This window comes from Acidovorax facilis, assembly GCF_050626955.1.
Lineage (GTDB): Bacteria > Pseudomonadota > Gammaproteobacteria > Burkholderiales > Burkholderiaceae_C > Acidovorax > Acidovorax facilis.
This window is the reverse complement of record NZ_CP192460.1, coordinates 4,539,504-4,594,823: the sequence shown is the minus strand read 5'-3', so window position 1 is coordinate 4,594,823 and position 55,320 is coordinate 4,539,504. Positions and strand designations below refer to the sequence as shown.

The 55,320-nt window shown below is 65.5% G+C and carries 55 protein-coding genes (2 of these 55 running past the window's edge); 36 read left to right on the top strand and 19 right to left on the bottom strand.

From position 1 onward, the window contains the following. Positions 1-304 carry the end of a YbfB/YjiJ family MFS transporter gene (locus tag ACQ4MJ_RS21075; RefSeq protein WP_431151388.1) on the top strand. It extends 923 nt beyond the left edge of the window, so 304 of the gene's 1,227 nt are visible here — the last part of the coding sequence; its start codon lies beyond the left edge, outside the window; its stop codon occupies positions 302-304. A 164-nt stretch (positions 305-468) separates the two neighbouring features. Here the strand turns inward: ACQ4MJ_RS21075 and gstA are convergent, their stop codons facing one another. Further along, entirely contained in the window at positions 469-1,077 is a 609-nt protein-coding gene (gene gstA, locus ACQ4MJ_RS21070; protein WP_121421762.1) for a glutathione transferase GstA, read from the bottom strand. A 354-nt stretch (positions 1,078-1,431) separates the two neighbouring features. Between gstA and ACQ4MJ_RS21065 the strand changes: the two genes are divergently transcribed. Together ACQ4MJ_RS21065 and ACQ4MJ_RS21060 are read left to right on the top strand one after the other, a co-directional pair. After that, positions 1,432-4,278, top strand: a complete 2,847-nt coding sequence (locus ACQ4MJ_RS21065; RefSeq protein WP_431151389.1) for a hypothetical protein — start codon at positions 1,432-1,434, stop codon at positions 4,276-4,278. Then, positions 4,275-4,703, top strand: a complete 429-nt coding sequence (locus ACQ4MJ_RS21060; protein WP_431151390.1) for a hypothetical protein — start codon at positions 4,275-4,277, stop codon at positions 4,701-4,703. Before ACQ4MJ_RS21065 ends, ACQ4MJ_RS21060 begins: the two co-directional genes overlap by 4 nt. Positions 4,704-5,125: 422 nt before the next feature. Here ACQ4MJ_RS21060 and ACQ4MJ_RS21055 read toward each other — a convergent pair whose 3' ends face one another. From ACQ4MJ_RS21055 to ACQ4MJ_RS21030, 6 genes are all read right to left on the bottom strand, one after another. Beyond that, the gene (locus ACQ4MJ_RS21055) at positions 5,126-5,896 is read right to left on the bottom strand and encodes a class II aldolase/adducin family protein (RefSeq protein WP_431151391.1); all 771 of its coding nucleotides are present in this window, start codon (positions 5,894-5,896) and stop codon (positions 5,126-5,128) included. Positions 5,897-6,453: 557 nt separating this feature from the next. Continuing rightward, positions 6,454-7,158: an Ig domain-containing protein gene (locus tag ACQ4MJ_RS21050; protein ID WP_431151392.1), complete on the bottom strand. Its 705-nt coding sequence runs from the start codon at positions 7,156-7,158 to the stop codon at positions 6,454-6,456. Beyond that, positions 7,155-8,774 (bottom strand): tail fiber domain-containing protein, encoded by a 1,620-nt coding sequence (locus ACQ4MJ_RS21045; protein WP_431173673.1) that lies wholly within the window; start codon positions 8,772-8,774, stop codon positions 7,155-7,157. Before ACQ4MJ_RS21045 ends, ACQ4MJ_RS21050 begins: the two co-directional genes overlap by 4 nt. 110 nt (positions 8,775-8,884) lie before the next feature. Beyond that, positions 8,885-10,504 (bottom strand): tail fiber domain-containing protein, encoded by a 1,620-nt coding sequence (locus ACQ4MJ_RS21040; RefSeq protein WP_431151394.1) that lies wholly within the window; start codon positions 10,502-10,504, stop codon positions 8,885-8,887. Between the two features lie 181 nt (positions 10,505-10,685). Continuing rightward, complete coding sequence (locus ACQ4MJ_RS21035) at positions 10,686-11,150, bottom strand: carboxymuconolactone decarboxylase family protein (protein ID WP_431151395.1); 465 nt, start codon at positions 11,148-11,150, stop codon at positions 10,686-10,688. Between the two features lie 146 nt (positions 11,151-11,296). Continuing rightward, a complete protein-coding gene (locus tag ACQ4MJ_RS21030; protein WP_431151396.1) occupies positions 11,297-12,211 on the bottom strand; it encodes an RNA polymerase sigma-70 factor in 915 nt (304 codons plus the stop codon). Positions 12,212-12,596: 385 nt separating this feature from the next. On the opposite strand from ACQ4MJ_RS21030, the gene ACQ4MJ_RS21025 reads away from it, so the two are divergent. Continuing rightward, positions 12,597-13,472: an ABC transporter substrate-binding protein gene (locus tag ACQ4MJ_RS21025; RefSeq protein WP_431151397.1), complete on the top strand. Its 876-nt coding sequence runs from the start codon at positions 12,597-12,599 to the stop codon at positions 13,470-13,472. A gap of 133 nt (positions 13,473-13,605) precedes the next feature. Continuing rightward, positions 13,606-15,228: a methyl-accepting chemotaxis protein gene (locus tag ACQ4MJ_RS21020; protein WP_431151398.1), complete on the top strand. Its 1,623-nt coding sequence runs from the start codon at positions 13,606-13,608 to the stop codon at positions 15,226-15,228. Here ACQ4MJ_RS21020 and ACQ4MJ_RS21015 read toward each other — a convergent pair. Continuing rightward, positions 15,204-16,349 carry a GlxA family transcriptional regulator gene (locus ACQ4MJ_RS21015; RefSeq protein ID WP_431151399.1) on the bottom strand — a complete coding sequence of 382 codons (1,146 nt, stop codon included), beginning with the start codon at positions 16,347-16,349 and terminating at the stop codon, positions 15,204-15,206. The two genes, ACQ4MJ_RS21020 and ACQ4MJ_RS21015, sit on opposite strands and share 25 nt — an antisense overlap. Positions 16,350-16,502: 153 nt before the next feature. Here ACQ4MJ_RS21015 and ACQ4MJ_RS21010 point away from each other — a divergent pair, with 153 nt between their 5' ends. The 10 genes from ACQ4MJ_RS21010 to ACQ4MJ_RS20965 all read left to right on the top strand — a co-directional run bounded on the left by ACQ4MJ_RS21010 (position 16,503) and on the right by ACQ4MJ_RS20965 (position 25,112). Next, positions 16,503-17,291, top strand: coding sequence for an amino acid ABC transporter ATP-binding protein (locus tag ACQ4MJ_RS21010; RefSeq protein ID WP_057227878.1), 789 nt, complete (start codon positions 16,503-16,505; stop codon positions 17,289-17,291). A gap of 2 nt (positions 17,292-17,293) precedes the next feature. Further along, complete coding sequence (locus tag ACQ4MJ_RS21005) at positions 17,294-17,953, top strand: amino acid ABC transporter permease (RefSeq protein WP_431151400.1); 660 nt, start codon at positions 17,294-17,296, stop codon at positions 17,951-17,953. Continuing rightward, a complete protein-coding gene (locus tag ACQ4MJ_RS21000) occupies positions 17,950-18,636 on the top strand; it encodes an amino acid ABC transporter permease (RefSeq protein WP_431151401.1) in 687 nt (228 codons plus the stop codon). Before ACQ4MJ_RS21005 ends, ACQ4MJ_RS21000 begins: the two co-directional genes overlap by 4 nt. Positions 18,637-18,653: 17 nt before the next feature. Continuing rightward, a complete protein-coding gene (locus ACQ4MJ_RS20995) occupies positions 18,654-20,060 on the top strand; it encodes an amidase (RefSeq protein ID WP_431151402.1) in 1,407 nt (468 codons plus the stop codon). 107 nt (positions 20,061-20,167) lie between these two features. Then, positions 20,168-21,055, top strand: a complete 888-nt coding sequence (locus tag ACQ4MJ_RS20990) for an amino acid ABC transporter substrate-binding protein (protein WP_431151403.1) — start codon at positions 20,168-20,170, stop codon at positions 21,053-21,055. A 66-nt stretch (positions 21,056-21,121) separates the two neighbouring features. After that, positions 21,122-22,069, top strand: a complete 948-nt coding sequence (locus ACQ4MJ_RS20985; RefSeq protein WP_431151404.1) for an ornithine cyclodeaminase family protein — start codon at positions 21,122-21,124, stop codon at positions 22,067-22,069. Continuing rightward, positions 22,066-23,286, top strand: a complete 1,221-nt coding sequence (locus ACQ4MJ_RS20980; RefSeq protein WP_431151405.1) for an FAD-dependent oxidoreductase — start codon at positions 22,066-22,068, stop codon at positions 23,284-23,286. The genes ACQ4MJ_RS20985 and ACQ4MJ_RS20980 overlap by 4 nt, the downstream gene beginning before the upstream one ends. Before the next feature lie 348 nt (positions 23,287-23,634). Beyond that, complete coding sequence (locus tag ACQ4MJ_RS20975) at positions 23,635-24,009, top strand: DUF4087 domain-containing protein (RefSeq protein ID WP_431151406.1); 375 nt, start codon at positions 23,635-23,637, stop codon at positions 24,007-24,009. A gap of 139 nt (positions 24,010-24,148) precedes the next feature. Then, on the top strand, positions 24,149-24,556 hold the full coding sequence (locus ACQ4MJ_RS20970; RefSeq protein ID WP_218301393.1) for a VOC family protein: 408 nt from the start codon (positions 24,149-24,151) through the stop codon (positions 24,554-24,556). A gap of 187 nt (positions 24,557-24,743) precedes the next feature. Continuing rightward, a complete protein-coding gene (locus tag ACQ4MJ_RS20965; RefSeq protein WP_431151407.1) occupies positions 24,744-25,112 on the top strand; it encodes a VOC family protein in 369 nt (122 codons plus the stop codon). Positions 25,113-25,143: 31 nt separating this feature from the next. Here ACQ4MJ_RS20965 and ACQ4MJ_RS20960 read toward each other — a convergent pair whose 3' ends face one another. The 4 genes from ACQ4MJ_RS20960 to ACQ4MJ_RS20945 form a co-directional block, all read right to left on the bottom strand. After that, complete coding sequence (locus ACQ4MJ_RS20960; RefSeq protein WP_431151408.1) at positions 25,144-25,422, bottom strand: YkgJ family cysteine cluster protein; 279 nt, start codon at positions 25,420-25,422, stop codon at positions 25,144-25,146. A gap of 79 nt (positions 25,423-25,501) precedes the next feature. Next, positions 25,502-26,113: an NADPH-dependent FMN reductase gene (locus ACQ4MJ_RS20955; protein ID WP_218301391.1), complete on the bottom strand. Its 612-nt coding sequence runs from the start codon at positions 26,111-26,113 to the stop codon at positions 25,502-25,504. Positions 26,114-26,223: 110 nt separating this feature from the next. Continuing rightward, on the bottom strand, positions 26,224-26,751 hold the full coding sequence (locus tag ACQ4MJ_RS20950; protein ID WP_431151409.1) for an anthrone oxygenase family protein: 528 nt from the start codon (positions 26,749-26,751) through the stop codon (positions 26,224-26,226). A 53-nt stretch (positions 26,752-26,804) separates the two neighbouring features. Beyond that, on the bottom strand, positions 26,805-27,404 hold the full coding sequence (locus ACQ4MJ_RS20945) for a Crp/Fnr family transcriptional regulator (RefSeq protein ID WP_431151410.1): 600 nt from the start codon (positions 27,402-27,404) through the stop codon (positions 26,805-26,807). 150 nt (positions 27,405-27,554) lie between these two features. Between ACQ4MJ_RS20945 and mnmG the strand changes: the two genes are divergently transcribed. The 14 genes from mnmG (at position 27,555) to ACQ4MJ_RS20875 (ending at position 41,541) form a co-directional block, all read left to right on the top strand. Further along, complete coding sequence (gene mnmG / locus ACQ4MJ_RS20940) at positions 27,555-29,534, top strand: tRNA uridine-5-carboxymethylaminomethyl(34) synthesis enzyme MnmG (RefSeq protein WP_431151411.1); 1,980 nt, start codon at positions 27,555-27,557, stop codon at positions 29,532-29,534. Further along, positions 29,531-30,208: a 16S rRNA (guanine(527)-N(7))-methyltransferase RsmG gene (gene rsmG, locus ACQ4MJ_RS20935; RefSeq protein ID WP_431151412.1), complete on the top strand. Its 678-nt coding sequence runs from the start codon at positions 29,531-29,533 to the stop codon at positions 30,206-30,208. Before mnmG ends, rsmG begins: the two co-directional genes overlap by 4 nt. Before the next feature lie 197 nt (positions 30,209-30,405). Beyond that, positions 30,406-31,020, top strand: coding sequence for a LysE family transporter (locus ACQ4MJ_RS20930; protein ID WP_055402191.1), 615 nt, complete (start codon positions 30,406-30,408; stop codon positions 31,018-31,020). A 42-nt stretch (positions 31,021-31,062) separates the two neighbouring features. Next, positions 31,063-31,875, top strand: coding sequence for a ParA family protein (locus ACQ4MJ_RS20925; RefSeq protein ID WP_431151413.1), 813 nt, complete (start codon positions 31,063-31,065; stop codon positions 31,873-31,875). Between the two features lie 34 nt (positions 31,876-31,909). Next, positions 31,910-32,452: an RBBP9/YdeN family alpha/beta hydrolase gene (locus ACQ4MJ_RS20920; RefSeq protein ID WP_431151414.1), complete on the top strand. Its 543-nt coding sequence runs from the start codon at positions 31,910-31,912 to the stop codon at positions 32,450-32,452. A 70-nt stretch (positions 32,453-32,522) separates the two neighbouring features. Further along, positions 32,523-32,819, top strand: coding sequence for a cupin domain-containing protein (locus ACQ4MJ_RS20915; protein WP_431151415.1), 297 nt, complete (start codon positions 32,523-32,525; stop codon positions 32,817-32,819). Positions 32,820-32,857: 38 nt separating this feature from the next. Beyond that, complete coding sequence (locus ACQ4MJ_RS20910) at positions 32,858-33,775, top strand: ParB/RepB/Spo0J family partition protein (RefSeq protein WP_055402181.1); 918 nt, start codon at positions 32,858-32,860, stop codon at positions 33,773-33,775. Positions 33,776-34,011: 236 nt separating this feature from the next. Beyond that, positions 34,012-35,367: a hypothetical protein gene (locus tag ACQ4MJ_RS20905; RefSeq protein ID WP_431151416.1), complete on the top strand. Its 1,356-nt coding sequence runs from the start codon at positions 34,012-34,014 to the stop codon at positions 35,365-35,367. Positions 35,368-35,373: 6 nt separating this feature from the next. Next, a complete protein-coding gene (locus ACQ4MJ_RS20900; RefSeq protein ID WP_055395759.1) occupies positions 35,374-36,117 on the top strand; it encodes a hypothetical protein in 744 nt (247 codons plus the stop codon). Positions 36,118-36,444: 327 nt separating this feature from the next. Next, positions 36,445-37,971, top strand: coding sequence for a COG3014 family protein (locus ACQ4MJ_RS20895; protein WP_055395761.1), 1,527 nt, complete (start codon positions 36,445-36,447; stop codon positions 37,969-37,971). Between the two features lie 35 nt (positions 37,972-38,006). Beyond that, positions 38,007-38,420, top strand: coding sequence for a YcfL family protein (locus ACQ4MJ_RS20890; protein ID WP_055395763.1), 414 nt, complete (start codon positions 38,007-38,009; stop codon positions 38,418-38,420). A gap of 42 nt (positions 38,421-38,462) precedes the next feature. Continuing rightward, complete coding sequence (gene lpoB, locus ACQ4MJ_RS20885) at positions 38,463-39,080, top strand: penicillin-binding protein activator LpoB (protein ID WP_218135467.1); 618 nt, start codon at positions 38,463-38,465, stop codon at positions 39,078-39,080. 192 nt (positions 39,081-39,272) lie between these two features. Beyond that, the gene (locus ACQ4MJ_RS20880; RefSeq protein WP_218301383.1) at positions 39,273-40,235 is read left to right on the top strand and encodes a hypothetical protein; all 963 of its coding nucleotides are present in this window, start codon (positions 39,273-39,275) and stop codon (positions 40,233-40,235) included. A gap of 142 nt (positions 40,236-40,377) precedes the next feature. After that, complete coding sequence (locus tag ACQ4MJ_RS20875; RefSeq protein WP_431151417.1) at positions 40,378-41,541, top strand: alpha/beta hydrolase; 1,164 nt, start codon at positions 40,378-40,380, stop codon at positions 41,539-41,541. Between the two features lie 423 nt (positions 41,542-41,964). On the opposite strand, the gene ACQ4MJ_RS20870 is transcribed toward ACQ4MJ_RS20875, so the two are convergent. After that, positions 41,965-42,936, bottom strand: a complete 972-nt coding sequence (locus ACQ4MJ_RS20870) for a LysR substrate-binding domain-containing protein (RefSeq protein ID WP_431151418.1) — start codon at positions 42,934-42,936, stop codon at positions 41,965-41,967. A gap of 167 nt (positions 42,937-43,103) precedes the next feature. Between ACQ4MJ_RS20870 and ACQ4MJ_RS20865 the strand changes: the two genes are divergently transcribed. Next, complete coding sequence (locus ACQ4MJ_RS20865; protein WP_431151419.1) at positions 43,104-43,544, top strand: tautomerase family protein; 441 nt, start codon at positions 43,104-43,106, stop codon at positions 43,542-43,544. On the opposite strand, the gene ACQ4MJ_RS20860 is transcribed toward ACQ4MJ_RS20865, so the two are convergent. The 3 genes from ACQ4MJ_RS20860 to ACQ4MJ_RS20850 all read right to left on the bottom strand — a co-directional run bounded on the left by ACQ4MJ_RS20860 (position 43,522) and on the right by ACQ4MJ_RS20850 (position 47,034). Beyond that, complete coding sequence (locus ACQ4MJ_RS20860; protein ID WP_431151420.1) at positions 43,522-44,160, bottom strand: flavin reductase family protein; 639 nt, start codon at positions 44,158-44,160, stop codon at positions 43,522-43,524. The two genes, ACQ4MJ_RS20865 and ACQ4MJ_RS20860, sit on opposite strands and share 23 nt — an antisense overlap. Before the next feature lie 368 nt (positions 44,161-44,528). Further along, entirely contained in the window at positions 44,529-45,848 is a 1,320-nt protein-coding gene (locus ACQ4MJ_RS20855) for a hypothetical protein (protein WP_431151421.1), read from the bottom strand. Positions 45,849-46,017: 169 nt separating this feature from the next. Further along, entirely contained in the window at positions 46,018-47,034 is a 1,017-nt protein-coding gene (locus ACQ4MJ_RS20850; protein WP_431151422.1) for an AraC family transcriptional regulator, read from the bottom strand. Positions 47,035-47,099: 65 nt separating this feature from the next. On the opposite strand from ACQ4MJ_RS20850, the gene ACQ4MJ_RS20845 reads away from it, so the two are divergent. From ACQ4MJ_RS20845 to ACQ4MJ_RS20830, 4 genes are all read left to right on the top strand, one after another. Further along, complete coding sequence (locus tag ACQ4MJ_RS20845) at positions 47,100-48,368, top strand: MFS transporter (protein ID WP_431151423.1); 1,269 nt, start codon at positions 47,100-47,102, stop codon at positions 48,366-48,368. 183 nt (positions 48,369-48,551) lie between these two features. Further along, positions 48,552-48,995 carry a hypothetical protein gene (locus ACQ4MJ_RS20840; protein WP_121508001.1) on the top strand — a complete coding sequence of 148 codons (444 nt, stop codon included), beginning with the start codon at positions 48,552-48,554 and terminating at the stop codon, positions 48,993-48,995. 72 nt (positions 48,996-49,067) lie between these two features. Further along, complete coding sequence (locus tag ACQ4MJ_RS20835) at positions 49,068-49,307, top strand: hypothetical protein (protein WP_055395781.1); 240 nt, start codon at positions 49,068-49,070, stop codon at positions 49,305-49,307. Positions 49,308-49,408: 101 nt separating this feature from the next. After that, a complete protein-coding gene (locus ACQ4MJ_RS20830; protein WP_055395783.1) occupies positions 49,409-49,921 on the top strand; it encodes a DUF1993 domain-containing protein in 513 nt (170 codons plus the stop codon). A gap of 36 nt (positions 49,922-49,957) precedes the next feature. Here the strand turns inward: ACQ4MJ_RS20830 and ACQ4MJ_RS20825 are convergent, their stop codons facing one another. Next, positions 49,958-50,419 carry an Lrp/AsnC family transcriptional regulator gene (locus ACQ4MJ_RS20825; RefSeq protein ID WP_055395804.1) on the bottom strand — a complete coding sequence of 154 codons (462 nt, stop codon included), beginning with the start codon at positions 50,417-50,419 and terminating at the stop codon, positions 49,958-49,960. 235 nt (positions 50,420-50,654) lie between these two features. Between ACQ4MJ_RS20825 and ggt the strand changes: the two genes are divergently transcribed. Continuing rightward, positions 50,655-52,532, top strand: coding sequence for a gamma-glutamyltransferase (gene ggt / locus ACQ4MJ_RS20820; RefSeq protein WP_431151424.1), 1,878 nt, complete (start codon positions 50,655-50,657; stop codon positions 52,530-52,532). 71 nt (positions 52,533-52,603) lie between these two features. Here the strand turns inward: ggt and ACQ4MJ_RS20815 are convergent, their stop codons facing one another. Beyond that, positions 52,604-53,563, bottom strand: a complete 960-nt coding sequence (locus tag ACQ4MJ_RS20815; RefSeq protein ID WP_431151425.1) for a LysR family transcriptional regulator — start codon at positions 53,561-53,563, stop codon at positions 52,604-52,606. Positions 53,564-53,717: 154 nt separating this feature from the next. Between ACQ4MJ_RS20815 and ACQ4MJ_RS20810 the strand changes: the two genes are divergently transcribed. Continuing rightward, entirely contained in the window at positions 53,718-55,112 is a 1,395-nt protein-coding gene (locus tag ACQ4MJ_RS20810) for a hypothetical protein (protein WP_431151426.1), read from the top strand. Between the two features lie 188 nt (positions 55,113-55,300). Here the strand turns inward: ACQ4MJ_RS20810 and ACQ4MJ_RS20805 are convergent, their stop codons facing one another. Further along, a protein-coding gene (locus tag ACQ4MJ_RS20805; RefSeq protein ID WP_431151427.1) for an NADP-dependent isocitrate dehydrogenase crosses the window boundary here: on the bottom strand, positions 55,301-55,320 show its final stretch. 2,215 nt of this gene lie beyond the right edge of the window; the window shows 20 of its 2,235 coding nt (coding positions 2,216-2,235); the start codon falls outside the window, past its right edge — the gene reads right to left on this strand; the stop codon is at positions 55,301-55,303.

Below are 55,320 nucleotides of genomic sequence, written 5' to 3'. Positions count from 1 at the left end.
CACCATCCTGCCCGCCATCACGGGCGCGTGGCCGGTGGTGCTGGCCTCGGGGCTGCTGTTTGGCGGGGTGTTCCTGTCGGTGGTGGCATCGACCACGGCGCTGGTGCGGCACAACCTGCCGCAGGCGCTGTGGGCCAGCGGCATCAGCGCGTTCACCATCGTGTTTGCGGCGGGGCAGATCGTGGGGCCCACGGTGGTGGGCTGGATTGCCGATGGCCCTGGAGGCCTGGCGCGCGGGCTGGTGTTCTCCGCCTGCGCGTTGTGGGTGGGGGCGCTGGTGGCGTGGCGGCAGAAGCCGCTCTAGCGCATCTGGAGTTTTGGCCGTGTGTCGTGCGATGCGCTCCCAATCGATACTGGCGCGGCCTAGACCAGAAACGCCGAGCAAGGGCCGCCCCGCAGCGAGGGTGTTGTCCCGCTGCCCGCGTAGCGAGAGCGGGGGGAAGGCGCGCAGCGCCTCAGGGGGTATCCCTATTTCAGCAGGCCTTCTGCCTTCATGGCCGCCTGCACCGCAGGCCGTGCACCCACACGCTCGCGGTAGGCCGCCAGATTCGCCAGGCCGGAGATGTCGAGCTTGGTGGGTTGGGTCCAGTTGGTCACGGTGAACAAGTAGCCGTCGGCCACGGTGAACTGGTCGCCCATCAGGTACTGCTTGCCGGCGAGTTGGCCATCCACCCACTGCAGGCGTTGCAGCAGCCGCTCGCGCACCATGGGTTTGTAGTCCTCGGGAGTGGCGGGGTTGAACAGGGGGCTGAAGCCCTTATGCAGCTCGGTGCCGATGAAGGTCAGCCACTCCTGCAGGCGGTAGCGCGCCAGGGTGCCGTTGGCGGGGGCCAGTTGCTTGTCGGGCACCTGGTCGGCGATGTATTGCACGATGGCCGGGCCTTCGCGCAGGCGCTCGCCGTTGTCCAGCTCCAGCACGGGCACGTAACCCAGCGCATTGATGGTGTAGTAGTCGGTGCCATCCTGCAGCTTGTGGCTCTTGGTGCTGGCCAGCACGGGGGTGTAGGCCAAGCCGGCCTCTTGCAGGGCGATGTGGGGAGACAGGGAGCAGGCGCCGGGGGAGTAGTAGAGCTTCATGGATCGGTCCTTGAATTCGTGAAAGAGTGACAAACGGTGAAGCTGTCGATGCTATGCGCTTCGCTGTTTTTATGTCGGCCGACAGTGCGTGGTGGCCTCGGCCATTCCTCTGCGGCCCTCACCCTGGTAAAAATCTGTAACCCGCGTAGCCCACCTCCTGCATTCCCCGCGCGCAGACCGCTCCTGATTTGGTAGCTGCTTGCGCATTTCCCACGGCCCCTGCAGCCCGATTCCTTGCATTCACCGCGCCCACACCGGCCCGTCCCATGTAGGGGTCATTCCTAGCTAGGAACACTCCTAGCTAGGAGCCTTCCCAGTTTCGCGCGCTGATGCCTGTAGGCACAGTCGCGCGCCATGCAAGTCGCCCCCTCAGCCTTCACCTACGCTCCCGCCCTTGGCGACCTGACCAGCCTGCCCGCTCCTGGCAGCGCACGGCTTTTCCCGGACCAGCCCCAGGACAACGCCAGCGCCTTCACCGACAGCGGCCCAGGCGGCTATGGCCAGCCCGATCCCCAGAACCCCCAGGCTGACCCCGCCCTGGCCAGCACCTCCCTCTTCGCCCCCACCGACCACACCCCCAGCACCACACTGGCCCTGATGGTGCAGGCACAGACCAAGCCTCTGCTGGTCACCCCGGAGAACGCAGCAGGGCTGGGCATCGACTTTGCTCACACCAAACCCCTGCAGATCCCCCCCGAGAACCCAGCCACTGGCGCCGCCGGCGCCCAGGCAGCAGCCCCCAACGCCAGCCCCACCGAGATCGCCGCCCTGGAGCTGCTGCTGGCCGAGCCCGCCAACCAGGAGATGGTGGCCCAGTTCGGCCCGCCCCTGCGCCCCCTGAACACCGACACCAACGTCGGCCAAGGCATCCTCGCGCGCTTTGGCCCCGACCTGGGCGCGCGCCTGACCCAGCTGCAAGAAGCCCAGGATGGCGTACGCAACCAATACCTGCACGCACTCGACCAAGCCACCCAGAACCCCGGCCCCGATACCCCGGGCAGTCAATGGGTCCCTGGCACCGGGCAAGGCGAGACCGCCGAGCCTGGGCACTGGACATTGGACCCCACAGCGTTCTCGCGCCACTACGCCCAAGGCGACAGCCTGGCCCAACGGGTCTTTGCCGATCTGCACGGCCAAGACCCCCTGGTGTTCCATGAGGGCAGGGAAGGTGACGCCCACAGCGAACCCAGCTACCACACACTAGGCCCCTTCAGGCTCGCCCAGGGCCAGCCCTACGGCAGCGACCCCAGCCTGCCTGACGCCTGCCTGCTGCGGGACTACACCCAACTCAGCCCAGAACACAGCGCAGACCTGATCAACAAGGAATACCTGTGGTTTGACCCCGTCAACGGCTGGAGCACCAGCGCAGACAACATCCAGGCCCCAACGGGCTTTCTGGACAAAGTCCTGCCCGTCGCATTCAGCGCACTGATGTGCATGGTGGCCTTGCCGCCTGTGGGCACCCTGCTGTCACAGGCAGGGGCAGGCACCTTCGTTCAAGGCGCTGCCATGGGGGCCATGGGCAGTGCGATCTCCCAGACGGTGATGACCGGCGGAATCGACTTCGGCAACCTGCTGCGATCGGCCCTGACGGGGGGCATTGCAGGCAGCGTCATGCAATACACAGGCCTGAAGGACATGCTGGGCAGCGCCGACCTGGCCAAGAGCAGCCTCGCACATCTGGGCAAGGCGGGCCTCACAGGCTTGCTGCAAGAAGCCACGGGCGGCAAATTCAAAGACGGCTTCATGAACAGCGCCCTGGCCAGCATCGCGCAAGGGGTGGGAGACCATCTGAATCAGCAGATCGGCGAGCTCAAGGACATCAGCCCCGAGCAGGCCAGCGTGCTCAAGCTCCTGAGCAAAGCTGCCAGCAGCGCATTGAAGATCGCGGGCACCAACGACCCGGCGGCGGGGTTTGCGAGCGAGTTTCTGAGCGGAGTGCTGGGCGACGGGCTCCAGGGGGCGCAAGGAAAGGGGCAGGAACAGAGCCAGGTGGGGAATGAGGGACAACCGGGACAAGCTGCACAGCCGGGAGACAGGCCCTCCAGCGACTGGGTGAGGAACCTGGGGGCCAGTGAGGTGGATGCGCAGACGGCGCAGTGGGTTGAGGCATTTGCCAACCCGGCTGCATTGCCATCGTCGCAAGGCATCCAGGTCGCGTCCGCCCCCATAGGAACAGTGGGTGATGCGGGTTACTTTGATGACAGTGGCGCTTACATAGAGCCCCCCCAACTGATCTGGCCTGACGGCACCACCAGCACGCTGGCACAAAGCAGCGACGGCGAGCCCATGCTGGCGGAGACCGAGGTGCGGGAGACTGCGCAGCCGATGCTGCCAGAGGACTTTCGCAGACAAGAGATCGAGTATCGCAACAGCACAGAGGTACAACCACCACAGTACAGCTTCACGGAACTGGTGGAGATGTCCCACAGCCCCGTTGACAGCTACAGTGCCCAGGAGTACCGGGACGCCGCCGCGCAGTACCGAGCGAGCATGGGAGAGGACTTCCGGCGGGACAGCATCTACAACGGCCTGTGGACCCGAGCCGCAGCGTTGGACGCTGCAGCAGGCGGCGGATGGGGGCAAGAGGTGATCAATGACATCACCGGCTTTGCGACGGAAGAAGGGCTGCATGCACAGACGGGGGTGGCGATAGGTGGTGTGCTGGGTCGAGGTATCGGCAATGGGCTTGGCAACAGAGTTGACAATGCGCTGGGGGCCGTGGACAAGACGCCGGATGGAGGGCCTCAGGCGGGGTCGGGTATTGGCGGTGTTGTGGCCGAAGGCGCAGGGGATGCTGCCGCAAGAGGAGCTAGTAGGTCGCTATCAGAGTTGATCTTAGAACGTCCATCGAGCAACCAATGGGGGACTCTTGAAAATGGCACTAACCAGGGCGTAAAGCATTTTTCTGGCTATTGGGAAAGATTTCCTGAACGTATTCCATCGCTTGAGACCCGGCTTGGATTGGAAGCCGGGACTTTTGGTAAGTCTCAAGAAGGATTTGATGCATTCACTAATGCCGCCGAATCAGTGGTTAAAAATGGTGAAGCAAGACACTTAGATAATGGAAAATCCATTTATTTCGTTAAAGGTGTCGAGAATTTAAATAAAGGTGTTCTTGTTATCGTGAAAGATGGGAAATTTCAGACAATCATCGCCAAGCGATCCAAAGACCTTTATGAAAATGGAGTGATGTCATGAAAATTAGTGGAAAAATTAAGAGCATTGACGTCGACGGATATGAGCGACTCTTATCAATTCAGACGGACGATCGATTGGTTTGGTGCAATCTTGTCCAACCAAATGAATATTTAGAGCCAGGGCAGTCGTCCATTTATTTAAAGATGGATGAGCCTGTTCAATTGAAAGTTGGATTATTTTTTATCGCCGATCATAGGGTGCTTGAAGGCAGGGCTGATAACGCGATGAGCCAAGACGCTTATGGGTCGCCTCATGCGATTGTGATCGGTGAAGTTATCGGGAAGATATCCTCGGACACCTATTTAATTGAAATTGAAAAAAATGATCAAATTGAAGCTCAGTTTGAGTCTAATTTGGAACTGAATAGTGGAGACTACATTCGCGTAGCAGGAGAGCTAGCTGTCCAGGACGGGGTCTCTCTGTAAATGAGTGCGGAGTGCTGGAGGGCGGTTTCAAATCTGAAGTGCAACACCCTCACCGAGGGTAATGTACGCAAATGGGAACGAGATACGAACACTTGCAGCCAGAAGAGAGAGCGGGCGCTGGGGTCAAGTCTTGCATCTTGCCCCTTGGCATTCATGCACTTCAAGCCAAATCAGGCTACAGCGATTAATCATCAAGCGCAAGAGGCTATCAATTAGATAGCGTTTCTCAGCTAGGTGTCGCATCCCGGACGATCATACGGGCGCTCCTGCACAACGGCCCAACTGGCAAAGGGTGGCCCATCTTTCCGGGCACCCTCCCGCTCAACTCGCACAACCAGATCGGCCTTGTGGTCACCCTCGGCATCAGCGTAGACACCGTTAGGGCCTTCTGGTGCGTCCGCTGTCGGGGGCTGTAGGACGTCTCAGGTATTCCAGCCTGGCAGGTCGCGCTGCACCTTGCGCAGCAGTGCAGGCCAGGCAAAGGCGCCGCCCAGGCCGCCCGTCTGCACACGCATGGCCTGGGCCACGCCGCTCACGATCTGGGGGTTTACGGCGATCAACTCGCCACCTGCCTGCGCGTCGATCTGAATGCGGCATGTGTTCTCGAAGGTGTACATCGACAGGAACGCGTCGGCAATCGTCTTGCCCACGGTGAGCAGCCCGTGGTTGCGCAGCATGAGGAAGTTGGCCTCACCCAGGTCGGCCTGCAGGCGTGGCTTTTCTTCGTCGCGGAAGGCCACGCCCTCGTATTCGTGGTACGCCAGCGAGCCCAGCACGAAGGTGCTCTGCTGGCTGATGGGCAGCACGCCGCCCTTCTGGGCGCTGACGGCCACACCGGCACGCGTGTGGGTGTGCAGCACGCAGCCGGCTTCGGGCCGGGCCTCGTGCACGGCGCTGTGGATCACAAAACCGGCCGGGTTCACGGGGAAGGGCGAGTCGTGCAGCTTGTTGCATTGCATGTCCACCTTGATCAGGCTCGATGCCGTGATCTCGTCGAACATGAGGCCGTAGGGGTTGATGAGGAACTGGTGCTCGGGCCCCGACACCGATTCGGGCAGTTTGGCGCTGATGTGGGTGAAGACCAGGTCGCTCCAGCCGTACAGCGCAACGAGCCGGTAGCACGCGGCCAGGTCGCAGCGCAGTTGCCATTCTTCGGGGCTGACGCTTTCTTGCAGCGTAGGGATGTTGAGCATGGGGTGGTGTCTCCGTTTTTTGAGGAATGGGAAACGCCACTGTAGGGCGATGGGGCGCACTGGTCTGTCCGGCAGGCTACAGGTGCTGCATTTTTACGGATTGCTATTAAAAATATAGCTTTCTTCGCCCGTCCACAAATCGCTAGGGCCGAATTTTGTTGAATTTTCGTGCCCTGGACCTGCCCGGCCATCAGCGCCCGCGCCTTTGCTGCTGCCGCATCTGGCGCCGCCCCAGCCAGCCCAGCTAGGAGACCGTCGGACTTGGAAATCGTCGGCTGCAAATTGGCCGCAGCGGTCCATTTTTGGCTTCGCCGCTCTTCGAGAACACCGTCTTTTTGCCCCATAGCCGAGCTATGGGGCTGCAAATCCGGCAAAAACTGTCCTCGCTGGGGCCAATTTTCGCTTCGACGCTCCAAGTCCGACAGCCTCCAGGAATGTCCTGCATAACTCCCTGCGGTCGGTGATAGCGCGGTCTCGGGCGGTCTGCTGCGTTGCTTTTCTTGCCAATAGCCGGCTATTGGCAAGAAAAGACGCCTTGTAGCCCATCCCGATCCGCACTACCTCCGCCTCGCGAGGGCTATGCAGGCCATTCCCAGCGCCGCCAGCACCAGCATCCATGGATCGTTCACCGGAATCCCCGTGGAGAGGGCCATCACTTGGAGGTTCAGTGTGATGGTGGAGGACAGGCCGTTGGCGTCCGTGACCTGGATGACCAGGACATAGAGCCCCGGTGTGGTCGGTGTTCCGCTCAGCAGGCCGTTGGGCCCCAAGGTCATGCCCGGGGGCAGGGGGCCGGAGTTCACGGTGAAGGTGTAGGGGCTGGTGCCGCCGGTGACCTGGATCTGTCCGCTGTAGGCGGTGTTCGCGACCAGCACGGGCGGAGGGGTGATGGTCAGCGCACCTGTCACGGTGCCTGCACCCAGCAGGTCCAGTTCGCGCCCCAGGGCGTCGGACACTGTGATGGTGAAGCTGTAGGGCGCCGAGCTGGTGGGCGTGCCCGTGAGATCGCCCGTGCCCGACAGGCTCAGGCCCGCCGGAAGAAGCCCTGCGCTGACGAGGAACTGGTAGGGCGCCACCCCATCGCTGGCGACAAAGGTCACGCTGTAGGGCACACCCAGCGCCGGTGTGGGAATGCTGGACGGGGTGACGGTGATGTCCTGCGCGGCGACGCTGGCAGCCCACAGCACCAGGCTGGCAACGCCGATCCATGTGGTGAGGCGGCGCAACCCGGTGCGCAGTGCCTGCGCTGCGCGGGCCGTCATCGCGCGCCCCCGTTTTTGCGCGCGAGCTGCTGCTCCAGGGCCGAAAGGCGTTCGGCCAGAGCCATGAGTTCTGCATCCTTGGCGGCCAGCTTCTGGTGGAGGGCCTGGACCGTGGCGGCCGCAAGGCCGGCGACATCGCTGGGCGCAAGCGTCCGGGGGCTGGCGCCCACCTGAAAGCGCTGGTGTACATCCTCGGCCATGGGCCCCACGTGCACGCTGGCGTTGAGATCGCTCAGGTAGCGCCAGGCATACAGCGGCAGGTTCAACACTTCGCCGAGGACAGCATGGATCGGGGCCGGGCTGATGTCGTGTTTGAGCGTGCGGCTGGAGCCCTGGCTGAGCGTGCCGGCCACCACCAGGCCGCCGCCTGTCTGCATCGACAGTGCATTGCTGCCACTGCCGCTGGGCGCCAGGCTGAAGGCCGAAGCCGTAGCGTGTTGCGTCCAGTATGCGGTGCCTGTGCCATGTGCAAGCCGCGCAGCGATGGCGCCGTTGTTCTGCAGCTCCATCTGCACGCGGGGCAGGGCAGTGGCGTTGGTGTTGTCCACCAGCAGGGCTCCGCTGCCGTCCGCGCGCCGCAGGTGCAACGGGGCAGCAGGGCGCGGCGTGCCCAGGCCCACGCTGCCGTTGCCCGCAATATCAACGCTGGCATGTGGCGCCCCCGGCCGGATGCGCAGGGGAAGGAGGGAGCCGCCGGTGACATCGCGCACGAAGAAATTGGCTTCGTTGCCCGCCACATCCCAGGTCTGGGCTGTGTAGCCGCCGGTGTTGTTCTGCTCTTGCCGCAGCGCCGGGGTGTTGGAGGACAGCACATGCAGATCAAGCACGGGTACGCCGGTGCCCACCCCCACGCGCCCTTGCGGGTCCACAACCAGGCTGTTGGCGGGCGCTCCGGCCAGCCAGCGCACGGGGGTCAAGCTGCCTGTGACATCGTCGATGCCGAGGTAGCTGGCCCCGCCGCTGGCGCTGTCGTTGGCGATGATCTGCCAGTCGTTGCCGGGAAACGCGCCCGCACTGGTGTCTTCAAACTTGATGCGCAGGTTGTTTTCCTTCAGGCGCAGGGTGTCGAAGCCAAAGCTCTCGTTGTTGACGCAGTCAAACCCCATGCAGATGCTGCCTTGCACGATCTGGTCGTCGGCGACCAACTGGTCTTTGGTGGCAAGGCGGAGGGTGCGGGCGGCCTTTGAAGATGGGGCGGACTGCGCGGCGGGGCCGTCGGCTGTATCCCCTTCGCCCGGGGGCAAAAGTGCGGGTGGCAGCACAAACGCACCGCCCGCCACCGACACGTTGCCGGCCAGCATGGCGCCCCTGGGCCCGGCAGCGCTGGAGGCACCCACGGGGTTGGCCGCCACGGGGGTTGCATCGTCGGGCCGCACGGCAGCGGTGGTGGGGGCCAGCGTCAACTCGTAGGTGTAGCGTCCGTCGGGCAAGGGATGGTCTTGCAGCGACAACACCAACGGGCCGGACAGCACCAGGTCCTGGGGCGCATCGCCCTCGCGGGCGATGCGCAGCACGGCGCGGCCATGGGGTGCGGTGGGGGTCCACTCCAGCCGGGTGGCCTGAAGCCGTGCCGCAATGGCGGGGGGCTGCACTTCGCTGCCGGTTTGTGCGTGCACGAGGGGTGGGCTCAGCAGGGATGCCAGGGTGGCGGCAACCAGGGCGGCAGCGCGCGGCCGCAGCCTGGTCAGGAGGGGCAAGCAATGGTGGGCAGGCATGTTGGCAATCCCTAGCGTGCTGCGGGCGTGGCGTTCTTGGTGGGCACGCCCGGAGCGCCCGGAGCGCCCGTCGGGGCCATCTGCGCTTCGAGCAGGGAGATGCGGGCCCGGATCGCGGCGATGTCTGCCTCGCGCTCGTTCACCTTGCGGGCCAGCGCCTGCACGGCGCCCAGGGTCACGCCGGCCAGATCGCCGGGGGCCAGGCTTTTGTCGTCCTGCCCCAGCTGGAAGATCTTGCGGAAGTCCTCGGCCATGGGGCCGAGGTGGCGCTCTTGTGTGGGGCTGGATTTGTAGCGCCAGTGGTAGAGCGGCAGGGCCAGCACTTTCTCCAGCAGGGCGGCGCCATTGACCGGCTCGATGCCGGTCTTGAGCGTGCGGCTGGAGCCTGTGCTCAGGGTGCCGGTGATTGCCAGGTTGCCGTTGGCCGCCAGCGTGAACTGGGGGGTGCCAGCGCCCTGGGTCGCCAGCGTGAGCGCGGTGCCTGATGTCATGTCCCAGCCCGTGGCCGGTGCCGTGGTAAAGCGCAGCACGGCTGGCCCGTTGTTGGCCAGATTCAGCAGTGTGCGCGGGGCCGTTGTGCCGCTGGTTTCCTGAACCAGCACCTGGGCCGTGCCATCGGTGCGCCGGACGTGCAGCGCCGCGCCGGGCGAAGCGGTGCCTATGCCCACTGCGCCGGAGGCCGCAATGTCCAGGCTGCTGGTGGGCGCGCCGGGGCGAATGCGCAAGGGCAGACGCGAGCCGTTGGTGACGTCGCGCACGAAGAAGTTGGCCTCGTTGGCGCCGATGTCCCAGGTCTGCGCCGTGAAGCCGCCTGCCGACGACTGCTCCAGCCGAATGGCGGGGGTGTTGCCGGTCAGTGTGTGCACGTCCAGCACCGGCGTGGCAGTGCGCAGGCCCAGCCGGCCCGTCGAGCTGACGTACAGGCTGTTGCTGGGGGCGCCAGCACTGACGGTGAAGACCTGGCGGTTGGCCGTGGCATCCTCGACCGTGAAATACGATGCCCCGCCCGAGGCGGTGTCGTTGACACGGATCCGCCAGTCGTTGGCCGGAAAGGTGCCAACGCTGGTGTCGTCGAAATGAATGCCGAGGTTGTTCTCCTTGAGCCGGAGCGTGTCAAAGCCAAAGGATTCGTTGTTGACGCAATCCAAGCCCGCGCACAGGCTGCCCTGCACGATCAGGTCGTCGGCCACCACCTGGTCCTTGGTGGTGAAGGTGCTGCCGGTCTTGGTGGGCAGCACAGGGGCGCCTGGCTCGGTCGCATCCACCACCAACTGGCCCTGAATGACCACGAACGAGCCCGCCGTGATGCGTTGCTGCATCGTGGCCTGGGCCTGGGCGGGGTCCATGGCCGCAGGGGGCTCCAGGCTCAATTCATAAAAATAGCGGCCATCGGCCAGCCCTGCACGCTGGGGCTCCAGCACCACGGGGCCGCGCGCAAACGGCAGGTCGCTGACCGTGCCATCCGGGCGGGCCAGCCGCAGCTTGGCAGCGCCGTGGGGGGCCGCAGCCGTCCAGGTGATGCGGTCAGCCTGGCGCGTGGTGGAGATGGCCTGGGCCGGGGATTGGGCAGCACAGGTGGCAGCCGCGAGGGATGCCATCAGGGCGATGGTGGCTCGGTGCAGGGGTTTCATGGGGCTTTCTCGAAGGTGGGCATGGGCTGCCCAGGGCGCCAATATGGCCATTGCTGCATCGCGGCATTGCCGCCCGCAGAACCAGCGGCCCATCAATGGCGACGAGTCTGGCCGAGCGATGCCAGATCGTCAATCGAGTAATTGCCAGGGGTTGCGCTGCGCAAAAGCCCTGCGCCTGTGCTCAGCCCGCTTGCGGAATCGGCGCCCGCATGCCCGCGTTGATCAGGTTCCACGCATTGATCACGCCAATGGCAAAGCCCAGTTCGGAGATTTCCGCTTCGTTGAACACCGCCTGCAGCTTGGCGTATTCCTCATCGCTCGCATCGCTGTGGGGCGTGGCGGTGATGATCTCGGCCCAGCGGAACGCGGCGAGTTCACGTTCGCCGAAGAACGGCGCCTCGCGCCACCCTGCCACGGCGTTCAGGTGGCGCGGGTCCATGCCGTCCTTGACCAGGTAGGTCCAGTGCATGTCCATGCAGTATGCGCAGCCGTTGATCTGCGACACGCGCAGAAACACCAGCTCGGCCAGGCGCGCGCCCAGCGGGCCCTTCTTGATGGTTTCCGACAGGCTCACCAGGCCCATGAAGGCTTTGGAAGACAGCTTGTGATAGGGCAGGCGGGCGGTGTGTTGGGTGGTCGATGACATGGCGGTTCCTTGGATGTTGGTGGCAATGGTCCGGGGTAGATAAACCTTGGGCATGAAGGCGGCGGTGGTGTTGCTGCCTTTCATACTGGTTAGACGTTGCCGGGTCTGTCGCTGTGACACGGGGCGCCAAAAATCCTCAAGAGATTTCACCCCAGCGTGGCCGGAATGCCCGCCAGCTTGTCCGGATTGCGCACGGCGTAGATGGCCACTATCCGCTCCCCGTCCGTCACAAATGCTTGCGCCGACTCAAGGTGGCCATCCACATAGCGCAGCAGTCCCGGCTCGCCGTTGATGAGCGCCATGCGGTACACCACCTGCGTACCCAGGCGGCGGAACAGCGCCCAGTACAGATTGGCAATGCGAAACGGCCCCACCAGCGGCTTGGGGAAGGACGGTACCTTGCCGCCGCCGTCGCCAATCAGCTGCGCGTCTTCGCTCAGCAGCGCCTCGATGGCGTTGCGGTCGCCACTTTTGGCGGCCAGCATGAAACGCTGCAGCAACTGGTGATGCACGGCGTGGGGCACCTCAAAGCGTGTGCGCGCCTGCTGCACACGTTCGCTGGCGCGGTGCACCATCTGGCGGCAGCTGGCCTCGGTTTTCCCCAGCTGTGCGGCAATCTCGGGGTAGTCGTAGTCAAACACCTGGCGCAGCAAGAATGCAGCGCGCTCCTCCGGCCCCAGGCGCTCCAGCACGTACAGGAAGGCCACCGACAGCTCGCCCGCCAGCTCGGCGGCTGCCTCCGGCGTGTTGTGGTGCGACGCATCACCGGTGGGGTTGTCATGCAGCTCCACCAGCGGCTCGGGCAGCCACCAGCCCACATAGGCCTCGCGCTCGGCCTTCAGTGCCCGCAGCCGGTCGATGGACAGCCGCGTGACCACCGTCACCAGCCAGGCCTCGGCCGACTGCAGCGCGGTGGGGTCCTGGCGGCTCCAGCGCAGCCAGGTGTCCTGCAGCACATCCTCGGCATCGGCGCGCACGCCCAGCATACGGTAGGCAATGCCGAAGAGGCGGGGGCGCAGGGTGGTGAAGGGGTCGGTGGCGGTGGGTGCAGGGTCGGTCATGGCCAGCTCAAGAATAGTCCGAGGATGATCTCCAGACGGCCCGGCGTTTGGGTTTGTGACACCCATGTTGATGAAAGGGTGTCAGCACTGCGTCTGCTATAAATTAAATAGCTATTGATGCATATGGGTAAAGCGGTGGGGCCCATCTGGATGCATTTTCTTGGGTGGTTGTGATGGTGAGCCTGACCCAGCTGGCGGGCTTGTGGGGCGCCCCCCTCTCTGGTGCACAGATCGTCGGTGGTGGTGCGGGATTGGTGAATTCCCTCGATGTCGCGGCCGTTCAATTGCGCTGTGAGAACCTCCAATCTCCGCCTGAAAAGCGTCTCTAAAGTCATTCCATCCCATCAGTCGGTGGGAGGGAACAACCGGATTTTTGGAGATCACCATGTTCAATCCAAGCTTGAAAATCAGGAGGCTTCTGGCCTCGTTCGCTGCCGTCACCTGCCTGTCGGCGCTGGGGCTTTCTGCCCATGCCCTGGAGACGGTGGACAAAGGCGCCTTCACCATCGCCTTCTCTGGCGACATGCCTGGCACAGGCTACCAGGACGGCAAGATGGTCGGCTACGACGGCGAGATCCTGCAGCGCATTGCCGATGCACTCAAGCTCAAGGTCAAGCCCGCGCTGATGGAATGGTCGGGCACGATTGCCTCGGTGCAATCGAAGCGCGTGGATGTGATGGCAGGCACCATGGGATGGACGGAGCAGCGCTCCAAGATCATGGCGTTGAGTGATCCCATCCACTACTTCAAGAACGGCATCACCCAGTCGGACAAGACGGACTGGAGCAAGCTCAAGGATCTTGAAGGCAAGAAGGTCGGCACCATCACCGGCTTCTCGTTCATCCCCGAGCTGCGCAAGATCAACGGCCTGCAGCTGGCGCTGTACGACACCTCGGACGCCGCTGTGCGCGACCTGCTGGCGGGCCGCATCGACGCGGTGATCGGCGACCCGCCGGTGATGCAGTACGCCATCTCGCAGAACCCGCAGTGGAAGGTCAAATTCAATGCTTTCACCGATTCCTCGCCCGACTACCCGCTACTGACAGGCCTGGGCCAGGTGGTGTTTGGCCTGAACAAGGACAACCCTGAGCTGGTCAAGGCCGTGAACACCGAGATCGCCAAGCTCTGGGGCAGCTGCGATCTGCGCAAGATCGGCAAGACCTACGGCCTGGTGCAGGACGTCTGGTACATCCCCGTGGGCCAGAACACCCGTGCCGGTGTTGACCGCCCCGCCGACTGGAAGCTGCCTTCCTGCAAGTGAGCCCAATTGGGTAGGCCATGACCCCCTGGCCTTGACACGCCGCATGCCCGCCACGCGCAGCATGCGGCTTTTTTATTGCGGGTCCGCCAGCCCCGCCGGCCCTTCATCTTCTTTTTTCTTCTTTTTAACCACCATGGCATTCCTTGAACGGGCCGGGCGCGGGCTGTCTATACGCGCGTCGCTGATCCTCGGTTTTTCGGCCATTGGCGCGCTGCTTGCGTTGGCGCTGGGGCTGGCCGTGCAGGCAGGGCTGGCAGCAAACGCGCGGGTGGCGTCGATTGCAAGTGAGAGCCTGCCTCTGTGGAGTGCGGCCTACGAGGTGTCGCTGGAGGTGTCGTCCATATCCCGTGCGCTGCGCGATGCGGTTCTGGTGGAGATGCAGGAAGACCTGCCCACCGAGGTGGAGCGCATTGATGCGGCGCAGCGGCACATCGACAGCCGGATGGCCGCGTTGCAGGGAGCGGTGGTGCTCGCTCCCGAGCGCGAGTTGCTGGTACAGATCGGGCAGGCTGCCACGCGCTTTCGGCAGGACCGCGACCAGTTCCTGGCGCTTCTGCAGAGCGGTGCGCGCGGCCCTGCACGCGGCATGCTGACCGGGGCTTTGCGCCAATCGCAGACGGCCTATCTGCAGGCCCTGGCGCAACTGCGAGAGGCCCAGGCGCGCCAGGTGGAGCAGGCGGCCGCTGCGTCCATCACGGCGCTGCAGGGCATGCTGGTGCAGATGGCCGTGTCGTTCGTGCTGGTGCTGCTGGTGGGTTGCGCTGTGGCGGTGGCCCTGGTGCGCACGCTGACACGCCGGCTGGGAGCAGAGCCCCGGGCCGTGGCGCAGGCCATGGCCCGGGTGTCGGACGGGCTGTTGACTGCACCGCTACCGGGCGTGGTGGCGCCCGCCGGTTCGGTGATTGCCTCGCTGCGCGCCATGGTGGGTGGCCTGGGTGACACCGTGCAGCAAGTGCGCAGCGCATCGGTGGATGTGGCGGCGCAAAGCCGCAGCTTGGTCCATGAGGCCAAGAATCTGTCCGAGCGCACCGAGATGCAGTCGGCCGAGCTGCAGCAGGCGGCTGCGGCGCTGGAGCAGTTTGCGGCGACCATGGGCAACACGCAACAATCGGTGCTGGATGCGCACCGGCTTGCCACATCGGCCTGCAGTGTGGCGCGCGAGGGCCAGTCCATCGTCGATGGGGCCATGCAGAGCATGCTGGCGGTGGCTGGGCATGGTGCACGCATTGCCGAGACCACTGCAGTGATCGATGGCATTGCGTTCCAGACCAACATCCTGGCGCTCAATGCCGCCGTGGAAGCAGCCCGTGCTGGTGAGCAGGGGCGCGGCTTTGCCGTGGTGGCCAGCGAGGTGCGCAGCCTGGCGTTGCACTCCGCGAGTTCTGCCAAGGAGATCCGCCAGCTGATTCAGCAATCGAACGAGCAGATCGCTGCGTGCCGGAGCATGGTGGAACGCGCGCATGTGCAGACGGCGAGTGTGATCGAAGCCGTCAACTCGTTTGCCCAACTGATGGCTGCGGTGCAGACGGCCAGCGTCGAGCAGCATGTGGGAGTGCGCCAGTTGACTGAGGTGCTTTCGCGCATCGACCAGTTCACACAGCGCAATGCTGCGCTGGTGGAGGAAGCGCGCGGGGCCTCGGAAGCGCTCTATGCGCAGTCTGGCCGGCTGGTGTCGGTGGTGGCGCGTTTTCGCATCGAAGAAGAACCGGGCGATGGCGGGCGCCGCCTGCTTCAGGCCTCCACTGTGGCCGCCTGAAGCGCCTTGCGCATGCGCCCCGGGGGCATGCCGTAGAGCTGCTGGAAGTGTCGGATGAAATGCGACGCGTCCGAGAAGCCGCATTCGTAGGCGATGGTGATGATGGGCAGGTCGGTGCTGGTGAGCATCCAGCGCGCGTACTTGAGCCGTGCGTTGCGGTAGTACTCGGACGGCGTGGTGCGCGTCTCGGCCAGGAAGACACGTTCGAGCTGGCGGCTGCTTGAATCCACCAGCCGTGCGATAACCGCGATCTCCAGCGGTGTCCCGATGTTCTTTTCCATCAGTACGATGGCCTGGCGCAGCTTGTCGTGGTCGGCGGTGCCGTAGCCCAGAGCATGGCGGCGCGCCACATGGGTGCTGCTGGCGGCGGGGTTCACCGTCATTTGGTGGATGACCTTGGCCGCCCGGTCGGGCCCGCAATGCAGGCGCACCAGCTCGGCCGTGAGCTCCACGATGGAGATGCCACCTGCGCAGCTGATGCGGTCGCCGTCGAACACATAGTGGCAGTCAGTGCTGTAGTCCAGTGCGGGGAAGGCGGCCTTCCAGTCCTCCACATGAAAAGGATGCACGCAAGCGCGGCGTCCCGCCATGAGCCCCGCCTGAGCGAGCGCGAATGAGCCTGTGCAGATGCCGATCAGTGGCTTGCCCAGCGACGCCGCGAAATGCAGGAAGGTGCTGTAACGCGGGCTGGCGGTGGGGATGGCCGAAAGCAGGCCTCCGATGACCGCGATGTAGTCGTAGTCGCACTCGGAAGAAAGCGATTCCTGTACCGGCACCGCCACTCCGCAACTGGCCTGCACCGATTGCCCCGGCACCCCGAGGATGGTCCACGAGCAGCGGATCTGCCGACTCTGGTCGCCGACGTCGGCAGCATGGCGCAGGCCATCACACAGCCCGGCCAGCGACAGCAGCGGGAACTGCGGCCACAGCAGGATGCCCACGCGCAGCTCCGCCGCCGACGCGGTGGCCGCAGGCCTGCGCCGCGCAGGGGTGGCCCGGGGTGGGGCGTCCAGCCGGTCAATCAATGCACCAATGTCGCCTGTGTTCTGTGCAATGGCCTGGTGCAAATTTGCACCAATCTCTTCAGAAAGCTCTTTGGGACGGGCTTTGGTTGGGGGCATGGGGTTTTCCCGGTATGTCGCATACGTTCAATATAGCGGCGACGGCCTGCAATGAACAGATGGACGAAATTTCTAGCATGGAGGCACTGGGTATCGACGTGTGCGGTTGCAAAGACCGTGCCGCGCTACCCGCAGTTTTGTCTGGAGAACCATGTGAACCATCCCCTGCTTCAAGTGAGCGGCCTCAAGAAGAGCTATGGCCCGGCCGAGGTGCTCAAGGGCATTTCGTTCAACCTGCAAAAAGGCGAGACGCTCTCGCTCATTGGCCCCAGCGGGTCGGGCAAGTCCACCTGCCTGCGCTGCCTGAACTTTCTGGAGAAACCCCAGGCGGGAGAGGTGCTGCTCGAATCCGAGCGTATCGGGCAAGTGCCTGCAGGGAAGGACGCCTGGCGCTTTATGACCGACACCGAGATGGCGCCGCAGCGCCGCGAGATCGGCATGGTGTTTCAGCTGTTCTACCTGTGGCCGCACCTCACCGTGCGCGACAACGTGGCGCTGGCATCGATCAAGGCTGCGCGCATGCCGCGTGATGCGGCCTATGCGTTGGCTGAAGAAATGCTCGACAAGGTGCACCTGCGCCACAAGGCCGATGCCTATCCCGAGCAGCTTTCGGGCGGGCAGCAGCAGCGCGTGGCGATTGCGCGTACGCTGGCGCAAAAGCCCAAGCTGATTCTTTTCGACGAGCCCACTTCGGCGTTGGACCCTGAGCTGGTGGGCGAGGTGCTGGGCGTGATTCGGGAACTGGCCGAGGAGGGCCGCTCAATGATCCTGGTCACGCACGAAATCCGCTTTGCGCGTGACGTGGCCGATCGCGTGATCTTCATGGACGGCGGGCACATCGTGGAAGAGGGGCCGGCCGCGCAGGTGATCAATCAGCCGCGCATGGAGCGCACACGCAGCTTTCTTGGCCAGGTTGGCAAGGAAGCCGGGCTGGAGCTGTGACCATGCCCGGCATCGAAACCCTGATCCTCATTGTGCTCACGCTCGCGCGTGGCGCGGTGACCGCAGCGCAGGTGGCCCTGGGCGCGGGACTGCTGGCTTCCAGCCTGGGCCTTTTGCTGGCGCTGCTGGTGGTCTTTGCGCACAACCGTGTGCTGCAGGCTGTCATCGCGGTCTACATCGAGTGGATGCGCAATGTGCCAGCGCTGGCGCATCTGTTCGTGCTGTACTTTGGGCTGGCGTCCGTGGGGGTGCGGCTGTCGCCGCTCACGGCTGCGGTGATTGGCCTGGGCCTGGTGGGCGCGGCCATCCTGTGCGAGGTGTTCGCGGCGGGCCTGTGCTGCCTGCACGCAGGCCAGCGCGAGGCGGCGCTGGCAGTGGGCCTGACACCGGCCCAGGCGCTGCGCAATGTGCTGCTGCCGCAAATGCTGCGCGTGACCTTGCCTTCGCTGGGCAGCTACGCAAGCCAGCTGGTCAAGGACACCTCGATTGCCTCGGCCATTGCGGCGCCTGAGGTGATGTTCTATGCGCGCAATCTGGTCACATCCACGTTCGAGACGCCGATCATTTACCTGACCGCCATGCTGCTCTATGCGGCGATGGTGCTGCCTATCAGCTGGGCTTTTGCGCGCCTCGAACGCAGCACGGCAGGGGGTGCGCGATGAAAACGTTCTTTGCAACCTACGCCGAGTACATGGTCGATTGGTGGCCTCGGCTGCTGGAGGCGGCGGTGGTCACGGCCGAACTCTCGGCCATCGGCTTCGTCATCGCACTGGTGCTGGGCGCCGTGCTGGTGTGGATGCTGCGCAGCGGTGTGACCTTGCTGCGGTACGGGGCCAATGGCTTCATTCAGCTGCTGCGCGCGGTGCCCCTGCTGGCGCTGCTCTTGGCCATCTATTTCGCGCTGCCAGCAGCGGGGGTCACGTTGTCAGGCTACTGGGCTGGCGCTATTGGCCTCGGTGTACATGGCGCGGCTTACGTGGCCGAGGTTCTGCGCGGCGGGCTCAAATCGGTGCACGGTGGGCAGCGCGAGGCGGGCCTGGCTGCGGGCCTGACACCACGGCAGGTATTCCTCTACGTCACGCTGCCGCAGGCCCTGCGGGTGATGCTGCCGCCGTTGCTCAACAGCTATGTGGCGCTGCTCAAGGACAGCTCGTTGTGTGCGCTGATCGCCACCAACGAACTGATGCTGACAGCCAAGGCCATGTCCAGCGAGTACTTCCTGCCGCTGCACATCTTCATCCTGGTAGGGCTGCTGTATTTCGCGATTGCGTTTCCCCTGTCCCTGTTGTCGCGGTGGCTGGAACGGCGCCTGGCCCATGGACGCCGCACGGTGGGTGCGGCATGAACCGAGACAACAACACCATGACATCCATGACCTACGCGCCGCTGGAACGGCTGGCCGCCGCCATCCATCGCGGAGAACTCTCAAGCGAGGCGCTGCTGGAGGCGCAGCTGGCGCGCATTGCGCGCTATGACAGCCAGCTGCATGCCTTTATCGACGTGTATGCCGACGAGGCCCGCGCCACCGCACGCGGCCTGGACCAGATGGCACGGGCTGGTGTGCGCCTGGGCCCGTTGCACGGTGTGACCGTGGCAGTGAAAGACCTGTTCGAGGTTCAGGACAAGCCCATCTCGGCAGGCTCGAAAGCGCGCCCGCCGCGCACTTCGGCGATCAGCGCTGCCGTGGTGGAGCGCTTGCGTGCTGCCGGGGCCGTGGTGATCGGCAAGACGCACACGGTGGAGTTCGCCTTTGGCGGCTGGGGCACCAATGCCGCCATGGGCACGCCGTGGAACCCCTGGGATCTGCAGACCCACCGCACCCCCGGTGGCAGCAGCAGCGGATCGGCCGTGGCGCTGGCGTCCGGCATGTGTTCAGCCAGTGTGGGCACCGACACGGGCGGCTCAGTGCGCATTCCGGCGGGGCTGTGCGGGGTGGTGGGGCTCAAGACCACGCGCGGCCTGATCAGCCGCCACGGGCTGATCGAGCTGTGCCCCACGCACGACACCGTGGGGCCACTGACCCGTACGGTGCGCGACAGTGCCCTCCTGCTCGACGTGCTCTCGGGCCCGGACCCGCGCGACAGCGTCTCCCTGCCGGTGCCTGTGCGCGAGGTCTTGCCGCAGCTCGATGCGCAGCGCTCGGTGGCGGGCATGCGGGTGTGGACCCTTCCAGAGGCAGAGCGCGAGCATGTGGCTGCCGAGGTGCTCGCCGTGTACGACCAGGCGCTGCAGGTGCTGGACGCCCTGGGCATGCAGCGGGTGAACCGGGCGCTGCCGCAAAGCAGCTCCGAATCCATGCTCGTGGCGGGAAGCCTGATGAGCGCCGAGGGGTACGCCAATCTGGGCCCCTTGTTCGAGCAGGATGGGCTTGAATTTGACCCCCATGTGCGCCGGCGCATTCTGCTGGGGCGTGATATCGGCTCGGCGCAGTACATCCACCTGCTCAAGCTGCGGGAGCAGGCCAAGGCCGACATGCTCATTGCCATGGAGGGTGTGGATGTCTGTGTGTTCCCCACCAACGCGATTGCCGCCATCCCGGTCTCTGAGGTGGACGAATTGGCCACGCCGCTGTCGCGCTTTGGCCGCTTCGTGAACCTGCTGGATCTTTGCTCTGTGGCGGTGCCTGCGGGGTTCACGGGGGCGGGCATGCCGGTGTCCATGCAGGTCATCGGGCGGCCGTTTGACGAGGCGACCATTTTGCGGGTAGGCGATGCCTTCGAGCGCGCGACGCGCTGGCACCGGGCTGTGCCGCCTGGGCTGGAGGCTTAAGCCTCTTTCCAGCCTTGTTTTTCTTCCCTCAGTGTGTTGACGGGGTCCGTGCGATTCACCGGCGCCTCACGGTCCGTCTGCAGCGTCTATTTGTTAAGGAGTGGTCCATGTCTGCAATCCTGGATGTGAAATCCCTGCTGACCCCGCTCGTTGCGGCATTGCTGTGGGGGACAGCGGCTTGTCATGCCCAGACGGCAGGCAGCGCCTTGGCACGCATGGTGCGCAGCGGTACGGTGAATGTGGGCTACATCCCAACGCCGGGTACGTTTGCGTTCCGCGATGCGAGTGGTAACACGGTGGGTTACTCGATCGACGTTTGCATGAAGGTGGTGGAGGGAATTCGCAAGGCCGTTGGCCGGCCAGACCTGCGCGTGGATTTTCGGCCGCTGGAGGCGGCGCAGCGTATCCCGCTGCTGAAGGCCGGTGCCATCGACCTCGAGTGCGGTGGCAACACCAATACCGTGGGCCGGCAGCGGGATGTGGACTTTTCGCACACGCTGTTCACCACGGGCGTGCGGTTCCTGGCGCGCCCATCGGTGCAGCTTGATGGTGTATCCAGTCTGTGGCGGCGGCGTATTGCCGTGAGCAACGGCACCACGGCGCAGGACACGCTGCAGCGCCTGCGCCAGGAGCAGGCGCTGGATGTGGTGGTGGTGCCCACCGACGCCGAAGGTGTGCGCCTTGTGGAAGAAGGGCGCGTGGACGCGTTTGCGCAGGATGACATTCTGCTGTACGGCCTGATCGCTGCATCACCCGCAAAGGATCGCCTGCATGTGACGGGAAGACATCTCACGGTGGAACCCTACGCCTTCATGTTGCCCAAGGACGATGTGCCGCTGCGCGAGATCGTGGACCGTACGGTGCTTTCCCTCATGCACTCGGGCGAGCTGGCCGCCATCTACCGCAAATGGTTCGACACGGCATCGCTGCGCATTCCCATGAGCGTGCACATGCGCGAAAACATCCGCTACCCCAACAAGTACGGCATTCCCTGAAGGCGCGCGCCCTGCACGCCTTGTTCCTTTCTTTCCCTCTTTTTCTGGCGGTACCAGCCTATCCACATGAACAGCATTCCCTTCATCAGCGATCAGCAGATTTCCGAAACCCTTGATTTCCCCTCCGTCGCCACGGTGCTGGGCGAAGCGTTTGCAAGCCTGGCCACCGGTGGCGCCGCCGTCCACTGCCGCCAGCGCACGGATTGCCATGACCTGCGCCTGAGCACCATGGGGGCCGTGTGGGCAGACCGCGCCGTGGGTGGTGTCAAGGTCTATCCCACGGTGCGGGGGCAGTTCAGTTTCTCCATTCTGTTGTTCGATCTGGCCAGCAACCAGCCGCTGGCGGTGCTGGACGGCAACGAGATTACGCGGCTGCGCACGGCGGCCATCACGACGCTGGTGGCATCCAAGGCGGCTGCGGCGCGTCCGCGCAAGCTCGCACTGTTTGGCACAGGGTTGCAGGGCCGGGCCCAGGTGGCGGCGCTGTGCGGGTGGTTCGAATTCGAGGAGATCGCCCTGGTGGACCCGGCTGGCGACGTTGCCTGGGCCGAGGCCTTGGCCCGCAGCACGGGCTGCCGCGTGGCCTTCACCACGCCAGAGGCGGCCGTGCGGGACGCCGATATCGTGGTCACGGCTACGCGCTCGGCCATGCCCGTGTTTGATGGTGCATGGCTCGCGCCGGGCGCTTTTGTGTCGGCCATCGGAACCAGCACGCCCAAGGGGCGCGAACTGGACGACGCCACCATGGACCGTACCGGCCGCATCATCGTGGAGTGGAAGCCGCAGAGCCTGGCCGAGGCAGGCGAGGTGGTGCTGTGGGCAGGGCGCAGCGCCGCATCGCCCTTCGTGGATCTGCCGGAACTCTACGCGGGCCAGGCGCCCTGGCGTCCAGTGGAGCCCGCCATCACCGTGTTCAAGTCGGTGGGCGTTGGGCTGGCCGATGTGGCGGTGGCGCAGCTCGCAGTGTCACGCATCCTGCCCGGGCGGGCGCCAGCGGGTCGAGGGCAGCCATGAAGGTCTGTGTCATCGGCGCGGGGCTGATCGGTTGTGCCACGGCCTACCAGCTGGCGCGGCAGGGTTTTGACGTGCATCTGCTCGACTCGGAAGCGGCCCCCGGTTTGGCCACCAGTTACGCCAACGGAGCACAGCTGAGCTACAGCTATGTGGAGCCCTTTGCATCGCCCGCCACGCTCTGGGCGCTGCCCAAGATGCTGCTGTCGCGAGAGTCGGCGGTTCGGTTTCATCCGCGCTGGGACTGGAGGCAGTGGGCCTGGGGCCTGCAATTCCTCAGGGCCTGCACGGTGCGGCAGTCGGTGCGTGGCACCGAGACGCTGCTGCAGATGGCGCAGGCCAGCCGGGCCACGCTGGCCGACTGGATGCAGGCAGAAGACTGGAATTTCGGTTTCGAGCAAAACGGGAAGCTGGTGCTCTGCCCCACTGCGGAGGCGTTGCGGCAGCAAGAGCGGCAAGTGCGTTTGCAGGCGGCACTTGGCTGTGACCAGCAGATATTGACCGTGCAGGAATGCCTGGAAGCGGAACCCGCCCTGCGCCGCGCGCGTGCGCTGCGCTTTGTCGGTGGCGTGTGGACGCAAAGCGAATGCGTGGCCGACCCCCACCTTTTGTGCCAGGAAATGGTGGGCAGCCTGCAGCGCCTGGGCGGCACCGTGTCGCTGGGTGTGCAAGCCAGCGGCTTTGTGCGGCATCGCAGCCGTATCAGCGCCGTGATGACCCACCAGGGCGAGATCGAAGCCGATGCTTTCGTGCTGGCAGCAGGCCCGCGCGCAGTCACGCTTGCCGCTGCGCTGGGCATCTATTTGCCCATCTACCCCATCAAGGGCTACAGCATCACGGTGCCGTTTCTCCCCGGTGTGCAGCGCCCCTGCGCGAGCGTGACGGATCTGGCGCGCAAGACCGTGTTTGCACCGCTGCACAACAGCCTGCGCGTGGCCGCCATGGCAGAAGTGGGCGCTAAGGGCCTGGACATCGCGCCCGCCAGGGTCCAGGCCATGGTGGAGGCTGTTGACCAAACCTACCCGGGACTTTGCGACGTCGGTGCGCCAGAGTCTTGGGCAGGACTGAGGCCTGCTACCCCAACGTCGGTGCCCATCGTGGGGCGCTGGCGGTCCAGCAATGTGTACCTCAATGTGGGGCACGGCGCGTTGGGGTTGACGCTGGCGGCGGGCAGTGCGGTGGCGCTGAGCCGGCACATGGGTCGCGTTGATGGTGCGTGAGTTCGAACAACTTCAGGGCGCCCAGCCTTCGCAAACACTGGCCGGGCGAGAGCAATGGGCAGTGGGCGCAACAAACGGACGTGGACGCTGCCCGCCCCCTTGCTGCTGCAGACCGCCAAGAAAGACGGGTACCAAGGGCTCCTGCGAGCCCGATGCAACAGTCACTGCAGCAGGGGTAGTCGTCTTCGAGGTTGTGCTATTGTTTGTATAGCTATAGATGATGGTCAGTAAAGCGGGAGGCCCGTTTTGAAGCTTATATCGAAGGACCGAGAAATGGCAGTGTTGTGCGCAACCACCGACATGCAGGGAACCCGGCGTGGAGTAGGGATACAGAGCCGGGCCGCGGTGGTGTCAACGCTATTGTTCGCGCTGCTGTCGTGGGTGGCCCAAGCCCAGGCGCAAGCACAGCAAGCTGCTGCCGGAGTTGCCCAGCCGCTGGAAAACCGCTGCGGCTGGTTTCACAACCCCACCCCCAACAACGCCACCCTGACCGACCGTGATGGCGAGTGGGTGGTCTCCACCCAGGGTGGAGACAGTGCCGAAGGCGACTGGCCTGTGTTCACCGACGCGCAGTGGAAGAAAACCAATGGCCACTATGGCTACGGGTGTGCGTGCATGAAGGTGGTGGTGGACCGCAGCGAAAGGCGGGTGGTGCGCATTGCGTCGGCGGCGGCGAAGCCGTTGAAGGCGTGCCGGGAGGACCGGGCGCTGCCGAAGCCTTGAAGAAGGAAGGGAGTGGCAGGTGGCGGTGGGTGTGGCATTGCCATCAAGCCAAACTCCAGGCCAAAAAACACGGTCCTTCCACGTGGGTCTTCTTGTTGCGGTGGCTATAGTGAGGCCGCTCCCACCAACCACCCCAGTTATGAGCATTCATCTGCGAATCGCGCGCCCCGTGCTGGATCTTTGCCGCACTGTCGCCCAGTACCAGCAAGGCCTGGGCTTTGAAGAACTCGCCCACTTTGCGGACCACGATGGCTTCGATGGAACCATGCTGGGTTTCCGCGACGCGGATTTCCACTTTGAGTTCACCGTCTGCCGCCGGCACCCAGTGACGCCGCAGCCAACGCCCGAAGATCTGTTTGTCTTCTATGTTCCCGATCATCAGGCGTGGACGGAACGTTGCCAGGCGATGCGTGGCGCTGGCTTCAAGGAGGTCGAATCGTTCAATCCGTACTGGAGCCAGCAGGGCTGCACGTTTGAGGATGCGGACGGGTACCGCGTGGTGATTCAGCGAGCTGCATGGCGCAGTCCTCTGACTCCTCAGAGTTAGCTTGCGTAGGCTATGGGACCAACTATCAATCAGATTCGCAATGTATTGCGAATCTGATGGCTGCAGGGGCCGTTACCCAAGACTGAAACCAAAAGCCAATGGTGTAAATTGGCAGCCCATCATTGCTTCGCCGTGCGCAAGAGTTCACAGTGCTGGTTCCTATTTCACTCACTCCAAGGAGAGCACCATGCCCCACGCGTTGAACTGGTTTGAGATTCCCGTGACCGACTTCACCCGCGCCAAGACTTTCTACGAGACGGTGTTGGGCATCACCATTGCGCCGATGGAAATGGGCCCGACGACGATGGGCATGTTGTCCACCGACCCCACTGCCATCGGCGGCGCCCTCGTGCAGGGCGAGGGCAGCATGCCCTCCCAGAACGGGACGATGGTGTATCTCAATGGCGGAGAGGACCTGGCCCCGATGCTGGCGCGCGTAGCGCAGGCGGGTGGGGCGGTGGTGGTGCCCAAGACGGAGATTGGCAACGACTTTGGCTTTTTTGCCCATTTTGTGGACACCGAGGGCAACAAGGTTGGGCTGCACTCGATGAAGTAGTGGGTACCCCGCCCGATAGAAACAGGACCGCCTACGCCACCCGTTCGCCAACACTTCCCGGCTGCGTGAGGCGCTCCAGCCGCGTTAGATACGCCAGCGCCTGCCTATTGCTGGTTCCGCACATTTCCACCGACGGCATCAACCCGCCGCACACGGCCGGTCGCTCAGGCTGCCCAAAAATGCGGCAGCGCGCATCGTCCCCCAGTTGAACGCACCGCACCCCCGCAGGTTTGCCCTGCGGCATGCCCGGGATGGGCGAGCTGATGGAGGGGGCGGTGCAGCAGGCGCCGCAGCCGGGGCGGCAGTTCATGGGTGGTTGCTATTGTTTATGTAGCTGCTGGCGCTTGTCGGGCAAGCGATAGAGGCCAATTTGACTTAAATTTTGGAGTTCACTGGCCAGCGGCAGCATCGCCGTGCAGGCGGCTGGATGCCCACAGCACCTGGTCGACCACGGCGCGCACGCGGTCGCGGTGGGCTTGCTGGATGAGGGCGCCGCTGTCGTCAAACGCGCTGCCGGCCGAGCCCAGTGCAAACGCCTTGGGCGCCAGCCAGCATTCGGCGTTGATGAGCAAGGGGGCCAGGTGGCTTTGCGAGCGCAGGCCGCCCAGTGCCCCCGGCGACGCGCTGAGCATGCCCACCACCTTGCCGCGAAAGCTCTTGCCGCCGTCTTGCCAGTCAGGGTTGCCTTTGACGGGGCTGGAGGCCCAGTCGATGGTGTTCTTGAGCAGGGCGGTATAGCTGCCGTTGTATTCGGGCGAGCAGATGACCCAGGCGGGGTGCTGCCACAGAATTTCTTTGAGCCGGATCACGTCGGCGGGCGTGCCCTGGGCTTCGAGGTCGGCGTTGTACAGCGGGATGTCGAACTCGGACAGCTCCAGCAGCGTGACGGTGGCGCCCGCGTCGCGTGCGATGGCGGCGGTGGCGTGGGCCAGTTTGCGGTTGAAGGATTGCTGGCGCGTGCTGCCGGCAAAGATGAGGAGGGAGGGAGTGGTGTGTGGCATGGTGCCTGCGATTGAATCACAGGCGTGCGGCAGGAATCCTGCAAGCGAGGCAGGCCGGGCAGGGTTATTCCGTGGTGTGGCTGCACGGTGTTCGGGGCGGATGTAGCGATCTACGTGCCGCGACCGGCAAGCCGCCCCACCAGCGTCCCCAGCGCTGTGGCAAAGCAACCCAGGCTGAGCAGCGCACGCCACAGGTTGGCGGCATTCCACTGGTCACGCACTTTGGCCCAGTCGGCGGGCAGGGCCTGGGGGTTCCAGGCTTCTGTTGTGTAGTTCAGGGGCAGGTTGACCTGCTGGGTGAAGAACACGATGCCCAGCAGGTAGGCCACGCCGACCAGGGCCAGCAGGCGCCACCACAGCGCGCGGTGTTCACGCCAGGCCGTGGCCAGGGCCAGCGCGCACCACAGCGGGGGGCCAAAGAACAGCGCAAAGAACAGGGCGTGCCGGACGTTGCGGTTGAAGGCGGACTGCACGGTGGCGTAGGTGGCGCCGTCCATCTGCAACATGGCCAGGTTGACGTTGGCGCTGTAGGTGCCGAAGAACCCCGCCATGAGGCCGAGCCACAACACGGCGAGGGCGTGCGGGATGAGGACGAGCAGGGCAGCCGGCGGGTTGTGGGGGCGTGGGATGGTGGTCATGGCGGGCATGTAGAACGATGCCCGCAGTCTGCCGATGCCCCGCATCCCGCGCCTTATCCTTTGATAAGCCCCATCTCGCTGCGCAGGCGCGACAGAGAGACATCGGTCACGCCCAGGTAGGACGCGAGGTGTTTGAGGGCGATGCGATCCGCCCACTGCGGGTGCTGCTCCAGCAAACTGGCGTAGCGCTGGCGGGCGCTGAGTTGCAAGAACTCCTGCTCGCGCTGCATCTTGCCGTCGAGCAGCGCGCAGAGCACCCGGTGCTCCAGCGCGGCCCAGGGTGCCCAGCCCGCGCTGGGCAGCGGCTCACCTGGATCGACGGGCAAGGGCAGCGCCCACACCACGCTGTCTTCCAGTGGTTCCACGTGAAACATCACCGGCTGATGGCGCAGCGTGGGAGTGATGGGCCAGCACAGGGCGCCGTCCAGAAAGAAGTTCTTGTTGGACTCTGCGCCGTCGCGGTCCAGGTAGTGCAGCCGCAGCGCGCCGCGCTCCACCCACCACAGGTGCCGCCAGTGTTCGCCCGCCCGCAGCAGGGGCTGGCCACGCTCCAGCAAGAGCCGTTCGGCGCGTACCCACCAGGTCTCCACGGCCGGAGGCGGGACGCCAAGCAACTCGGTCAGGAAGAGGGTGAGGGGGCTGGAAACAGACACGGCCTGCGCAAAGTGGGAAAATCGCGGGTTGCCTGCTGGGGCGCCAAGTGCGCCCACCACCAGCAGGGCCGGTGTGCGGCGCCTTTGACAGGGCACCCTAGCGCACCGGGTGTTTTGATTATCGGGCCCGCCAGGCCCCGGAGTGTTCCCATGTTGTACCCCCAGGAATTTGATGTGATCGTTGTCGGCGGTGGCCATGCAGGCACCGAGGCCGCGCTGGCCGCTGCGCGCATGGGCAGCAAAACCCTGCTGCTGACCCACAACATCGAGACGCTGGGGCAGATGAGCTGCAACCCCAGCATTGGCGGCATCGGTAAGGGCCACCTGGTGAAAGAGGTGGATGCGCTGGGCGGTGCGATGGCCTTGGCCACGGACGAGGGCGGCATCCAGTTCCGCATCCTCAACAGCTCCAAGGGCCCTGCCGTGCGTGCCACGCGCGCCCAGGCCGACCGCATTCTGTACAAGGCCGCCATCCGCCGCATGCTGGAGAACCAGCCCAACCTGTGGCTGTTCCAGCAGGCGGTGGACGACCTGATGGTGGAAGGCGACCGCGTGGTGGGCGCCGTGACGCAGGTGGGCATCCGCTTCCGCTCGCGCACCGTGGTGCTCACCGCAGGCACCTTTCTGGACGGCAAGATCCATGTGGGCTTGAACAACTACGCCGCCGGCCGGGCAGGGGACCCGCCCGCTGTGTCGCTATCGGCACGCCTCAAGGAGCTAAAGCTGCCCCAGGGGCGCCTGAAAACCGGCACGCCGCCCCGGCTGGATGGGCGCAGCATCGACTTCTCGAAGTGCACCGAGCAGCCCGGCGACGGCATGCCCGGTGGTGTGAACGAGGGCACGGTGCCCGTGTTCAGCTTCATGGGCAACGCAGAAATGCACCCGCGCCAGATGCCTTGCTGGGTGACGCACACCAACGAACGCACGCACGAGATCATCCGCAGCGGATTTGACCGCAGCCCCATGTTCACCGGCAAGATCGAGGGCGTGGGCCCGCGCTACTGCCCCAGTGTGGAAGACAAGATCAACCGCTTTGCCGACAAGGACAGCCACCAGATCTTTCTGGAACCCGAGGGGCTGACCACGCACGAGTTCTACCCCAACGGCATCAGCACCAGCCTGCCGTTCGACATCCAGTACGACCTGGTGCGCAGCATGAAGGGGCTGGAGAACGCGCACATCCTGCGCCCCGGCTACGCCATTGAGTACGACTACTTTGACCCACGCTCGCTCAAGAGCAGCTTCGAGACGCGGCAGATCCAGGGCCTGTTCTTTGCAGGGCAGATCAACGGCACCACGGGTTATGAAGAGGCGGCGGCCCAGGGCCTGTTCGCTGGCATCAACGCCGCCCTGCAGTGCCGGGGCGACGCGCCCTGGCTGCCTGGCCGCGACGAGGCCTACCTGGGCGTGCTGGTGGACGACCTCATCACCAAGGGCGTGACCGAGCCCTACCGCATGTTCACCAGCCGGGCCGAGTTCCGCCTGCAACTGCGCGAGGACAACGCGGACATGCGCCTGACGGAAGCCGGTCGCAAAATGGGCCTGGTGGATGACGCCCGCTGGGATGCGTTCAGCCGCAAGCGCGATGCTGTTTCACGTGAAACAGAACGCCTAAAGGCCACGTGGGTGAATCCGCGCAGCCTGCCTGCGGCCGAATCCGAGCGGGTGCTGGGCAAGAGCATCGAGCATGAATACAACCTGTTCGAACTGCTGCGCCGCCCAGATGTGAACTACACCGACCTGATGTCCATGGATGGTGGCAAATACGCGACCAACGATGTTTCACGTGAAACGCTGGGCGATTTGAGCGAACCCGTGGTGGGGCAGGTGGAGATTGCCGCCAAGTATTCGGGCTACATCGACCGGCAGCGAGATGAGGTGGGGCGCGCCGCGCACTTTGAAAAGTTGCGCTTGCCAGCCGAGCTGGACTACATGCAGGTCACCGCCCTGAGCATCGAGGCACGCCAGGTGCTCAGTCGCCACCGGCCCGAAACCCTGGGCCACGCCTCCCGCATCACGGGCATCACGCCGGCAGCGATCTCGCTGCTGATGGTGCATCTCAAGAAGGGCGGGTTCAAGGAGTTTGCGGCGGTTGCGGCTGCCAAGGCAGAAGGGGAAGTGGCGGCATGACGATGGCAGTGACAAATGACAGCTTGCGCCAACAGTTGCAGGCAGGGGCCGATGCCTTGGCCCTGGGTCTGACCGACGCCCAGATCACCCTGTTGATGGATTTTCTGGCCCTGCTGCAAAAGTGGAACAAGGTCTATAACCTGACCTCAGTGCGCGATCCGCAGGAGATGATGACGCACCATCTGCTGGACAGCCTGGCCGCTGTGCCGCCGTTGCGCCGCCATGTTGCTGTGCTTGCAGGGGAGGGCCACCACGCTGTGCGCTTGCTCGACGTCGGCTCGGGCGGAGGTTTGCCCGGTGTGGTGTTTGCCATCTGCTGCCCGGATGTGGATGTGAGCTGCGTAGACACCGTGGGCAAAAAGGCTGCGTTCATCCAGCAGGCGGCGGTGGCTCTCAAGCTGCGCAACCTGCATGGCGTGCACGCGCGGGTCGAGACGCTGACGACCCCCTTCGACATTATCAGCTGCCGCGCCTTTGCCTCTTTGCCTGACTTTGTGACCTGGTCGCGCGCCGCGCTGGTGGCGTCGCACGGGGTCTGGCTGGCCATGAAGGGCAAGCACCCCGAGGATGAAATTACGGCCCTGCCCACCGATGTGTCGGTGTTTCACGTGGAACAGCTCACCGTCCCAGGCCTCGACGCCGAGCGCTGCATCATCTGGATGAAGCCGGTCTGACCGTCGGCCGCTAGCTTGTCAGCGGCCGGGGCGGAGTGGTCGCGTAAACTCGGCACCTCACTTCGGGTGCCTCCATCTGCGCACCCGTCCAGCACACCGGGAGAGATCATCATGACTTACGCAAAACCGGATCGGGCGTGCCTCCTGCCACAAGAGCACGTACCGTCGTTGCATCCTTATTTGCGGAAGTCCTAAGCATGTTCGGCATCGCAGACTACGGCGCCTTTGTCGCCGCCATTGTGTTGTTCCTGCTCATTCCGGGCCCCGGCAATCTGGCGCTCATCACCTCCACCAGCAAGGGCGGGGTGCGGGGCGGCCTGGCGGCCACGATGGGGGTGATCGCGGGTGACCAAGTGTTGATGTGGGCCGCGGTGGCCGGTGTGGCGGCGCTGCTGGCCACGTACCCCACAGCGTTCAATGCAGTGCAGTGGTTGGGCGCGGCCTACCTGGCCTGGCTGGGCTTCAAGATGCTCACGGCCAAACCCGGCGCACAACCCATCCTCAACATCCAGCCGCGCCACTACTTCAAACAGGCCGGCCTGATCACCTTGCTCAACCCCAAGGCCATCGTGTTTTACATGGCGTTCTTCCCTCTGTTTGTGGACCCGGCCCGGCACCAAGGGTTGCTGACCTTTGGCGTGATGGCGGCGACGGTGGCGGTGCTGACGTTTATCTATGGGCTGGTCGCCGTGCTGCTCACGCACCACCTGGCCGAGCGCATGCGCGCCAACCCGCGCATCGGCCGCGTGCTGGAAAAGGTGGCGGGCGTCTTTCTGATCGGCTTTGGCATCAAGCTCGCCATCTCCAAATAAAACAACGACAACGACAACAACAACACGGACTGCAACACCCACATGGCCAAAATTTTCTGCGTTGCCAACCAAAAGGGTGGCGTTGGCAAGACCACCACCACCGTCAACCTTGCTGCGGGCTTGGCCAAGATCGGCCAGCGCGTGTTGATGGTGGACCTGGACCCGCAGGGCAACGCCACCATGGGCTCGGGCGTGGACAAGCGCAGCCTCGACCTCACGGTGTACGACGTGCTGCTCGAATCCGCCTCGGTCAAAGAGGCAGCCGTGTTGTCGGAAAAATGTGGCTACTGGGTGCTGGGCGCCAACCGCGAACTGGCGGGCGCCGAGGTGGAGCTGGTGGCGCTGGAGCACCGCGAAAAGCGCCTCAAGGCAGCGCTGGCCGAGGCCGATACCGACTTCGATTTCGTGCTCATCGACTGTCCGCCCAGCTTGAGCATGCTCACCCTCAACGGCCTGTGCAGCGCCCATGGCGTGATCGTGCCCATGCAGTGCGAGTACTTCGCGCTCGAAGGACTGACCGACCTGGTCAACACCATCAAGCAGGTGCACGCCAACCTCAATGCCGACCTGCAGATCATCGGCCTGCTGCGCGTGATGTTCGACCCGCGCATCACCCTGCAGCAGCAGGTGAGCGACCAGCTCAAGGGCCACTTTGGCGAGAAGGTGTTCAACAGCGTCATCCCGCGCAACGTGCGCCTGGCCGAAGCGCCCAGCTACGGCTTGCCCGGCGTGGTGTTTGACCCGGCGGCCAAGGGCAGCCAAGCCTTCGTCGAGTTTGCGCAAGAGATGGTGGACCGCGTGAAAAACATGCCTGCTGCTGCATCTTCCATAGCAAAAATGGCACCTGGCGCTTGATGGAAAAGCGCTAACAGCTATTAAATTGATAGTAATGAAGGCGTCCAACATCCTGTTGCTGCCCGGCTGGCAGAACTCCGGCCCCGACCACTGGCAAAGCCGTTGGGAGGCTGTGCACGGCTACCAGCGCGTGGAGCAGCACGACTGGATGCGCCCGCTGCGCGGTGACTGGTCGGCGCGCCTGGAAGAGACCGTGGTCGATGCCGACGGCCCCGTGGTGCTGGTGGCGCACAGCCTGGGCTGCGTTCTCACCGCGTGGTGGGCTGCGCATTCGGCCAACGCGCACCGCGTGTTGGGTGCGTTGCTGGTGGCACCGGGCGATGTGGAGCGACCCGATCTGGCCGCGCAGATCCACGGCTGGGCGCCCATTGCACGCAAGCCCCTGCCGTTCCCGGCGCTGCTGGTGGGCAGCCGCAATGATCCGTATTGCAGCCTGGAGCGCGCTGAGGGTTTGGCGCAGGCTTGGGGCGCTCGCTTCATCGACTACGGCGAGCGCGGCCACATCAATGCCGAATCGGGCCTGGGCGATTGGGACGAGGGGCACGGCTGGCTGATGCAGCTGGCCAACCCGGCATGAGCCGCTGGGCCTTGTGGCGCGTGGTGCGCCGTGTAGCCGTCAACTACCAAATTTCTCAGTGATCCGATCCATGACCAAAATCAACCTGTCCGCCATCGCCGACCAACTGCCCCGCGCCTGGAACTCCACGGTCGTGGGCCAGGCGGCAGGCGCCAATCTCAAGGTGCTGCGCATGGACGATGCCGCCTACCCCGGCGAGTCGCACGACTTTGACGAGGCGCTGCTGGTGCTCGACGGCTGCATGCGCCTGGACCTGCAGGGGCAGGTCACCGAGGTGAATGCGGGCGAGGTGTTCATCGTGCCCGCGGGGGTGCCCCACGCCGTCGCGCCCGGCAGCCATGGCACGCTGGTCATCATCGACCGCTGAAGAATCTTTTCCCCATTCCTTTTCGCGAGAAGCATTTCATGGTCACCAAAAAACCCAAGGGCCTCGGCCGAGGCCTGGAAGCCCTGCTGGGCCCCAAGGTCGAAGAAAAAGTGGAGCAGGCCCAGGCGGCCGAAGCCGGGCTGCCCAGCAGCCTGCCGCTGTCCGAGCTGGTGCCCGGCGTGTACCAGCCCCGCACGCGCATGGACGAGGGTGCGCTGTACGAGCTGGCCGAATCCATCAAGGCCCAGGGCATCATGCAGCCCATCCTGGTGCGGCGCCTGACGGGTGGGGACAACGCGGGCAAGTACGAAATCATTGCGGGCGAGCGGCGGTTCCGCGCCTCGCGCCTGGCGGGCCTGGCCGAGGTGCCAGTGCTGGTGCGCGATGTGCCCGACGAGTCGGCGGCGGCCATGGCGCTCATCGAGAACATCCAGCGCGAAGACCTCAACCCGCTGGAAGAAGCCCATGGCCTGCAGCGCCTGGTCAAGGAGTTCGGCCTGACCCACGAACTGGCCGCGCAGGCCGTGGGCCGCTCGCGCAGCGCCGCCAGCAACCTGTTGCGCCTGTTGAACCTGGCCGAGCCCGTGCAGACCATGCTGATGGCGGGCGACATCGACATGGGCCATGCGCGCGCGCTGCTGTCGCTGGACCGCGCGGCCCAGATCACCGCGGGCAACCAGATCGCGGCCAAGAAGCTGTCCGTGCGCGAGGCCGAAGCGCTGGTCAAGAAGATCGGTGCCGAGTTCAGCCTGGTGCCGCAAAAGCCCCAGAAGGAAAAGTCGCGCGACATGAAGCGCGTGGAAGAAGAACTCTCAGACCTGCTCATGGCCGAGGTCGAGGTGCGCGTGAAAAAGCGTGTGAAACGCCATGGCCGGGTGGAGGACATGGGCGAGCTGGCGATCCAGTTCGGCTCGCTCGAAGCTTTGAATGGCTTGATCGACCGCCTGCGCGGCTGATCGACCGCTGGTCCGGGGCGCGGCGCTGTCGCCGCGCAAGCCTGCGTGAAATAGCGCACACAAACGGTTTCCACAGGTAACTTGCACAGGCAAAATGCGTCTGTGCGGGGCCTACACTGCGCTGCGTTCAACACACCCGGGTTGACCGCAAGGCCTCTTCACAGGGCGGCGAAAGTGCCGCCCTGTGGCCCACGATGGTTTGCCGGGTGATCCATGTATCTCCTGGAGCAGACCCCATGACCTCTTTGCGCTTCGTCCTGACCCCCGCCTGCCTGGCCGTTGGCCTGTGCATCGCCAGCCTGGGCGCCCAGGCCCAAACCACCAAGGCCCCCAAAGTCCAGCTGTGGATGGATGTCTCCACCGGCACCATGGCGGGCATGCCTGAGATGGACAGCCTGCCCGGTGGCGGCGGCATGCTCGGCGGCCTGATGGGGGGGGTGGGCGGTGGCGCGCAGGGCAGGGCGGGTGGTGGTAACACGTCCTATGGCCACGCCCGCGCCATGTCCATCATGCCGCCGCGTGTCATCGACATCGCCTTGCACAACACCCTGCGCCCCGGCGTCGAAGCCAGCCAGGCCATACCGCCTGGCATGCGCATGGGCGAATCCCTTCCGCTGATCCCGCCCCGTGCCCAGCCCACCCAGACCGAGCCGGGCGAGGTGCCGCAGGAATACCAGCAGCACCAGCCCAAGGGCCGCATCCTGCTGTACTGGGGCTGCGGCGCCTCGGTGCGTGCGGGCCAGCCGCGCGTCATCGATCTGGCGCGCGCCAAGCCGACCGACTACGCACAGGCCTTTGCCGGCCGCGCCGTGCCCGACCGGGGGCCGCGCGTGGGCCCGGCCTATGCGCTGTACCCCAACGAACGCAACCAGGTGAGCCTGTCGCGGGACAGCTCGCTGGTGGGCGAACACCAGGTGCGCGGCGACGGTGTGCCTGCGTCCATGAAGTTCACGCTGGGTGCGGCACAAGACCTCATGCCCGCCATCGACCTGCGCACCACCGGCAAGCCGCAGGACAGCATGGGCACCAGCTGGCAGCCCGTGCGCAATGCGCGCGCCTACTACCTGCACGCCATGTCGCAGAGCGGGGACGACCTCATCATGTGGTCCAGCGCCGAGACGCCCGACACGGGCATGGGCCTGTTCGACTACCTGTCGCCCGCCACCATCGACCGCTGGCTCAAGGAGCGTGTGCTGCTGCAGCCCGAAACCACGCAGTGCGCCATTCCGCAGGGCATCTTTGCGGGCGGCGGGCGTGACGCCACGCCCATGCTGCGCATGATGGCCTATGGCGGCGAAAGCCACATCGTGCACCCCCCGCGCCCGGCGGACCCCAAGGCCGCGTGGGAGCCCGAATGGGCCGTGCGCGTGCGTGTGAAATCACACACCATGGCCATGCTGGGCGAAGAGATGCAGGGGCGGCGCGGGGGCATGGGGGCTGCTCCGCCGGCCGCTTCGGGCGGTGCCTATTCGAGCGGCATGGGCGGTGCGCCGACCGGCCAGCAGCCCGCTGGCGACGGCGGTGCGGAATCCGGCAACGCGGGCAACGTGGTGAACCCCGTCAACCTGCTGCGCGGCATTTTGGGCCGTTAAGAACCCATGTTGGCCCTGCGCATGCCCTGGCCCCTGCCCGCGCTGGTCGCGTGGGCGTGCGCGTGGCTGATTTTTGTGGCGCTCCAGCGTGCGGTTCCGCCCGTGGCTGCCTTGCTGGTCGCCTGCCTGCTGGGGACGGCGGCCAGTGTCCTGGGCGATAGCTGGTGGAGGCGGGGGCTGATTGCGGCGGGCTTTCCGCTGTCGCTGGCGCTGCTGGGCGCGGCCAGCCTGCCCACCTGGGCCTGGCTGGTGCCGCTGGCGCTGCTGCTGCTGGTCTACCCCCTGAACGCCTGGCGCGATGCACCGCTGTTTCCCACACCCCACCACGCGCTGCAGTCGCTCGCCTCGCAGGCTCCGCTGCCGCTGGGTGCCCGGGTGCTGGATGCGGGCAGCGGCGTGGGCGATGGCCTCAAGGCGCTGCGCCACGCCTACCCGGCCGCACAGCTGGAGGGCATCGAATGGAGCTGGCCCCTGCGCCTGCTGTGCGCCCTGCGGTGCCCCTGGGCCCAGGTGCGGCGCGCCGACATGTGGGCCGAGGACTGGAGCCCCTATCGCATGGTCTATCTGTTCCAACGGCCCGAAAGCATGGCCCGCGCCGCCGCCAAGGCCCAGGCCGAGCTGGCAACCGGGGCATGGCTGGTGAGCCTGGAATTTGCGGTGCCCGGCGTTCTGCCCTGTGCACAGCTGCGTGCGCCCGGTGGCCGCGTGGTGTGGCTGTATCGCATGCCCCTGAACCGCGTCGAGGCATGAAATGGCACTGTTGGATTGCGATTTGAGCCGTTCGCCACGGTTACAGAAAAGATACAAGCTTTTGCTACATTGCGTCCCTGGCTACAACCCCATACAAAACTACCAAGAAACTCACAGCCAGAGGGGGCTGCCAGCAGCACGTGAACGCGCCGGGAGGGGGCGCACCGGCCGCCAGCACCTTCCTTGTCCGGACCTCCCATCCTGCAGGCCCCACCAGCCTCTGCGGCGCACCACTCTGACGGGTGTGCCTGCAGCGCGGTGCCGTCTTGCGCGTGGACATGGCCGGGGTTTTCTGGTGCACCACCGACCGATCTGCAAGGAGCATTCATGACCGCCCATCCATCCCGTTTCCGCCCGCGCCTTCTGTGGGTGCTGGCCCTGAGCGCCGCCCTCACGGGCTGCGCCACCATGCAGAGCCATGACAAGCTGGCGACCGACATGCAGAACGCCGGCCGCAGCGGCGGCATTCCCGCAGCCATCGCCCAGCTCGAAAGCACGGCCAAGACCGAAGAAGAAAAAACCGCGCTGCTCTACAACATGGAACGCGGCGAGCTGCTGCGCATGGACCGCCGCTACCCCGACAGCACCAACGCCTTCCTGCTGGCCGACAACAAGGTCAAGGAATGGGAAGAAACCGCCAAGACCAACCCGAGCAAACTCATGGGCACCGTGGGCGCTGCGCTGATCAGCGAACGCCTGAAGGTCTACGAGGGCCAGGACTATGAAAAGGTGTGGGTGACCACGCGCCTGGCGCTCAACCGCATGGCCGTGGGCGACTTTGAAAACGCCCGTGTGGACATCAAGCGCACGCACGAACGCGAAGCCATCATTGCCGAGTTCCGCGCCAAGGAAACCCTGGCCGCTGAAGAAGAAGCAAAGTCCAAGGGCGCCACCTCTGGCGGCAAGGAACTCAACGGCTACCCCGTCGAGACGCTGAACGATCCCGAAGTGCTGGCGCTCAAGAACGGCTACCAGAACGCGCTTTCGCACTACCTGGCCGGTTTTCTGTACGAAATGCTCAACGAGCCCGGCCTGGCCGCGCCCGGCTACCGCAAGGCCATCGAGCTCAAGCCCGAAACCGGCGTGCTCGAAGAAGGCCTGCGCGGCCTGGACACGCGCACGGGCTTCACCTGGAAGCGCCGCCAGCGCATGACCGACGTGCTCTTCATCGTCGAAGCCGGTGACGCCCCGGCGCGCAAGCCCAAGGCCTTCACCATTCCCGTGCCCACGGGCCGTGGTTTGGTCACGGCCAGCATCTCCTACCCCGTGATCGAGCCGTCTTCCGATCCACTGCTGACCACCATCTCCGCTGCTGGCACCGACCTCAAACTGGAAAAAGTGGTGGACGTGAACGTGATGGCGCGCCGCGCGCTCAAGGACGAAATGCCCGGCATGGTGCTGCGTGGCTTCACCCGCGCCGTGGCCAAGGGCGTGCTGCAGAACGAACTGCAAAAGCGCGGCGGCCTCATCGGCGGCATCATCGGCGCGGCCGCCTCGGTGGCCACCGAGCAGGCCGACGACCGCATGTGGCGCATGCTGCCCGGCCGCGTGTATGTGGCCCGTGGCTACCTGCCGCCCGGCGAGCATGTGGTGAGCGTGAACGGCCGCCAGCTGCCCCAGCCCATCAAGATCGACGGCCAGTACGCCCTGGTGCCCCTGCGCATGTATGAAAACAGCGTGCTGACCGGCGACGTGGCCATGCTGGGGCAGCTGCCCACCGTGGCGGCGGCACCGCAGCCCGCCGCAGAGCCTGCCACCACCGTGCGCACGACGACGACCACCACCACCCGCACGCGCTCGGTGCCCAAGTCGGCGGTCAAGTCCACCTCGGCCACGCCTGCCGCCAAGAACTGAAACCGAACATGTCCCATTTTCAAGGAGCCTCTGGCATGAGAACCCGTTTTGCCCTTGCCGCCGCCGCACCCGCCGTTGCGTGCGCGGTCCTCGCGATGACCCTGGCCACCGCTGCCCGCGCCCAGCTGCACGACCCGGCCACCCCGCTGGCCGTGGCGTCCAAGGTCGCCCTGCGTGGCGAAGCCAACAGCATCGCCGTGCGCGAGATGCGCATCGTGCGCAAGAACGACATCCTGGTGGTGCAGGCCGACATGGCCAATATGGGCCGCACCGACCGCACCGTGTTCTACCGCTTCAAGTGGCTGGACAACGTGGGCAACCAGGTGGGCGATGGCGAGTCCTGGAAGCAGATGAGCGTGCTGGGCCTGGGCCAGCAGACCGTCAAGAGCGTGGCGCCCACCAGCGCTGCCGTGGACCTGCGCCTGGAAATGAATGTGGAGCCGCGCTGATCGCGCCGCGCCAATCCCTGTTTGAGTGAGGAGTAAACCAACATGAACACCAAGAACCGCATCCAGCGCAGCGCGCTGGTCCTGGCCTTTGCGGCCAGCACCCTGGCCCTGTCGGCCTGCCAGAACCTGTCCTCGCCCACCGTGCGTTTTGACCGCCAGGTCAACTACGGCGATGCCAAGGCCGTCGAGCTGGTGACCAACGAATTCGGCTCCACCGACCTGCAGATGATTGCCGAGAAGATGACCGGCGGTTTGCTCGAAACCGGCATCTTCCAGGGCCGCCCCACGGTGACGATCTCCACCGTGAAGAACAAGACCAGCGAATACATCGACACCACCAACGTGATGAACTCGATCCAGACCTCGCTGGTCAAGTCGGGCAAGGTGCGTTTCGTGCGCTCCATCAACGAGATGCAGGCCGGTGTGGACGAGCTGCAGCGCCAGAACCAGAGCGGCCTGTACAAGCAAGGCACCACCGCCAAGGTCGGCCAGATGACGGCCGCCAAGTACAGCATGGAAGGCGAGCTGACCAGCATCGTCAAGCAGAACAACGCGACCAAGGACGTGTACTACAAGTTCACGCTCAAGCTGTTTGATGTGCAGGAAGGCACGATCGAGTGGCAGGACGAAAAGGAAATCCGGAAGACGAGTAAGAGGTAACCCCCTGAGCGGCTGCGCCGCTTCCCCCTTTCTCTCGCGCTGCGCGCGGGAAGGGGGACGCCGCCAGCGCGGCGGGGCGGCCCTTGCACGGCGGCCGCTGGCCTGGGCCGCGCCAGTTTCGAAGGATGTCGGTGCTGAGGCCACATCGCTCGATGAATTCATGACTTTCCGTTAGCTCACAAGGAGCACACCATGCAACGCAGAACCACTTTGCACACGGCCCTGGCCGTGATCGCCGCCACCACCATGGCCTGGGGCACGGGCGCCCAGGCGCAGCAGCCCGGCGCGGCGCCCAAGATCGCCGTGACCGACCTGGCCTATGCCCAGCGCGTGTCCGAATACTTTGTGGCCGGCACCTACCAGCGCAGCAGCCAGATGAGCGCAGGCGGCAGCCACAGCGGTGGCTACAGCCACGGCCCCTATGGCGGTGGCGGCTCGCACTCGGGCAGCCACTCGATGCAGGCGTCCGAGCAGGCCAGCGGCACCTACGTGGCCGGGCGCTACAGCTACATCGAGCAGCGCGAGCTGGGCGGCTACACCAACGACATCAAGGGCGCCATCCTGCAGGGCACGTACTTCCGCCTGATCCAGGGCAAGGGCTTTGACGCAGGCAAGCCCCAGCCGAGCAAGGCCGAGCAGGTGCTCAACCAGGTGCAGGGCGGCAAGATGGCCACGCCGCAGGTTCAGCCCCAGGTCAACGACGTGATCAGCCGCATCAAGAAGGGCGAGTTCAACGGCGCCGACTACGTGCTGTTCGGCGTGGTCTCCAGCATCGACTTCACCGACGCGCTCTCGCCCCTGCAAGGCACCACCAGCGCCACGCGCCAGTACGGCCTGCAGCTCCTGGCCGACTTCTCGCTCATCAATACCAAGACCTACGAGATCAAGGCCGCGTTCTCTGCCCAGGGCGAAGGCAACGACACCAAGATTTTGTCGATCCGTGGCGACATCGCCCCCCCCAACCGCGCCAAGGTGATGCGCGAAACCTCGCTGTCGCTGGCGCAGGACGTGTACCAGCAGCTCGCCATGCAGCTGGGCTACACCGACGCCAACCTGTCGCGCGGCGTGCGCCCGCCCGTGGTCTACCAACAGGGCGGCCAGCCCATGCCCATGCCGCAGCCCCAGCAGCCTGAGCAGGTCATCATCTTGAAGTAGCAGGGGTGGCAACCCCGTGAGGCGCTGCCACTCGGTGCCGACCGCCGGGGGCTGCAGCCCCTTGCTCGGCATCTCGCGCTGGGCGGCCACCCGTAGCAGGTGCAGCGCCCGGGGTGGTCGCAGTCATGCCAGACTGTGGCCTGTGCTCAACGTAAAACACCTTTCTGCTTCTGCCGCACCTTTGCGGCCCCTGGCCAGCCCGGTGCTGGCGTTTTTCGTCGCCACGGCCGTTGCCGTGGTGCTGGGTGGCTGCGCCTCGCCCCCGCCGTTCTATGCGGCGGCAGCGTCTGAATCGCTGGTGAATGTGTACGGGCCAGAGGCTTCCACAGAGACGCCCACGGCGCCTGCACAGGCCAATGCACAGGAGGCTCCTGCAGCCACCCAGACACCACCCCCTGCGGAGCGCTTTGCACTGCGGCCCTTGCCAGGCGCTGATGGCGCCACGCTCCTGGCCCTCACGCGCAGCGAGCGCACCGCCTCGCTGCGCTACCGCGTGATCGTCATCCCCGGCTCCGGCTGCGCGGGCATGGGGCCGATTGCCGACCGCTACTTTGCCGGCCTGCTGCATGCCCAGGTGCTGGTGTTGCACAAGCCCGGCGTGGACCCGCAGGCGCGCACGGCGCCCGCAGACTGCGCACGCGATTTCGTGCAGCAAGACCGCCTCTCCAGCTGGCTGGCCCACGCCCGTGCGGCGTTGGTGGCAGATGCGCAGCAACGCGCGCGCGAAGGCGCACCCGCGCTGCCGCAACTGCTGGTGGGCATCTCCGAAGGCGCCGAACTGCTGCCCGCCCTGGCACCCGAGGTTCCGCAACTCGCGGGCCTGGTGGTGCTGGCGTCCAGTGGCCTTGATCCGCAGGAGGCGGGAGCCCTGCAAGCCCAGCGCCTGGGGGCGCAAGCCGACTGGGAGGAACTGGGCCGCATGGTGGCTGGACGCCGCCCCGACAGTGCCGTAGCGCAGGGCCGCAGCCTGGGCTACTGGCGCGACCTGTGGAACTGGTCCTTGACCCTGCCGCTGGTGCGAAGCCCCTGGCCGTTGCTGCAGGTGTGGGGTGGCGACGATGCGCTGGTGCCCCTTGCGGCCTACGAGCGTTTTGCAGAGCTGGCCTCCTTGCGCACCGTGCCCTATTGCGCGCGCCGCCTGGACGGCGCCAACCACAGCTTGCAGCGCGGTGCGGGGCCGCTCACAGACGGCGTGCAGCTGGTCTGGGCCTGGATCGAGCAATGGGCGCGCAACCCGGCCTCAGGGCTGTGCGCGCCGCTGCTGGACCGGCCCCTGATGCTGTTGCCATCAGTGGGCGTTCCCTGAGCCAGGATCGCACCGCAGACAGTTTGCTATTGGGTTGATGGCTGCTTGCGCTTTTGGCGCGGGCGCCAGCAGACCTAAGAACCTGTTCAAAATCTTTTCGGGGTCGCACAAGTACCTTGCCGGGATGGGATGCAAGGCGCGGGGTGCAGCCAATAGCTTGGCTATTGGCAAGCGCCGCAACGCCGCAGACCGCCCGGCAAGGCACTTGCCCGCAGGGTTGGAGTGAAATCGGGCGATTGGACACCTCAGCTGCTTGCATGGGCATGAGCCCATGCGGCGCATCCGAAGCTTCCACGTCCATCACGATGGCACTCCAATGCGATCCCCGAAAAGATTTTGAACAGGTTCTAAGACCGCCTGTGGCAAAGTTGCCTTGTGCAGCAGCCAGCTGCGCCGCTGCAGAGGCGGTAAAAAAACGGACCCTCAGCCCGACGGTGGCCCTTGCGGCCCGGGAGGGACGGGATTGGCAAGGGCCTGCGCCTGCAGCCAGGCACAGAACACATCCAGCCGGGGCAGGGGGCCGCTGGTGCGGCGGCGCACCACGTAGTCATATCCCGAGGCCACAAAACCCAGCGGGGCCACCAGCCGCCCCGCCAACACGTCGTCCATCACCAGATGCCAGGGGGCCACGGCAATGCCCAGCCCGCGCACGGCGGCCTCCAGCGTGAAGTAGTAGTGCTCGAACTCGGGCCCCGCCTGTGAAGGCGTAGGCACGGGCAGGGGCAGGGGCAGGGGCAGGGGCAGGGGCACGGTAACGCCCGCCGCAGCCCCCCACATGGCCCAGGCGTTGCGCCGCGTGCGGGTGTGCAGGCGCAGGGGCGCAAGGGCCGGGTCGGCCAGATCGGCGGGCTGGTGCAGCGCCACCCGTTGCGCGAGTTCGGGGCTCAGCACCGGGCCCAGGTGTTCGGGGAACAACCGTTGTTCCTTGCTGGTATCCCATGCCCCGGTGGCCTCTTCGGCGGTGATGGCCAGGTCGCCGTGCATGCGGCCCGCACCGGTGCCAGCGTCGGTGGTGCGCAGGCGCACCTCGATGCCCGGGTGCTGCGCCTGGAAGTCGAACAACCGGGGTATCAGCCACTTCACGGTGAAGGTGCTGAAGCAGGCCACATCCAGCGGCCCCCGGCTGGGGTCGCTGACCTCGCGCACCGCATCGGCGATGTGGGCAAAGGCGGTGGTCAGCACCGGCTGCAGCACATGCGCTGCCGGGGTGAGGGTAGGGCGGGCCTTGGTGCCGTCAAACAGGGCCACGCCCAGGTGCTGCTCCAGCTGGCGCACCTGGCGGCTGATGGCGCCGGGCGTGACTGCCAACTCGTCCGCCGCCGCCGTCATGCGGCCGAGGCGGGCGGCGGCCTCGAACGCGCGCAGGGCACTCAGTGGGGGCAGGCGATGGCTCATCTATGTGATTTTAGAGCACATGAATCCAGCCAAATCATCGCTTTTCAATCAAGAAATTGATAGTAAAAATGGATGGAATTTCAAGCGCTAGACCCTTGAATTGCTCGCAAATTGGCAAGCGCTGGTTTGAATGTCTTTATTTGATTTGAATGAACATAGGAAAACCGATGCCCTTTATCCGCACCAACGTCCCGCAGAACACCCCCGCCGCCACGCGCGATGCCATCGTGCAAGGCATTCACCAGGCCCTGGTGGACGCCATCGGGATGCCGCCGGACGAGCTGTTCAACCTGGTGGCTGGCTACGCCCCCGGCGAATTTGCCTGCAGCCCCACCTTCAACGGCGTGGCGCGCTCCGACCGCGTGGTGGTGGTCGAGATCACGCTGCGGCGCGGGCGCAGCGACGCGATGAAGCGCACCCTCTACGCCGCCATTGCGCGCAACCTGCAGGCCATGGCGGGCGTGGCCCCGGCCGACGTGTTCATCTTCATGCACGAAAACGACTATTCCGACTGGTCCGTGGGCCACGGGCGGTTTGCGATGGACCTGGTGCAAAACAGCGCGGCAGCCCGAGCCGTGGCACCCGCTACCGGGGCCGGAACATCCTGAACAGCTGCTCCGGCCCCACCGTGAAATAGTCCGCCGGGCCGCCGCCGCGCAGGATGTGGCCGGCGTTCGCCGTGTCGTACACGCCGTCTTTCAGCAGCGCCTTGTCGATGTGCACGGCCACCACCTCGCCCAGCACCAGCCAGGTGTCCACCTGCATTCCGTCCGCGCCTTGCAGCTGCAGGATCTGCGTGCTGCGGCATTCAAAGGTGACCGGGCTTTCTGCCACGCGCGGCGGGCGCACACGGGTAGAGGGCAGGGGGGTGAGGCCGGTCAGGTCGAACTCGCTGACTTCGGGCGGTACGGCGGCGCAGCTCTGGTTCATGGCCTCGGCCAGCTCGCGCGTGGCCAGGTTCCACACGAACTCGCCGGTCTCCTGCACATTGCGCACCGTGTCTTTGTAGCCAATGCTGGCAAAGCCCACGATGGGCGGCACGTAGTTGAAGGCGTTGAAAAAGCTGTAGGGCGCGAGGTTGGTGGCGCCCTCTGCGTTCTGTGTGGCAATCCAGCCGATAGGGCGCGGCCCCACGATGGCGTTGAACGGGTCGTGCGGCAGGCCGTGGCCCAGGCGGGGCTCGTAGCTGTGGATGTCATCGCGGCGGGGTGGGGCGGTGGTCATGGGGGGGCAGTGAGGTGGATGGGGATGTGCACGCTGCAGCGGGTGTTCCTTTCACCGCGCAGTCTCCGGGTCGTACATTACCTCCGGCTTCTGCGGGAGGCAGTCACCGGGATTTCAAAGATGCTACTGAAGTAATAGCTAAAAGCGCTTTATGGTCAAGCGCTAGGGGGCTATTTCTATCAAAAGGGGTGGCGCCCACTGGAGCAGTGGCTTTGGCGGTGATCAACACGTAAGACCGAAGGGCAGGGCTATCAGCCGCCCCCATGCCCGGGTGGCAGGCCGAAAAGGCTCCGCCCAAAAAAATGGACCCGCGAGGGGTCCATGGGTAATCGGCGATTTCGGGTCACCGCCGAGGTGCCGGCAGCGCCTTATTTCTGGAACAGCACCAGCTGAGTCTCTGTCGGGGCCATGCCGCCCCTTTCGGCGTTCATTGTCACTTCGTAGCGTGTGCCGGGTAGCGGTATTTGCGATGTGAAGCTGAACGAGAAGTCACCGTTGCCATCTGCCTGCACACGCTGCGACAGCAATTCCTGATTCAGGCCAAACGCACCGACGAGCGTGCCGACCGCATTCACCTTGACATCCACCACCGCGCCAGGCACGGTGCGGCCGCGCACGACCACGGCGCCTCTGTCCACTGTGGCATGGTTGGCATGGCTGGTCACCTGCAGCTGCACCGTGGTGGGCGCGGCGTTCACTTGCGAAGCGATGTTGAAGGTCCAGTTCTGGCGCATGCCGTTGCCCACCAGGTCCCGGGCGGTCACTTCGACCGGATACCGGCCGGTGGGCAGGTCAGCGCGGTAGGTGAAAAACTGCGGCGTGACCTGCGAGGCGGACGTGACATCGCGACCCGCGATCACGATGCGAACGCTCTTGGGGTCTACACCCACACCACCGACGTCATCAAACGTGCCGGACACCGAAGTGGCCGCACTGCGCGGGACCGTTTCCCCGTCGCGCGGCGACACGTGGCGAATCACCGGCGGCTTGGCATCGGCGATCAAAGGCTGGGTCAGGGTCGACGAAACCGTGCGGTCCCCGACACGCAAGGTGGCGACCGTGGGCCGCGATGGCGCCAGGTTGTCCATGCGGCGGATGGTGTACGCGCCCTCATACACGCCGGGCGATACCTCGCGCATCGGCACGTTGTCGATGACACCGGGAATGTCGAAATCCGCCCGGCCTCCGGGCGCGCCGTTCAGCGTCAAGCGCAATTCGGCGCCGGGCTCCATCTTGTCAATGGGGGCGACCGAGAAACGGTCGATCTTCAGTCCGGGTGGCGGTGCGGCCACCACGTTCCGGTCACCAATGTTGGCCGGAAGCGTGTAGTTGCTGGTGATGGTGCGGTTGCGCACCTTCAGCGTGGCGCGCACGGCGCTGCCTTCGTTGAGCCGGTCCTGGCGGCGGACTGTGTAGCTGCCCGTGTACACGCCCCGTTCGGTTTCCTGCAGCACGATGGCGCGGGGCACGCCAGCCACACGGAGCTGAACCTTGCCCCGCGGTGTGCCTTCTACCGTGAACTGCAGGTCGGCGCCGGCCCGCAGACCGTCGTCTGTCGCTACCTGCAGTGATCGCAATTCAGGGGCGGCGGGCTGCGCCATGACCGTACCTGGAACGACCATCAGGGCGCTGGCGACGGGAAGAAGCAGGAAAAGGGCTGCCACATGGTGGCGAATCTGTTTTGTCATGGGGTTCAAACCTGGTGCTAGGGATGAGCTCACTGTGGGCGCAACACATGTTTCCAAACGTAGGCGGGCAGCGACAAGTTCGAAGGACAAGACGCCGTTGGCGCGTCAGGAGCGCGCCGTTTTGAGCCCTTTCACGCGCGTAGGCCGGTGGTGCAGCCTTGCACAGCCTCTATTGCTCAGGCGCCGGGTGTTGCTGCCCCAGAAACCGCCCCGGTGGCTGCCCCACCGACTTGCGCACCATCGCGCTGAACGCGCTGGGGCTGTAGCCCAGCTCGGCGGCGATCTGGCCCATGGGCATGCGCCCGGCAGCCAGCGACACGGCCTTGGCCAGGATGACCTGCTGGCGCCACTGGGTGAAGGTGCTGCCCAGTTCGGAACGGAACAGCCGTGCCACGGTGCGCGGGCTGGCGCCGGTGTCCTGCGCCCAGTCGGCCAGTGTTTCATGGCGCGTGGGGTCGGCCAGCACGGCCTCGCACAGGTGGCGCAGGCGCTTGTCCTGGGGCAGGTCCACGCCCAGCTTCACGGCGGCGGCGCGGGCCAGTTCATCGCGGATGAGGGCGCTCAGGTGCTGCTCGCGCAGCCGCTGGGCGGGCGTGAGAGCGGGGCCGCCGTTGGGCGTGGTGGGCATCTCGCGCACCAGCGAGCGCAGCAGGTCGGACACCTCCAGTACGCGGCACTGGCGCCAGGCGGCCGAATCGTCTTCGCCGCGATGACTGGCGCCCGGGCCATCGCCGCGATGACTGGGGCCGGCGCCATCGCCGCCGAGGGCGCCCGGGCCGCACCGGCCGCGCGGCTGGTGGAAGTACAGCGTGCGCAGGTCGGCGTCTTCCACCATGGTCACGGCATGTTCCACGCCGGGTGGAATCCAGAGCGCGCGCGACGGCGGAACGATGTAGGTGCCGTGGTTCACCGTGAGCCGGATCACGCCCGTGGTGGAGATCGCCACCTGCGCCCAGGGGTGGCTGTGGGGCATCACCTGGGTGTCGGCTGCCAGCCAGCGCAGCTTGGCGCGCACCGGGCGGGCGGTGGTGGGCACAAACAGCTCGGGCGTGAGCGAGCCCACGTACGACAGCCCGCGCCCCGCTCCGCGCGAGCTCCCGGCCTTTGGACGGGGGACGACCTGGGCGGCAAAGTGCTCCACCACCGGCTCGGGGGATGGGGCGGGTGCGGCGGCGGGGTTTGGCATGTTTGCGATAGAAGTTGGCCGCCTATCGTAAACCTGCCGAAGCCTGCGTGCCTAAGATCAAGCCCATGACCGCTTCATCCTCTGGCGCCACCGCCAACCCCGTGCCCTTGCGGCAGGACGCCCGCACCATCGGCCTCGTTGGCCTGGCCCATGGCAGCTCGCACTTCTTTCACATGCTGCTGCCGCCGCTGTTCCCGTGGCTGATCGGCGAGTTTGGCTTCAGCTATTCCGAGCTCGGCCTGCTGGTGTCGGTGTTTTTTGTGATCTCGGGCGTGGGCCAGGCGCTGTCGGGCTTCATCGTGGACCGCGTGGGCGCGCGGCCGGTGATGTTTTTTGCGCTGTCGAGTTTTGCGGCGGCGGGCCTGGCGGCGGGCACGGCGCAGGGCTACTGGGGCCTGTTGCTGGCGGCCGCGCTGGCCGGGCTGGGCAATGCGCCGTTCCACCCGGTGGACTTCACCATCCTCAATAAGCGCGTGTCGCCGCAGCGCCTGGGGCATGGCTTTTCGGTGCATGGCATCAGCGGCAACCTGGGCTGGGCCACGGCGCCCGTGTTCATGGCGGGCATTGCCACGGCCACGGGCTCGTGGCGCACGGCCTGCCTGTGCGGTGGGCTGTTCGCCCTGGTGGTGCTGGCCATCATGGTCTGGAACCGCGATGCGCTGGACGACCGCCAGGGCGCCTGGGCGCACCAGGCCAAGGGCGGGGCCGGGTCGGCGAAGCCCGAGCACCCCATGGCCTTCCTCAAGCTGCCCTCGGTGTGGCTGTGTTTCTCGTTCTTCTTCTGGAGCACCTGCGCCCTGAGTGCCATCCAGAGCTTTGCCAGCCCGGCGCTGCAGTCCATGTATGGCCTGCCGCTGAGCATCACGGCCATGGTGGTCACCGGCTACATGCTGTGCGGCGCGGTGGGCATGTTGATCGGCGGCTTCCTGGTGGGGCGTGTGCAGCGGCTGGAGAAGATCATCTCGGTGTGCCTGCTCGGCTCGGCCGCGCTGCTGGTGGTGGTGGGCCTGGGCTTTTTGCCCGGTATGGCGGCGGTGGTGGTGGCTTCGGTGGCCGGGCTGGGCACGGGCCTGGCGGGCCCCTCGCGCGACATGCTCATCAAGCGCGCCGCGCCCCCCGGCGCCACGGGCCGCGTGTATGGCACGGTGTATTCGGGGCTGGACCTGGGCTTTTGCCTCGCCGCCCCCGCGTTTGGCGCCATGCTGGACCACGGCATGACCTCGGGCATCTTCTACGGCTCGGCCTTCACGCTGGCGCTGAGTGTGGTGTCGGCGGCGCTGGTGGGGGTGGGGGTTGCGGCACGAGCTGCCAGGCCCCTGGCGACGGCGGTCTGAAGGACGCTGGGGCAGCTACGGGCACTCCCGCCGCGCTGGCGAGGCTGTCGAGAGACAGGTCGAACGCGTTCTAATGCCAGGCTGAACGCGCGCCCCGCGCCGGTAGCCCCAGCCGGGGCTTGGCCGCAACGGCGCTTGCTGCTTTTGGTCACCAACCCTTCATTGCCCTGTTCGTACACACCCATGCGCAAGATTGCTTTGGAATCCATCGCGGCGGGCACCTTCGCTGCGCTGGCCATGATGCCGGCGGGCTGGCTCTTTCGGCTGCTGGAGATGCGCGTCGGGCACTACGGCCCCAAGTTTGCGGCCCTGTACCTTGCGCAGCCCGGGCCCGTCGCGCTATTCGTTCAACACCTGGTTCTAGGCTGGGTGTCTGCCCTTCCCCTGGTAGTGTTGCCACTGCACCGTATGGTCACAGGCGGGGCGCTGGGTGTGGGTGCTGTCTACGGTGCACTTTATTACGCAACCGTCAACTCGCTGGCGCTCCCGATCTACTTTGGTGATCCATTGCCCTGGAGCCTGGGGCTGGCCGTGGTGCTGCCGAGCCTGGTGGTGCACGTGGTTTTTGGTGTGGCGGTGGCTTTCGGAGTGCTGGCGATGAGGCGCAGGGGCGGGGGTGGACGTTAAATATCGTCGCGGTCGATTTGCAGCCGACGATCTCTCAGTCCGACAACTCTTAGGCTCCCGCATACTCCTGCCATGCCATTTCCCCTTGAAGAACGCCGCGCCTTGCTCAACGTGAAGGGCGTGGGGCCGACCGTCGTCGCCCGGCTTGAACAGATGGGCTTTGAATCGCTGGCGCATCTGGGCAAGGCCAATGCCCTGGACATTGTTTCCACGGCCTCGGCCATGGTGGGCTCCACCTGCTGGAAGAACAGCCCCCAGGCCCGCGCAGCGATCCAGGCGGCCATTGCACTGGCCCAGTCGCGGCCTGCTTGACCTTTCAGCTGCAAGCCTGGGTGGGGTGTGTTGCAATGCGGCCCGGCGATGGGGCAACAAGTGGCCCCTGCTGCTGCCTCACACCATTTCCAGGACACCCCATGACCCACCCCATCTACAACGCCAGCATCCCCGTCTTTCGCCAGATGCTGGGCTCCCTGAAAGACGTGCTGGCCAAGACCGAGGCCCATGCCACGGCGCGCAAGATCGAGCCGGATGCCCTGCTGCAGGCCCGGCTGTTCCCCGACATGTTCCCCATGGCGCGCCAGGTGCTGATTGCCTGCGACTTTGCCAAGGGCGTGGCGGCGCGTCTGGCCGGGGTGGAGGTGCCGTCCTTCCCCGACGCCGAGCGTCCCGGTTTCGCCGACCTGAATGAACGCATCGACACCGTGCTCACGTTTGTCGAAGGCCTGCCAGAGGCTGCGTTTGCCGATGCCGCCACGCGCCAGATCACCATCCAGCCCGGCACACCGCGCGAAAAACAGTTCGTCGGCGAGCACTACCTGCTGCACTACGGTTTGCCGCAGTTCTTCTTCCACGTGAACGCGACCTATGCCATTGCGCGGCACAACGGTGTGGAGCTGGGCAAACGCGACTACATGGGCAAGTACTGATCAGGGCCTGTGCGCAGACGGTCACCTCGGTGGCCGCTACTGCGCATAGTTCAGCGGCAGCGCCGTGGTGAACTTTATTTCTTCCATCGCAAAGCTCGAACTCACGTCTGACAGCGCCACGGCCTGCGTGAGCCGCTTGTAGACCGAATCGTAGGCGCGGATGTCGGGCACCACCACGCGCAACAGGTAGTCCACATCCCCGCTCATGCGGTAGAACTCGACGATCTCAGGGATGCCCATCACGGCATCCCGCAGGGTGTCAAACCATTGCTGGTGGTGCTGGTTGGTCTTCACGGCCACGAACACCGTCACACCCACATTCACCTTGCGCGGGTCCACCAGGGCGACATGGCGGGTGATGTAGCCCTTCTCGCGCAGCCACTGAATGCGCCGCCAGCAGGGCGTGTTGGACAGGTGCACGGCCTCAGCCAGCTCGGCCAGCGGCGTCTCGGCGTTGTGTTGCAGCATCGCCAGCAGCTGGCGGTCAATGGAATCCAGATTCTGTTTCAAGGGACATGTGAGAAATCGTTTCCCTTATTGGGCGTTAATCAGGGCATAAAAGCAAAGTTTTTTCAGGGCTGTCGTTACATACTGTCAAGGCATCGTTGGCACGGAATCTGCGTCAATTCCCCGTAATTTCGAACCGTGCATCCACCCGGTGCGTGGTGCGCTGTCTCCCCATGGCACGCCGTTCCTGGCCCCTCACGTCGCCCTTTTTTCAAGGATTTCATCCATGTCGCTTTCTGTTTTTCGACGCAACCCCTACGCCCTGGGACTGAGCATTGCCGCATTGGCCGTGCTGGCCGCCTGTGGCGGCAGTGACGGCCCCACCACCCCGGTGGCCACGCCTGAGCCCACCGAGCAGTACGTGCCGCCCGAGCCGCCCTCGGGCTACACGCCCAAAACCATCAGCTATGCCAACAAGGACATGGTGGCGGCGGCCAACCCGCTGGCGGTGAAGGCAGGTGTGGACATCCTGGCCAAGGGCGGCACGGCCACAGATGCCGCCATTGCGGTGCAGATGGTGCTGAACCTGGTGGAGCCGCAGTCGTCGGGCATTGGTGGCGGCGCCTTCATGCTGCACTACGACAAGGGCGCCAACAAGCTGCTGGCCTACGACGGCCGCGAGACCGCGCCCAAGGCCGCCACGCCCAACCTCTTCATCGGCGCCGATGGCAAGCCGCTGGCGTTTCTGGCGGCGGTGGACGGCGGCCTGTCGGTCGGCACTCCGGGCGTGCTGCGCATGCTCGAAGCCGCGCACAAGGCCCACGGCAAGCTGCCCTGGAAGGACCTGTTCGAGCCCGCCATCAAGCTCAGCGAAGACGGCTTTGCGATCTCGCAGCGCATGAGTGTGTCCATTGCCGGATCGGCCGCGCGCATCAAGGCCCAGGGCGAGCCCGGATCCAGCTATTTCCTCAACGCCGACGGCACGGCCAAGGCGGCGGGCACGCTGCTCAAGAACCCTGAATTTGCAGCCACGCTCAAGGCCATTGCAGCGGGCGGTGCCGATGCGTTCTACAAGGGGGACATCGCCAAGGACATCGTGGCCAAGGTGGTCAGCCATCCCACCAACCCCGGCAAGCTCGCGCTCGATGACCTGAGTGATTACACCCACAAGGTGCGTGAGCCCGTGTGCGGCGTCTACCGTGTGCAGTACCGCGTGTGTGGCATGCCCGCGCCCAGCTCCGGCGGCATCGCGGTGCTGCAGACGCTGGGCCTGCTGCAGGGCTTTGACCTGGCGGCCATGAAGCCCAACACGCTCGACTCCGTGCACGTGGTGTCCGAGGCCTACCGCCTGGCCTATGCCGACCGCGCGCTGTATGTGGCCGACCCTGACTTCGTCAACGTGCCCCAGGCCGGCCTGATCAATGCCGACTACCTCAAGGAGCGCGCCAAGCTCATCAGCCTGCAAAAGAGCATGGGCGTGCCGGTGGCTGGCATCCCGCCGGGTGTCACGGGCGCCACGGGCAAGGACAGCTCACTGGCCCTGCCATCGACCACGCACATGTCCATCATCGACAACGCGGGCAACGCGGTGTCCATGACCACCACCATCGAGAACGGCTTCGGCAGCCTGCAGATGGTGCGCGGCTTCTTGCTGAACAACCAGCTCACCGACTTCTCGTTCACGGCCACCGACGCGGCAGGCAACCCCATTGCCAACAGCGTGCAGGCCGGTAAGCGCCCCCGCAGTTCCATGGCACCCACCATCATCTTCAACGCCACCACGGGCGACCTCGAAGGTGTGGTCGGCTCGCCAGGAGGCAGTGCCATCATCCAGTACACCGCCAAGACCATCCTGGGCATGACGGACTGGGGCCTGAACGTCCAGCAGGCCATCAACCTGCCGAACTTCGGTGCGCAGACCAACGCCACCACGTCCATCGAAAAGGGCTCGCTCATCGACACCGCTGCCATCCGCGACGGACTCAAGGCGCGCGGCCACACCGTGGCGCAGACCGACTCCTTCACCAGCGGCCTGCATGGAGCGGTGTTCAACGGTGTGCGGTCCAACGGCAATGCGGGCCTGCTGTCGCGCAACCCAGGTGCGGGCACCTATGCCGGTGGCGCCGATCCCCGCCGGGAGGGGATTGCGCTGGGCAACAACTGAGCTGCGCAATGTGATCGGTGGCGGCTCCAGAGCAGGGGCTGCGCTGATACTGACGAAGGCTGCCGGGTGGACTACCGGGCAGCCTTTTTTTGTGGGTGCTCCGTGGTGGCCGCCGGGTGCTTTTCGCCCGCCAGTGTCTGGAGCAAGCGGGTGAAGGTCGCTGTCGGGCCCACGTTGTCCTCGGCGCGATAGACCAGCGTCAGGGGCACATCCAGCCGCCCGCCATCCACCAACGGCCGGTAGGCAATGGCGTGGCGGTGCACGCCCAGCATCGATGAAGGCACCATGGAAATGCCCGTGCCCGCAGCCACCAGGTTGAGGTTGGTCAGCATGCGCGCCACCTCGGCCACCACGCGGGGGCGCACGCCCTGCTCGGCACACAGCGCCAGCAGGTTGGCATACAGGCCGGGCGCGCCCGGGCGGCGCACCAGGATCATGGGCTCGCCCTCCAGGTCGGCAATCTGGATGGGCAGCGGCTTGCCGCGCCGCTGGCGTTGTGCCAGTGGGTGGTCGATGGGCAGGGCCACCATGGCGGGCTCGTGCTGCAGCGTATCGAACACCAGGCCCGCAGGCCGCGCCACGGGTACGCGCAGCAGGCCACAGTGCAGGCGGCCATCGGCCACGGCCTCGGTGATTTCGGCGGCGTTGTTCTCGCCAATCTCCAGCACCAGGCCGGGGTGGCGGGCGCGGCACTCCCGCAAGGCGAACGGGGTGAACTCGTGCGCAGCGGCCGAGCTGGTGAAGGCAATCACGAGCCGGCCGGTCTTGCCCTCGGCCAGCAGCTGCATGCGGCTTTGCAGTGCGTCGACGTCATGCACCAGGCGGGCGGCATCGGCCTGCAGTGTCTGCCCCGCCTCGGTCAGCGTGACGCCCTTGGCATGGCGCTTGAACAGCACCACACCCACCGTGTTTTCAAGGGCCTTGATCTGCTGGCTGAGCGGTGGCTGGGCCATGCCCAGCAGCTCTGCCGCGCGGGTCATGTGCCCGGCTTCGGCCACCGCGAGAAAGTAGCGCAACTGGCGGATGTCCATGTCAGAGGTCGGGTGCAGATGGCAGGATGTTCATATGCAAATCGTATCGCCCAGGGCATTTTTGCCTATTTGACGTATTGAAAGCCGGTTTCTACGATGCAGCGGCATCCGGTTTGAAACGGCCCATAAGAATCCTCAAGGAGACACATCCACCATGACTGCCCCGCAACCCCATTTGCCTCTGCCCCGCCTGGCCCTGCTGGGCCTGGCGTGCCTTGCGGTGGCCGCCTGTGCGCCCATGGCACCCAGCTGTGCACCAGCGGCCAGCGCGGTTTCTGCCAAGGCCGAGGCCGCCCCCGTGGCTGCGGCCTGCCCCAAGGACTTGGCACCCATCGCCCGCTGCCTGTCGGGCCAGGATTCGGCGGGTGCGTATTACCTGATCGCCATGCCGCAGCGATGGAACGGTCACCTCGTGCTGCATGCCCACGGGGGCCCCGCGCTGGGTGCGCCCAGGATGGAGCGGTCGGTCGAAGACCTCACGCGCTGGTCCATCATGGTCCGTGCGGGCTACGCCTGGGCGGGCAGCACCTTCCGCCAGGGCGGCGTGGAGGTGCGCGCAGCGGCCGAGGACACCGAGCGCCTGCGGCAGATCTTTGTGCAGCACGTAGCGCAGCCGCAGCGCACGGTGCTGCACGGCCAGTCCTGGGGCGCCAGCGTGGCAGCCAAGGGGGCCGAGATGTTCCAGACCACCGCCAATGGCAAGCGCCCTTACGACGCCGTGCTGCTCACCAGCGGCGTGCTGGCAGGCGGCACGCGGTCCTACGACTTCCGCACCGACCTGCGCGTGGTCTACCAGTACCTGTGCAACAACCACCCCCGGCCCACCGAGGTGCAGTATCCGCTGAACATCGGCCTGCCTGCCGATGCGGCGATGACCCAGGCGGACCTGGCCGCACGCGTGAACGAATGCCTGGCGCTGAACAAGCCGGTGGCCGAGCGCACGCCCGAGCAGCAGCGAAAAGTCAAAACCATCGTGGATGTGATCCGCATCCCGGCCAGCTCCATCCAGGGCCACATGAACTGGGCCACCTTCCACTTCCGCGACGTGGTGCAGCACCGCACGGGCGGCGCCAGTCCGTTTGGCAACCAGGGGGTGTTGTACCGGGGCTCGCCCGACGATGCCGCCCTGAACGCGGCCGTGCTGCGCTACCGCGCCGACCCTGCGGCCGTGGCCCGCTTCGCGCAGGACACGGACCTGACCGGCCGCATTCCCGTGCCTGTGCTCACCGTGAAAGGCGTGGACGACCCCACCGCCTTCGTCGAGCTGGATGCAGCCTTCAAGGCCACCATGGCGCAGGGCGGCAGCGCGGCGCGCCTGGTGCAGACCTTCACCCAGCACAACACCCACAGCTACCTGAGCGACCCGACCTACCCCACGCTTTTGGCGGCGCTGCTGCGCTGGGTGGACACGGGCGACAAGCCCACGCCCGAGGGCATTGCGCGGCAGTGCGCAGGCATGGAGACCCCCTTTGGCAAGGGCTGCGCCTTCCTGCCCGGCTATGTGCCTGCGCCGCTGGCCAGCCGGGTGGCTGAGCGCGAGCGGCCGTAGACCAGCCGCCAGCAAGAAAAAGGCCCCGCTGAAACAGCGGGGCCTTGTGTCAAGACGCTACAAAATTTATAGCTGATTGCGCTTTCTAGATAAGCGCCAGATGCCAATATTGCCAAAAAATCACAGTCAGAGCACCTGTCTTCTCGCACCAGGTGCAGCCCCGGCCGGGGCCGCCCCGCCGCCTCTGCTTACTTGACGGAGGCAAGCG

Bases quoted from the DNA above. Each gene is read 5' to 3' on its own strand.
- ACQ4MJ_RS20920 (WP_431151414.1), top strand. From the start codon at position 31,910: ATGAAGGCGTCCAACATCCTGTTGCTGCCCGGCTGGCAGAACTCCGGC.
- ACQ4MJ_RS20860 (WP_431151420.1), bottom strand. From the start codon at position 44,160: ATGACCACCGCCCCACCCCGCCGCGATGACATCCACAGCTACGAGCCC.
- mnmG (WP_431151411.1), top strand. From the start codon at position 27,555: ATGTTGTACCCCCAGGAATTTGATGTGATCGTTGTCGGCGGTGGCCAT.
- ACQ4MJ_RS20865 (WP_431151419.1), top strand. From the start codon at position 43,104: ATGCCCTTTATCCGCACCAACGTCCCGCAGAACACCCCCGCCGCCACG.
- ACQ4MJ_RS21055 (WP_431151391.1), bottom strand. From the start codon at position 5,896: ATGCTCAACATCCCTACGCTGCAAGAAAGCGTCAGCCCCGAAGAATGG.
- rsmG (WP_431151412.1), top strand. From the start codon at position 29,531: ATGACGATGGCAGTGACAAATGACAGCTTGCGCCAACAGTTGCAGGCA.
- ACQ4MJ_RS21015 (WP_431151399.1), bottom strand. From the start codon at position 16,349: ATGCCCCCAACCAAAGCCCGTCCCAAAGAGCTTTCTGAAGAGATTGGT.
- ACQ4MJ_RS20900 (WP_055395759.1), top strand. From the start codon at position 35,374: ATGTTGGCCCTGCGCATGCCCTGGCCCCTGCCCGCGCTGGTCGCGTGG.
- ACQ4MJ_RS20990 (WP_431151403.1), top strand. From the start codon at position 20,168: ATGTCTGCAATCCTGGATGTGAAATCCCTGCTGACCCCGCTCGTTGCG.
- ACQ4MJ_RS20845 (WP_431151423.1), top strand. From the start codon at position 47,100: ATGACCGCTTCATCCTCTGGCGCCACCGCCAACCCCGTGCCCTTGCGG.
- lpoB (WP_218135467.1), top strand. From the start codon at position 38,463: ATGAACACCAAGAACCGCATCCAGCGCAGCGCGCTGGTCCTGGCCTTT.
- ACQ4MJ_RS20915 (WP_431151415.1), top strand. From the start codon at position 32,523: ATGACCAAAATCAACCTGTCCGCCATCGCCGACCAACTGCCCCGCGCC.
- ggt (WP_431151424.1), top strand. From the start codon at position 50,655: ATGTCGCTTTCTGTTTTTCGACGCAACCCCTACGCCCTGGGACTGAGC.
- ACQ4MJ_RS20870 (WP_431151418.1), bottom strand. From the start codon at position 42,936: ATGAGCCATCGCCTGCCCCCACTGAGTGCCCTGCGCGCGTTCGAGGCC.
- ACQ4MJ_RS20960 (WP_431151408.1), bottom strand. From the start codon at position 25,422: ATGAACTGCCGCCCCGGCTGCGGCGCCTGCTGCACCGCCCCCTCCATC.
- ACQ4MJ_RS20955 (WP_218301391.1), bottom strand. From the start codon at position 26,113: ATGCCACACACCACTCCCTCCCTCCTCATCTTTGCCGGCAGCACGCGC.
- ACQ4MJ_RS21060 (WP_431151390.1), top strand. From the start codon at position 4,275: ATGAAAATTAGTGGAAAAATTAAGAGCATTGACGTCGACGGATATGAG.
- ACQ4MJ_RS21040 (WP_431151394.1), bottom strand. From the start codon at position 10,504: ATGAAACCCCTGCACCGAGCCACCATCGCCCTGATGGCATCCCTCGCG.
- ACQ4MJ_RS21050 (WP_431151392.1), bottom strand. From the start codon at position 7,158: ATGACGGCCCGCGCAGCGCAGGCACTGCGCACCGGGTTGCGCCGCCTC.
- ACQ4MJ_RS20815 (WP_431151425.1), bottom strand. From the start codon at position 53,563: ATGGACATCCGCCAGTTGCGCTACTTTCTCGCGGTGGCCGAAGCCGGG.
- ACQ4MJ_RS20965 (WP_431151407.1), top strand. From the start codon at position 24,744: ATGCCCCACGCGTTGAACTGGTTTGAGATTCCCGTGACCGACTTCACC.
- ACQ4MJ_RS20895 (WP_055395761.1), top strand. From the start codon at position 36,445: ATGACCGCCCATCCATCCCGTTTCCGCCCGCGCCTTCTGTGGGTGCTG.
- ACQ4MJ_RS20950 (WP_431151409.1), bottom strand. From the start codon at position 26,751: ATGACCACCATCCCACGCCCCCACAACCCGCCGGCTGCCCTGCTCGTC.
- ACQ4MJ_RS20835 (WP_055395781.1), top strand. From the start codon at position 49,068: ATGCCATTTCCCCTTGAAGAACGCCGCGCCTTGCTCAACGTGAAGGGC.
- ACQ4MJ_RS20995 (WP_431151402.1), top strand. From the start codon at position 18,654: ATGACATCCATGACCTACGCGCCGCTGGAACGGCTGGCCGCCGCCATC.
- ACQ4MJ_RS21065 (WP_431151389.1), top strand. From the start codon at position 1,432: ATGCAAGTCGCCCCCTCAGCCTTCACCTACGCTCCCGCCCTTGGCGAC.
- ACQ4MJ_RS20890 (WP_055395763.1), top strand. From the start codon at position 38,007: ATGAGAACCCGTTTTGCCCTTGCCGCCGCCGCACCCGCCGTTGCGTGC.
- gstA (WP_121421762.1), bottom strand. From the start codon at position 1,077: ATGAAGCTCTACTACTCCCCCGGCGCCTGCTCCCTGTCTCCCCACATC.
- ACQ4MJ_RS20850 (WP_431151422.1), bottom strand. From the start codon at position 47,034: ATGCCAAACCCCGCCGCCGCACCCGCCCCATCCCCCGAGCCGGTGGTG.
- ACQ4MJ_RS21025 (WP_431151397.1), top strand. From the start codon at position 12,597: ATGTTCAATCCAAGCTTGAAAATCAGGAGGCTTCTGGCCTCGTTCGCT.
- ACQ4MJ_RS21005 (WP_431151400.1), top strand. From the start codon at position 17,294: ATGCCCGGCATCGAAACCCTGATCCTCATTGTGCTCACGCTCGCGCGT.
- ACQ4MJ_RS20810 (WP_431151426.1), top strand. From the start codon at position 53,718: ATGACTGCCCCGCAACCCCATTTGCCTCTGCCCCGCCTGGCCCTGCTG.
- ACQ4MJ_RS21020 (WP_431151398.1), top strand. From the start codon at position 13,606: ATGGCATTCCTTGAACGGGCCGGGCGCGGGCTGTCTATACGCGCGTCG.
- ACQ4MJ_RS21030 (WP_431151396.1), bottom strand. From the start codon at position 12,211: ATGACCGACCCTGCACCCACCGCCACCGACCCCTTCACCACCCTGCGC.
- ACQ4MJ_RS20985 (WP_431151404.1), top strand. From the start codon at position 21,122: ATGAACAGCATTCCCTTCATCAGCGATCAGCAGATTTCCGAAACCCTT.
- ACQ4MJ_RS20930 (WP_055402191.1), top strand. From the start codon at position 30,406: ATGTTCGGCATCGCAGACTACGGCGCCTTTGTCGCCGCCATTGTGTTG.
- ACQ4MJ_RS20830 (WP_055395783.1), top strand. From the start codon at position 49,409: ATGACCCACCCCATCTACAACGCCAGCATCCCCGTCTTTCGCCAGATG.
- ACQ4MJ_RS20970 (WP_218301393.1), top strand. From the start codon at position 24,149: ATGAGCATTCATCTGCGAATCGCGCGCCCCGTGCTGGATCTTTGCCGC.
- ACQ4MJ_RS20905 (WP_431151416.1), top strand. From the start codon at position 34,012: ATGACCTCTTTGCGCTTCGTCCTGACCCCCGCCTGCCTGGCCGTTGGC.
- ACQ4MJ_RS20910 (WP_055402181.1), top strand. From the start codon at position 32,858: ATGGTCACCAAAAAACCCAAGGGCCTCGGCCGAGGCCTGGAAGCCCTG.
- ACQ4MJ_RS20980 (WP_431151405.1), top strand. From the start codon at position 22,066: ATGAAGGTCTGTGTCATCGGCGCGGGGCTGATCGGTTGTGCCACGGCC.
- ACQ4MJ_RS20855 (WP_431151421.1), bottom strand. From the start codon at position 45,848: ATGACAAAACAGATTCGCCACCATGTGGCAGCCCTTTTCCTGCTTCTT.
- ACQ4MJ_RS20840 (WP_121508001.1), top strand. From the start codon at position 48,552: ATGCGCAAGATTGCTTTGGAATCCATCGCGGCGGGCACCTTCGCTGCG.
- ACQ4MJ_RS20925 (WP_431151413.1), top strand. From the start codon at position 31,063: ATGGCCAAAATTTTCTGCGTTGCCAACCAAAAGGGTGGCGTTGGCAAG.
- ACQ4MJ_RS20880 (WP_218301383.1), top strand. From the start codon at position 39,273: ATGCAACGCAGAACCACTTTGCACACGGCCCTGGCCGTGATCGCCGCC.
- ACQ4MJ_RS21035 (WP_431151395.1), bottom strand. From the start codon at position 11,150: ATGTCATCGACCACCCAACACACCGCCCGCCTGCCCTATCACAAGCTG.
- ACQ4MJ_RS21000 (WP_431151401.1), top strand. From the start codon at position 17,950: ATGAAAACGTTCTTTGCAACCTACGCCGAGTACATGGTCGATTGGTGG.